31 protein-coding genes are annotated in these 40847 nt (G+C 60.2%); 22 read left to right on the forward strand and 9 right to left on the reverse strand.

From position 1 onward, the window contains the following. Window positions 1-97 precede the first annotated feature (97 nt). Genes ACMLHG_RS13150 through ACMLHG_RS13165 form a run of 4 tightly spaced genes read left to right on the forward strand, consistent with a single transcriptional unit; the run spans window position 98 to window position 5814 of the window. A complete protein-coding gene (locus ACMLHG_RS13150) occupies window positions 98-892 on the forward strand; it encodes a prepilin-type N-terminal cleavage/methylation domain-containing protein (RefSeq protein ID WP_294436345.1) in 795 nt (264 codons plus the stop codon). 24 nt (window positions 893-916) lie between these two features. Then, window positions 917-4156, forward strand: coding sequence for a hypothetical protein (locus tag ACMLHG_RS13155; protein WP_417170781.1), 3240 nt, complete (start codon window positions 917-919; stop codon window positions 4154-4156). A 4-nt stretch (window positions 4157-4160) separates the two neighbouring features. Next, window positions 4161-4475 (forward strand): L-rhamnose mutarotase, encoded by a 315-nt coding sequence (locus ACMLHG_RS13160; RefSeq protein WP_295810394.1) that lies wholly within the window; start codon window positions 4161-4163, stop codon window positions 4473-4475. A 40-nt stretch (window positions 4476-4515) separates the two neighbouring features. Beyond that, window positions 4516-5814, forward strand: coding sequence for a BNR repeat-containing protein (locus ACMLHG_RS13165; RefSeq protein ID WP_417170782.1), 1299 nt, complete (start codon window positions 4516-4518; stop codon window positions 5812-5814). Between the two features lie 12 nt (window positions 5815-5826). Here ACMLHG_RS13165 and ACMLHG_RS13170 read toward each other — a convergent pair whose 3' ends face one another. Next, window positions 5827-6903 (reverse strand): class I mannose-6-phosphate isomerase, encoded by a 1077-nt coding sequence (locus tag ACMLHG_RS13170; protein WP_417170783.1) that lies wholly within the window; start codon window positions 6901-6903, stop codon window positions 5827-5829. A gap of 118 nt (window positions 6904-7021) precedes the next feature. Between ACMLHG_RS13170 and ACMLHG_RS13175 the strand changes: the two genes are divergently transcribed. The 5 genes from ACMLHG_RS13175 to ACMLHG_RS13195 all read left to right on the forward strand — a co-directional run bounded on the left by ACMLHG_RS13175 (window position 7022) and on the right by ACMLHG_RS13195 (window position 13948). After that, on the forward strand, window positions 7022-9352 hold the full coding sequence (locus ACMLHG_RS13175) for a pyruvate formate lyase family protein (RefSeq protein ID WP_417170784.1): 2331 nt from the start codon (window positions 7022-7024) through the stop codon (window positions 9350-9352). A gap of 20 nt (window positions 9353-9372) precedes the next feature. After that, entirely contained in the window at window positions 9373-10323 is a 951-nt protein-coding gene (locus ACMLHG_RS13180) for a GntR family transcriptional regulator (RefSeq protein ID WP_294436339.1), read from the forward strand. Continuing rightward, the gene (locus ACMLHG_RS13185) at window positions 10320-11099 is read left to right on the forward strand and encodes a radical SAM protein (RefSeq protein ID WP_417170785.1); all 780 of its coding nucleotides are present in this window, start codon (window positions 10320-10322) and stop codon (window positions 11097-11099) included. Before ACMLHG_RS13180 ends, ACMLHG_RS13185 begins: the two co-directional genes overlap by 4 nt. Then, window positions 11096-12412 carry a sedoheptulokinase gene (locus ACMLHG_RS13190; protein WP_295810377.1) on the forward strand — a complete coding sequence of 439 codons (1317 nt, stop codon included), beginning with the start codon at window positions 11096-11098 and terminating at the stop codon, window positions 12410-12412. Before ACMLHG_RS13185 ends, ACMLHG_RS13190 begins: the two co-directional genes overlap by 4 nt. Window positions 12413-12616: 204 nt before the next feature. Then, a complete protein-coding gene (locus ACMLHG_RS13195) occupies window positions 12617-13948 on the forward strand; it encodes an MATE family efflux transporter (RefSeq protein ID WP_417170786.1) in 1332 nt (443 codons plus the stop codon). A gap of 82 nt (window positions 13949-14030) precedes the next feature. Here the strand turns inward: ACMLHG_RS13195 and gcvH are convergent, their stop codons facing one another. The 3 genes from gcvH to folD form a co-directional block, all read right to left on the reverse strand. Next, window positions 14031-14405, reverse strand: coding sequence for a glycine cleavage system protein GcvH (gcvH, locus tag ACMLHG_RS13200; RefSeq protein ID WP_417170787.1), 375 nt, complete (start codon window positions 14403-14405; stop codon window positions 14031-14033). Between the two features lie 144 nt (window positions 14406-14549). Continuing rightward, window positions 14550-14927, reverse strand: a complete 378-nt coding sequence (locus ACMLHG_RS13205; RefSeq protein WP_294436334.1) for a hypothetical protein — start codon at window positions 14925-14927, stop codon at window positions 14550-14552. Window positions 14928-15010: 83 nt separating this feature from the next. Next, on the reverse strand, window positions 15011-15892 hold the full coding sequence (folD, locus tag ACMLHG_RS13210; protein WP_294436333.1) for a bifunctional methylenetetrahydrofolate dehydrogenase/methenyltetrahydrofolate cyclohydrolase FolD: 882 nt from the start codon (window positions 15890-15892) through the stop codon (window positions 15011-15013). 196 nt (window positions 15893-16088) lie between these two features. On the opposite strand from folD, the gene ACMLHG_RS13215 reads away from it, so the two are divergent. Next, the gene (locus tag ACMLHG_RS13215) at window positions 16089-16898 is read left to right on the forward strand and encodes a methylated-DNA--[protein]-cysteine S-methyltransferase (protein ID WP_417170788.1); all 810 of its coding nucleotides are present in this window, start codon (window positions 16089-16091) and stop codon (window positions 16896-16898) included. A 1-nt stretch (window position 16899) separates the two neighbouring features. Here ACMLHG_RS13215 and ACMLHG_RS13220 read toward each other — a convergent pair whose 3' ends face one another. Both ACMLHG_RS13220 and ACMLHG_RS13225 read right to left on the reverse strand, forming a co-directional pair. Next, window positions 16900-17493 carry an HD domain-containing protein gene (locus ACMLHG_RS13220; RefSeq protein ID WP_417170789.1) on the reverse strand — a complete coding sequence of 198 codons (594 nt, stop codon included), beginning with the start codon at window positions 17491-17493 and terminating at the stop codon, window positions 16900-16902. After that, entirely contained in the window at window positions 17480-18589 is a 1110-nt protein-coding gene (locus ACMLHG_RS13225; RefSeq protein WP_417170790.1) for a DUF362 domain-containing protein, read from the reverse strand. The genes ACMLHG_RS13220 and ACMLHG_RS13225 overlap by 14 nt, the downstream gene beginning before the upstream one ends. 227 nt (window positions 18590-18816) lie before the next feature. Between ACMLHG_RS13225 and ACMLHG_RS13230 the strand changes: the two genes are divergently transcribed. From ACMLHG_RS13230 to ACMLHG_RS13245, 4 genes are all read left to right on the forward strand, one after another. Further along, complete coding sequence (locus ACMLHG_RS13230) at window positions 18817-19977, forward strand: GntR family transcriptional regulator (RefSeq protein ID WP_417170791.1); 1161 nt, start codon at window positions 18817-18819, stop codon at window positions 19975-19977. Further along, complete coding sequence (locus ACMLHG_RS13235) at window positions 19974-20735, forward strand: prepilin-type N-terminal cleavage/methylation domain-containing protein (RefSeq protein ID WP_417170792.1); 762 nt, start codon at window positions 19974-19976, stop codon at window positions 20733-20735. Before ACMLHG_RS13230 ends, ACMLHG_RS13235 begins: the two co-directional genes overlap by 4 nt. 42 nt (window positions 20736-20777) lie before the next feature. After that, entirely contained in the window at window positions 20778-22859 is a 2082-nt protein-coding gene (locus ACMLHG_RS13240; protein WP_417170793.1) for a hypothetical protein, read from the forward strand. A gap of 70 nt (window positions 22860-22929) precedes the next feature. After that, complete coding sequence (locus ACMLHG_RS13245; protein ID WP_417170794.1) at window positions 22930-24939, forward strand: hypothetical protein; 2010 nt, start codon at window positions 22930-22932, stop codon at window positions 24937-24939. 50 nt (window positions 24940-24989) lie between these two features. On the opposite strand, the gene ACMLHG_RS13250 is transcribed toward ACMLHG_RS13245, so the two are convergent. Beyond that, window positions 24990-25988 carry a LacI family DNA-binding transcriptional regulator gene (locus ACMLHG_RS13250; RefSeq protein WP_294436326.1) on the reverse strand — a complete coding sequence of 333 codons (999 nt, stop codon included), beginning with the start codon at window positions 25986-25988 and terminating at the stop codon, window positions 24990-24992. Between the two features lie 206 nt (window positions 25989-26194). Between ACMLHG_RS13250 and ACMLHG_RS13255 the strand changes: the two genes are divergently transcribed. The 7 genes from ACMLHG_RS13255 to ACMLHG_RS13285 all read left to right on the forward strand — a co-directional run bounded on the left by ACMLHG_RS13255 (window position 26195) and on the right by ACMLHG_RS13285 (window position 35898). Further along, complete coding sequence (locus ACMLHG_RS13255; protein WP_417170795.1) at window positions 26195-27154, forward strand: glycoside hydrolase family 130 protein; 960 nt, start codon at window positions 26195-26197, stop codon at window positions 27152-27154. A gap of 4 nt (window positions 27155-27158) precedes the next feature. Beyond that, complete coding sequence (locus ACMLHG_RS13260; RefSeq protein WP_417170796.1) at window positions 27159-29336, forward strand: alpha-galactosidase; 2178 nt, start codon at window positions 27159-27161, stop codon at window positions 29334-29336. Then, complete coding sequence (gene dgoD, locus ACMLHG_RS13265) at window positions 29333-30496, forward strand: galactonate dehydratase (RefSeq protein WP_417170797.1); 1164 nt, start codon at window positions 29333-29335, stop codon at window positions 30494-30496. Before ACMLHG_RS13260 ends, dgoD begins: the two co-directional genes overlap by 4 nt. Window positions 30497-30507: 11 nt before the next feature. Further along, entirely contained in the window at window positions 30508-31239 is a 732-nt protein-coding gene (locus ACMLHG_RS13270) for an SDR family NAD(P)-dependent oxidoreductase (protein WP_417170798.1), read from the forward strand. Window positions 31240-31378: 139 nt separating this feature from the next. Further along, window positions 31379-32374, forward strand: coding sequence for a LacI family DNA-binding transcriptional regulator (locus ACMLHG_RS13275; RefSeq protein ID WP_295810342.1), 996 nt, complete (start codon window positions 31379-31381; stop codon window positions 32372-32374). A 112-nt stretch (window positions 32375-32486) separates the two neighbouring features. Next, window positions 32487-34382: a beta-mannanase gene (locus ACMLHG_RS13280; RefSeq protein WP_417170799.1), complete on the forward strand. Its 1896-nt coding sequence runs from the start codon at window positions 32487-32489 to the stop codon at window positions 34380-34382. Window positions 34383-34506: 124 nt separating this feature from the next. Continuing rightward, on the forward strand, window positions 34507-35898 hold the full coding sequence (locus ACMLHG_RS13285) for an acetylxylan esterase (RefSeq protein ID WP_417170800.1): 1392 nt from the start codon (window positions 34507-34509) through the stop codon (window positions 35896-35898). 107 nt (window positions 35899-36005) lie between these two features. Here the strand turns inward: ACMLHG_RS13285 and ACMLHG_RS13290 are convergent, their stop codons facing one another. Further along, on the reverse strand, window positions 36006-38585 hold the full coding sequence (locus tag ACMLHG_RS13290; RefSeq protein WP_417170801.1) for a TIM-barrel domain-containing protein: 2580 nt from the start codon (window positions 38583-38585) through the stop codon (window positions 36006-36008). 123 nt (window positions 38586-38708) lie between these two features. After that, window positions 38709-40370, reverse strand: a complete 1662-nt coding sequence (locus ACMLHG_RS13295) for a DUF2079 domain-containing protein (protein ID WP_417170802.1) — start codon at window positions 40368-40370, stop codon at window positions 38709-38711. Between ACMLHG_RS13295 and ACMLHG_RS13300 the strand changes: the two genes are divergently transcribed. Then, window positions 40296-40835, forward strand: coding sequence for a hypothetical protein (locus ACMLHG_RS13300; protein ID WP_295810420.1), 540 nt, complete (start codon window positions 40296-40298; stop codon window positions 40833-40835). The genes ACMLHG_RS13295 and ACMLHG_RS13300 overlap by 75 nt on opposite strands. The last annotated feature ends 12 nt before the right edge of the window (window positions 40836-40847 follow it).

Below are 40847 nucleotides of genomic sequence, written 5' to 3' on the forward strand. Positions count from 1 at the left end.
TCAAACTATGTTGTTTTTTGCCCTTCTAAAACTCTTTCATTCACGGTATAATATGACCAGACGGAATCCCGTAAAACAGCGGAAGGAGAGAACATCCATGACGAGAAAATCGTTCCACCACATGGCGGCAGTTTTCCATTCATTCACTCTGATCGAACTCCTCATCGTGATTGCGATCATAGCGATTCTCGCCGCGATGCTGCTGCCGGCGCTGAATAAAGCACGGGACCGGGCCAAAAGCATCAGCTGTACCAACAATCTCAAACAACAGGGACTTGCCTTCGCACTTTATGCCGGGGATCACTCGGATATACTTCCTCCTGCCGACTACAATATCGGCAAAGGTTCCGTCATGCAGTGGCCCCGTTCTCTCATGGGACCCAATCTTCTGGCAGACAACGACTGGGATGATACTGAGGGCATGATACAGGGTAAATACCTCTCTATCCATCAGTTTCTCTGTCCTGCCCAGACCGGACAATTCAATCTCACCGGAACAGGCAGCGGCAGCGACTGGTGGATTCAGAAACCGCACTATGGAATCAGCTGGTATTACCGACTTCTTCAGCGCTATCGCCCGGAGCCGCAGAGTGACAGTGGAATCACCCGCTTCAATCAGGTTAAACACCCGTCTGAAAAAGTCCTCTTGTTCGACATTCAGGCAACTGATACTTCCGGAAACTGGATCGAGACCGGTTATTGGCGCTGGCTCAAAAACCAGACCTCCCGCGGCGATCAGTATGGAGAACTCTCCATGCGTCACGGAAACAGCCTCAATGTTCTTTTCGCCGCCGGAAACGTCTCCTCCGCGCCGTTCGTTTCCGGCGCCCTGCCGTGGGTGGTCATTCCGCCACCGTTCAACGAAGTGAAAAATCTCTGGTACAATCAGTAAACAACTTTAAGGGAATCACGATTCATGCGCAACATTTTCCTCACCACATTTCTGGCTCTATCGGCATTCTCCGTCATGGCCATCCCCCTGCCCTCTTGGCTCGACGTCTCGAAAGACGGCTCCTTCCGAATTGAAAAGACGGTATTCCGTTTGATCAACTTCGGGCCGTCGTACTCCATTGATACGCTTCAAGCCCCCCGCCAGGAACGGAAAGAAGAAGCGATTCTCTTCTCCGGCCGTTTCCGAAACGCCGCCTTCCGAGCCGAATTTCTGCCCCGGTCTGCTGATGCATTCAGTTATCGCGCGAAACTCACCGCAGACTCGAAACCGGTCGAACTTTTCGGTCTGTTTCTGGAGTTCCGCATCTCCGGCGCAGTCCGCACCGTTACGATCGACGGTAAACCGTTCCTTCTCCCGGAAAAACCGGAAAAAGAACGAATCGAAGTCATCACCAAACGTAAATGCAGCCAGGTCACCATTCCGCTCGACAGCGGCGCCCGTCTCTCCGTTTCAGGAAAAAGTGAATTGAAAATCCGGGACAACCGCCCATCCGGCATGGACACCTTTTCCGTTCGCCTCTATTTCCAGCCGTCAACCGGGTTCAGAGAGAAAACAGCGCTGTCCCTTCTGCTCCGTCTGCAACCACTGCAGGGAACGCCGATCGACCTGATTCGCGCGGCCAACATCGGCTTTGCCGACGAATTTCCCGGAGACGGAAAAGGCGGATGGACCGATCAGGGGCCGCACAACGATCTGCGCAGCTTCACACTCCGGACCCTTCCGGTCGGCGGCACCCGGTTCCGGATCATTGATCCGGCAAAGAACAACGGAAAAGCGGCAATCGGACTCGGAAGAAATTTTCCGCGGGAAGTTTCACTGCCCGTCTCCGGCTGTGGCAGTCACCTCCTCGTACTCCACGCTACCGGCTGGACTCGACCGGAAAAGGCGGGAGAATTCGAAGTTCTTTTCGCTGACGGTTCCATTCAGCGGATTGCCGTTATCTCAAACCGCGATGTCGGCAACTGGTGGAATCCGGATCATCTCCCCAACGGAGTCGTGGTCTGGCGAGGAGATAACCGCAATGCGGGAATCGGACTCTACTTTTCGCAGTTCAAACTCGACCGAGATGATCCGGTCAAGATGACGCTCCGCGGCGTCCGGAATCAATACTGGCTGATTCCTGCCCTTACTCTCGCCGACGGTGCGATTCCGCTTCAGGGCAACGACCGCCCGGTCGTCATCACCGAAGAGAAAGAATGGATCCGGCTGAACACCTCCCGAACGATCAAGCCGGGCTCTCCGCTGGACTTCTCCGGCATGCTCGACGCGCCCGCAGGCAAATACGGCCGGGTCGTCGTCGCGCCGGACGGCCATTTCACTTTCGAAAAGGCACCGGAAAAACGGATTCGTTTCGTCGGCGTGAACCTCTGCAATCGTGCACAGTTTCTCTCTCACAAGGAGAGTGATGAACTCGCAGAACGACTGGCGCGGCACGGCTACAACGCGATCCGCCTCCACCATCACGACAACCTTCTCGTGAAAAAAGAGGCGCCGGATTCGCTGACCATCGATCCGGAGATGCTCGACCGGCTGGAATACCTCTTCGCCGCCTGCCGCAAACGGGGAATCTACATCACGACCGACGTCTTCGTCAGCCGCAGATTGAAAGCGGGCGACAACATTCCGGAATGGGTTCCGAACGGGAAAGGATATCAGATGAAGGCGCTGCTGCCGATCAGCCGCGCGGCGATGGAGAACTGGAAGGAGTTCGCCCGCCGCTGGCTCGGCCACCGCAATCCCTACACCGGCATGACCTGGGCGGAGGACCCGGCGCTCTATATCGTGAGCTTCACCAATGAAAACAATCTCGACGCCAAACTTTCCGTGGAACCGGGTATCGCCGAACAATACCGCAGACGGTATCCCCAATGGCTGGCCCGGCACCATCCGGGAGAAAAACCGGGAAATACAGGGCCGACAGACCGCCGCTTCCAGGAATTTCTCTACACGCTTCAGCATGAGAGCATTCTGGAGCAGGCGAAGTTCCTCAAAGAGGAGCTCGGTCTCAAGGCGCTGCGCACCGACCTCAACATGCACAACAAGATTCCACTGGCGCTCAGCCGCGAAGAACTCGACACGGTCGATGACCATAAGTATCAGGATCATCCGCGTTTCCCGATCAACCCATGGAAACTGCCCGGCCTCTACCGTCAGCGTTCCAGTATCAGTGACCTCGGCAACGAGGTGCCGGAACAGCTTTTCGTCGCGCGCCTCTTCGGGAAACCGTTCAGCATCACCGAATACAAGTTCTGCGTTCCCAACCAGTTCCGCTCCGAAGGCGGGCCGGTGATCGGCGGATACGCCGCATTGCAGAACTGGGATGCACTCTATCAGTTCGCCTGGTCGCACAACGACCGGAACATCCGGCAGGATATGCCCATCAGTACTTTTGACTTTGCCAACGAGCCGCTGGCCCAGCTCTCCGACCGGCTGGTGATGCTGCTTTTCCGCCGCGGCGACGTGTCGCCTTCGAAGGAGCGTTTCGCCTGGAACGTGCCGAAGAACTTCTGGAACTCCGACATGCCGCTGGAGTATCCGCTCGACTTCAGCCGCCTCGGGCTGATCGCCGGAATCGGAACCGTGGTCGACAACCGGCAAGTTCCCGGCGTTCAGGTCATTTCGGCAAACGCGGCGGCGGGGAAAGCTCCCCTCCCCGACCGAAAGATTCAGGCGCTCCGGCAGACGCTGCTCCGGACCGGAGTCGCAGAGAGTTCCACCGGAGAGCTCCGGCTCGACTCCCGGAAAAACACGCTGGCGATTCAAACACCGCGCACCCTGAGCGCCACTCTCGCCTCCGGCAATCTCACTGCAGGAGCGTTGACGGTGAGACAGGTTACCTACCCCACAACGGTGAGTGTAAGCTCGCTCGATGACGCTCCGGTCGCCCGCAGCAGCAAACTCCTGCTCTTCCACCTGACCGACGTGCTCGACAGCGGAACCACCTTCAAAGGGGAAAAAAGACAATATCTGCTCAAATGGGGCAAACTCCCGCACCTCGTCCGCCGCGCCCCGGCGAAGGTTTCGCTCAAGCTCGACGGCGAAGCGACGCCGAAAGTGGAAGCACTCCGGCTCGACGGAACGGTCTGCGGCGTGGTCAAATCCTCTTTCCGCAACGGCACACTCTCCTTCACCGCCGATCCCGGAAGCTTCCCCGGCGGCGTCATGGTCTACTGGATCACCCGCGGAACGCAGCAGGAGAACTGATTCCATGCGAAACGCGTTTCTGCTGAAACTCCGCCCCGGCTGTGCCGAAGAGTATCGCCGCCGCCACGCCGCAATCTGGCCGGATATGCTCCGCGCCCTGCGAAACGCCGGCGTGGCGAACTACACCATCTGGCTGGATTCCCGAAGCGGCACGCTCTTCGCGCAGCGCATCGTTGCGGCCCCGGAACGACTCGACGCGTTGCGCCGCGATCCGGTATTCCAGCGCTGGCAGGAATCCATGGCCGAACTGCTCGAACCGGATCCGGACGGTTGCGGACCGGTCACGGTTCCGCTGGAAGAGTTGTTCCATCTGGATTAAGCGCCATCCCCCATTCTATTTGCAAGTCATTGACAGAAAAATGAGAAAAGAAGATTCCCCGGTTCTCCTCGAACAGATTCCCGTCGGCACCGCCTGGGCCGGCCACAAAGTGAACTTTGCCCTCCTGACCACGCCGCCCCGGCAGTATGCAGGGTACTACAACGCCGAACGGCAACTGGTCATCGCCACCCGCACTCTCCCCTCCCCCGACTGGGAGTACCGCAAACTTGACACTGCAGTCGGCTGGGACTCGCACAACACGATTCAGCTCTTCTGCGACTCGACCGGATGTCTGCACATCGCGGCGAACATGCACGCCTCGCCTCTCCTCTATTTTCAGATGAAGCGGCCACACGATCTTGCCTCGATCGAGCAGGTTGGCTCCCTGATCGGGAACTGCGAAGAACGCTGTACCTACCCGCGCTTTCTCACGGGTCCAGCGGGGGAGATGATCTTTCACTATCGATACGGTGCAAGCGGTTGCGGCAATGAAATCTACAACGTCTACGACGCGCAAACCGGGCGCTGGTCCCGCCTGCTCGATCAGCCGCTCACCTCCGGCAACGGCAGGATGAACGCCTACTTCTTCGGTCCGGTCGCCGGTCCGGACGGCTTCTACCACCTCGCCTGGGTCTGGCGGGACAACGGCGACTGCGCCACCAACCACGATCTCTGCTACGCCCGCAGCCGCGATCTGCGCCACTGGGAAAATTCGGCGGGCACGCCCCTTTCCCTGCCGATGACCAGCGATTCCCCCGGAATCGTCGTCCTTCCGACGGCGCCCCGCGGCAGCGGCCTCATCAACATGTGCGGCAGCATCGGCTTCGACGGCGGGAAACGGCCGATTCTCTCCTTTCACCTGTACGACCGCGACGGCGCGAGCCGCATCTTCACCCTCCGTCTGAATCCGGACGGCCAGCATCAGCTCGTTCCACACGGGAACTGGCCGAAGGCGGAACGGTGGGAGTTCTCCGGCGGCGGTTCAATCCGGCAGATGGTATTTGCGCCGCCGGTCCGGTTCCAGCCGGACGGCACGCTCCTGCAGGATTTTGAATTCGTCGGGCGGAAATCCGGCTGCTGGCTGCTCGATCCAGTGACGCTCAAGACGCGCGAAACCCTCCCGCCACGCACCACCTGTCCAGCCGGACTGCAGACGATGGAGCAGTCCTTCCCCGGCCTCATCCGGAACTGGCTCCCGGATGCCGGATGTTCCGGCGAACCGGGGGTGAGCTGGTTTCTCCGCTGGGAGACGCTCCCGGCCAACCGCGACCAGCCCCGGCAACCGCCGCTGCCGGAACCGACCCGGCTCACCGTCTGCAAGGTAAAACTGCCCGAATAAGCTCCTGCACAATCAATTCCGGAGGGGATCCAGCGCCGGCGGCAGAGCGAACACCACATCGCCGACACCACGGAACTCGCAATCCTTCAGAGAGTAAGGCAGGAAAAAGGCATCGCCGCGATGAAGTTCCAGCGTTCCAGCGGAATCGGTGAGTTCGAGATCCCCCGCAGTCACCACACCGGCCCGGTGACGATTCTCCCGGTTGAAGAAGCGGTATGTTCCGCGACAACGGAGAAGCTGAACCTCGAAATACCGGGCAATCCGCCCGGGAATGATGCGGGAGAGTGATTCATCCATCCTCTCTGGCTCCGGCGTGCAACGGGCGCGCAGCGCCGCCTCCGTTTCAGAGACGAAGTCGAAACTCTTCAGGGCATCCAGCGGCTCGGCGCCGCTCCAGCGTTCCGCGTCGGAGAGCCGCTGGGTTCCACAGAAGAACTCCGGCTGAACCACCAGGTCACTCGGCTCCATCACCTCGATCAGTGTGACGCCGCAACCGATCGCATGCGGCGTGCCGCCGGGCACGATGAAGCAGTCGCCGGGGCGGACCGCCAGTTTGTGCAGCATCCCCTGCCCCGTGGGGAACGCTCCAGCCAGTGCTTCGCGACAGAAACGCTCCCGATCCAGCCGCTCGTTGAATCCGAAGAGCAGGTAGGGAGCTTCCCCCTCGACCTCGCGGGTCGAAATCACATACCACGCCTCGGTCTTGCCAAACTCCGAATGAAAGTACCGCCGGGCGTCCGGCACGCTCGGGTGAACCTGAATCGGCAGCCGCTCGGCGGCGTCGAGAATCTTCATCAGCAACGCGGCATTTGCGCCATACTTCGCCGCATGTTCCCGCCCCAGCGTCTCCTCCGGATTGGCCGCGAGCCAGTCGCCGAACAGCATCTCCCGACCCGCCGCCGCCACCCGGCTCAGCCCCTGCTCCGCCGCCGGATACTGCGGGTTGTTCGCCGGGGAAGTCGAAGCGATCCAGTCCTCGGGGAAATGGCCGTCCTCCGCCCTCTCCGCCCGCCGGAGCAGATCGATGCCGCTCCCTCCGCGATAGACCCGCCACACCCGGTTCGGCAGAAATTTCACAGCTCCGGTCATCTTCCTTTTCCTCTCTTTTTTCAAAATCTCGGTTGAATTTTATTTGTATTATAGTATAATATAATATAACAAATAAAAAAAACAAGCATCCCCCGCAACGTCCAGAGAGGAGAGAGCCATGAAAAATCGTGCGGAACTCTACGCATCGGGAATCGACAAACTGCTGAAATACAAATTCGCGCAGAAGCGGATGACCGGCTGGTTCGAATACCAGGAGCTGAAGATGGAGGTTCGCCGGAAGTTCGCGAATCCCGACGCGCCGGAACATCAGCCCGCCATCCTCTGCGAATGCATCCGGCGCATGAAACTCTCCATTCCGGCTGGAAGCGTGATCGCCGGCACGCAGGATGACGCATTCAGCCCGAGCTACGCGCTGATCAATCCGGCCTTCCAGGTGGAGACCTTCGCCGGATACTGCGACCCGGTCGCCATCTACGACGATCTCGAACCCGACGCGGAATTCCCGCGCGAACGGGTGGAAAAGGTCCGCCGCTACTACCGTGAAACGCCGTTCGTCAAAGCGCTGGAACAGGTCTACGCCCGCACCGGAAAACTCACGCAGGAGGTCGCCTTCTTCGTCGAACCGGTGACCGGCCACACCATTCCGGACCTTCGCCCGATCCTCGCACACGGCATCGAAACGCTCCCCTTCGCCCCGGAAGCGAAAGGAATCCGCGCCTCGCTGGAGGCGGCGGAGATCCTCGCCGGGCGCTACGCCGAACTGGCGGAAAAACTCCAGCAGGAGCGCGCCGCCGATCCGGATGAAGTGCTCCGGCTCAAAGGCATCGCCGCCGCCTGTTCGCACGTGCCGGCACAGGGTGCACGCAATCTGCACGAAGCCATTCAGAGCGCGGCACTGCTCTGGCAGGTGATGACCCTCGAACAGGCCCCCAACCCCTACGCCTTCTCGGTGGGCAACCTCGACCGGATCCTCGCGCCCTATCTCAAGGACACGCCGGCGGATGAGGCGGTTCAGCTGGTCCGCAGTTTCCTCGCCTTCCTGATGGTCGGGGAACGGTGCTGGGCGATTTCGCAGAACATCATGGTCGGCGGTCGCGATGAAAAGGGCAACGACCTCACGTCAGCCATGTCGTACCATGTGCTAGAAGCGTTCCGCATCTCCAACAATCCCCAGCCCGCACTGTCGGTGAAACTCCACCGGGGCACCCCGGAACAGCTCTATCAGGCGATGGGCAATTTCTTCTTCACGCCCGGCCACTCGACGCCATCGCTCTTCAACGACGACATGATGTTCCGCATCCTCGAGCGCAAGGGTATCGCTCCGGCCGACATGCCGGATTACTCGATCGCCGGCTGTCAGGAGCCGCTCATCATGGGCAAAGAGAGCGCCAACACCACCAACAGCTGGCTCAATCTGGCCAAGGTGCTGGAGCTGACGCTCAACGACGGCTGTTCCCTGCTCTCCGGCGCGAAACTCGCCCGGAACACGCAGGAGCTCGGCTACGCCTCGCACGAAGCGCTGCTGGCCGATCTCGAAACGGCGTTCTTCCGCCAGCTGGAGTGGATCTTAAAGCAGATGGAACAGGCCGCCAACGGTTGCACGGAAGCGATTGCGTTGCAGGCGGTCCCCTTCACTTCAGCGCTGATGGAGGGGCTCAAGAGCGGGTACGACATGCGCGACGCGCATCACCCGGGGGTGACCTACCATGCCAGCGGCTGTCTGATCCACGGCCTCAGCGTCGTTACCGACTCGCTGGTCGCAGTCCGTCACGGCCTTGCGGAACGAGCCGGCTTCGCGCAAGAACTGCTCGAAGCGCTGCGGAAAAACTTCTCCGGCGCCGAATCGTTCCGCGCCTATCTGCAGGGGCTGCCGAAATATGGCAACGACGATTCCGAACCGGATGAGCTTGCGGTACAGCTGGCGCACCGCGTCAGCGATCTGGTTCACGCGCTCCGCAATCCGGCGGGCAGCCCCTTCCTGCCGGACTTCTCCACGCCGAGCACCCATCTCCTGTACGGCTACCATGTGGGAGCGACGCCGGACGGGCGGCCGGCGCGGGAGATGCTCGGGTACGGCATCGACCCGCGGCGCGAAAGCGCGCACAGCGGCAGAATCGATCAGCTTCTGAGCGAACGGAAGATCAACTTCGGCGATTTCCTCGGCGGCTACGCTTCGCACCTCGGCATCTCGCCGGAGGTGTTCCGCAACGGCCGGGACATTCCGGAGAAGATGAAGATTTTCACCGAAAAGATCATCAAACCGCTCTTCCGGTTCCATGACGAAGTGGAAAATTCCCCCTACTACGTCTATTTTAATATCGATTCGAAGCGGAATCTACGCAAGGTGCTCGCCGAACCGGAAAAATATGCCCCGAACGGCGTCTACATCATGCGGATTCACGGGACGTTTGTAAACTTTCTCGACCTTTCACCCGCCATCCAGAACGACATCATCGCCCGTCTGGATGCGGATGAAACCGTCGCGTAATCACAGCAGGACAGGATGATATGCAGCTCACGGAACAGATTTATCAAGCGTTGTTTCAAGCGGTTTTGACCGGTGAATTCCAGCCCGGGCAGCGCTTTCTGACCGAGCAGGAGGCGATGGAGCGCTTTCAGGCGAGCCGCATCACCATCCGCCGTGCATTCGCCCGGCTCGAAGAAAGTCACATCATCTCGCGCAAACCCAAGGTCGGCGGCATCGTCAACTCCACCTTTGCCGCCGCCGCCGGAGCGCTTCAGACCGTGGGGATGCTCGTGCCGCTGGACGACCCCTTTGCCCGGAGTTTTCTCCACACCTTCTGCCGCGAAGCCGCCCGGCGCGACGTGATCACCGCGCTCGAACCCGCCGCCACCGGCGCCGAGCAGAATCGGGCGGTCATGCGGCTGGTGCTCCACGGCGTCCGCGATCTGGTGGTCTGGGGCATCGACCGAGAACTCGATTTCAACCTCTTTCTGCGGCTGCGGATTCTCGGGGTCAATCTGGTCTTCTTCGACCGGATTCACCCGGGAAAAATCGCCGATTACGTCGGGCTGGACAACGAAGCGGCGGTCCGCCTGCTGATCCGGCGGGCTGCGGCGGAGAAAATCCGGCACATCTTCTTCGCCGATCCCTGTGCGCTCGACATCGACACCAGCCGGGAACGGCGGGAGTTCTGCCGGAAGGCGTGTGCCGCACACCAGATCGACTTCACCGAAGGGGTTCCGGCCCCCCTCCCGCCCGGAAGCGCCATCTTCGCGGTCAACGACCCCGCCGCGCTCCGCTATCTCCACTGCGGAGTGCCGCTCTTCAGCATCGACGGCACCCCGGAAGCGCAGGCCGCCGGCATTGTCAGCTGCCGCCAGCCGATGGACAAACTGGCCAAAGCCTGTTTTCAGGCATTGCGGAACCAGCGGAAACAGGGCGAAACCTGGGTCGCTCACGATCACCGGATCGCCCCGGAGGAACCGAAGGGATGAGAATCTTCGACTCCGGTTACAGCAACGACTTCGACGGTCCGGGGACCCGGCTGGTCTTCTACCTCAAGGGATGCAACTTCCGCTGCGACTGGTGCGGCGCGCCGGAGAGTCTCTCCGCGGAACCGCAGACGCTCCATTATCCGGAGCGGACCGTCATCGCCGGGCGCGACCTCTCGCCGGAAGCCGTGCGGGACAAAGCCGTGGCGGCGCGGGATTTCATCTCCGGCGTCACCTTCGGCGGCGGCGAACCGACGCTCCAGAGCGCGGAACTGCTCACCGCCCTCGCCCTGCTCCGGGAAGCGGGAATCCATACCGCGCTGGAGAGCAACGCCTCCACCCCCGCCTACCGGGAGGCGGTTCTGGCGGCGGACTGGATCTTTTCGGACCTCAAAACGGCGAATGAGCAGATGTTTCAGACGAAAATTCACCCCGGTCCGGTCCGGCTGGAACAGGTGTTCGACAACCTCCGGTTCGCGGCGGAGCACAAGCCGGATTTCGTCCTCCGGATTCCGGTCATCTCCGGCGTAAACGATATTCCGGAAGAACAGGCCGCCCTGCTCGAAGTCTGCCGGGATCTGCAGGCCCGGCGGCCGTACGGACCGCTCCGGGTCCAACTGCTCCGCCAGCACCATATCGCCCTGCCCAAGTACCGCGCCCTCGGCGTGGACTACCCCTGTGAAGGGGCGACACCGCCGCCGCGGGAACTTCTCGAGCATTTCGCCGCTCTGCTGAACGAAAACAAGATGCAAGCAACTCTGTTTGGATGGTATCTATGAAAACCACTCTGGGAATCGATCTCGGCACCACCAAGGTTGCCGCCGTCCTCCTCCGGGAGGATCACACCACCTCCGCCGTCGCCTCCATGGCGCATGAAGCCGCCCTCCCCGCCGAACCCGGCGGCGCGGAACAGAATGTGGAGAAAATCTTCGACTGTGTCGCCGCGCTCCTCGCCCGGCTGCCCGCCGCGGAATTGCAGAACCTCTCCGCCATCGGCGTCACCGGGCAGATGCACTCGGTTCTGCTCGGCGGTCCGCTGGGAATCACGCCGCTCATCACCTGGCAGGATCACCGCTGCGGCGAGGAGCGGCTGCGCCGTTTCCACCAGCGTTCCAGCCTCTCCCTGCGGGAGGGGTTCGGCGGCGCCACACTCGCCCGGCTCGCGGAAGCGGGGAAACTCGACGGCTGGACCTTTGCCGCTCCGCTCGCCGACTATCTGGTCGCCCGCCTCACCGGCAACAGCCGCATCCTCAGCGACCCCACCCATGCGGCAAGCTGGGGCCTCTATGACGCCGCCGCGGGGGAGTGGAACTTCGCCGCCGCCGAAGCGCTGGGAATTCCCCGCACCCTTTTGCCGGAACTCCGCCCCTGCGGCTCCGCCGCCGGCAACGTCTCCCCGGAAGCCGCCGGGCGCTTCGGTCTGAAAGCCGGGACTCCGGTCATCGTCGCCATCGGCGACAACCAGGCTTCGATCCTCAGCTCCGGCGAAAATCCGGAAGAAAAACTCCATCTCACCCTCGGCACCGGCGCACAGCTTTCGCTGGTGACCGACAATCCGCCGGAACAATGTTCGGAGCGGATCGAAGCGCGCCCCTTCCCCGGGGGCCGCACCCTGCTGGTTGCGGCCCCTCTCTGCGGCGGCGCCGCCTTCGCCTGGCTGGCCGACACGGTCAACACCTTCCGCAAGGAGCTGGGGGAACCGGAACTCCCCCGCGGCGAACTGCTCGACCGACTCGACGCGCTCGCCCTGGCAGAGCTCCGGCGCGGAGAACCGGAGCTGACCGTCACCCCGAACTTTCTCGGCGAACGGTGGAATCCGGCTCTGCGCGGCGAAGTCAGCGGCCTCACCCTCACCAATGCGACGCCCGGCAGTCTCGGCGCGGCGCTGGCGCTCGGCATCGTCCGCAATCTCAAAGCGGGCTTCGCCCCGGAGCTCATCGCCGGGAAACGGGAGGTTATCGGCTCCGGGAACGCCGTCCGGCTGCTGAAAAGCATTCAGTGGGCAATCCGTCATGAGTTCGGCCTGCCGCTCCGCCTGCCGGATACCCGGGAAGAGGCGGCCACCGGAGCCGCGCTTCTGGCGCAGAACTGACTGGCCGGAGTGCGGATTCCCGTAAAATTCCGGGAACTTGCAGATGGACCATCGCTCCGCTCTTGTAATTTCACCGCAAGTCCGATATATTAATAGAATCGTCACGACGCCGGAATGTCGGCGCCGTCAGAAGAATCAGCAGATTCAACCGGAGCCGCATTTCCGAAAAAACCGGCTCCGGCTTTCTTTTCCGGAGAAATTTCAGTGGACATTTCAACCAGACATATCTGGCAGATCGCCTGGCCGGTTCTGGTCAGCGCGCTGATGCAGCATCTGATCGGCCTGGTCGACACCGCCTTTCTCGGCCGGGTCGGAGAAATCGAACTCGGCGCCGCCGCCATCGGCAGCATCTACTTTCTCGCGCTCTTCATGCTCGGATTCGGCTTCAGCATCGGCAGTCAGATCCTGATCGGGCAACGAAACGGAGCCCGCAAATTCCGCAGCATCGGCAGAATTTTCCTCTCTTCGGCCAGTTTTCTTCTGATGCTGGCGCTGGGGATCTGTCTGCTTTCCAAGCTTTTCACCCCCCGCCTGCTGCCGTTATTCATCCGCTCCGAGGCGGTCTGCGACGCCGCGCTGACCTATCTGGACTGGCGGATCTACGGGCTCTTCTTCTCCTTCGCCGGAGTCCTCTTCCGCGCCTTCTTCGTCGGCATCACCCGGACCCGGGTGCTGACCATCAACGCGCTGATCATGACTCTCAGCAACGTGGTGCTCAACTATCTTCTGATCTTCGGCAAGTTCGGCTGTCCGGAAATGGGAATTGCAGGGGCCGCCATCGCTTCGGTCGCGGCGGAAGCGATCTCTCTTCTCTTCTATCTCCTCTACGTCAAATTCCGGGTGAACACCGCACAGTACGGGCTGGCGGAAGCGAAGTTTTTCGATCGCCTGATCCTCCTGCGGGTCTTCAACATCTCGGTCTGGACGATGCTGCAGTCCTTCTTCGCAGTCGGCGTGTGGTTCTATTTCTTCGTCGTCATCGAGCACCTGGGCGAACGGCCGCTGGCCGTGGTCAACCTCGTCCGCAGCGTCTCATCGATCCTCTTCATGCTGATCAACGCGTTTGCGGTAACCGCAAGCAGTCTGGCCAGCAACCTGATCGGCGCCGGCGAGAGCCAACGCATTCCCGGCCTCACCTGGAAGGTGACCGGCATCGCCTACGCGGCGCTGCTGCCGCCGCTGCTCTTCTCGGTGATCTTCCCCGAACTGGTGCTGCGCATCTATACCGACAATCCCGAACTCATCGCGGCCTCCTGCTCCACGCTCTACGTCATGGCGGTCGGGCACATGCTGCAGGCTCCCGCCAACGTCTGGTTCAACGTGGTTTCCGGCGTCGGGAAAACCCGCGCCGCACTCGGAATCGAACTCTTCACCCTGCTGGTCTACACCATCGCCGTCTATATCATCGGCCAGCTGCTGCGCCTGAACGTGGCCTGGTGCTGGACAACCGAAATTCTCTATCCGGCGGTCATCCTGGCACTCTCCTTCGGCTATCTCAAACGCTGTCTGCGGCAGGGGAAAAATCTCGAGGTCTGAACCGCCCGGAGCCGGATACAGAAAGAAAAACGGACGGAAGCACCTGTGCCGCCGTCCGTTTTTTCTTTTCCGGAATTTTCCGTTATCTGCCTAGTTTGCGCAGATACTTGCGATAGGCATCCTCATTCATCATATCGTCCAGCTCGGAGCTGTCGAAGTTGATCAGCCGGCAGAGCCAGCCCTTCTCCTCCGGAGACTCATTGATCAGCCCCGGCTCGTCTACCAGCGCCTCGTTGACCTGCGAAACCGTGCCGCTGATCGGCGAATAGATATCGGAAGAACTGTTGACCGATTCCACCTCGCCGAGACGGTCGCCGATGATGAAGTCATCCTCCTCCTCCGGCAGTTCGACATAGGTGATGTCGCCGAGTTCGTCGGCGGCGTATTCGGAAATACCGACGGTCGCCTCATCGCCGACAATTTCAACCCATTCGTGGTCTTCGGTGTAATACTTCATTCGTTTCTTCCTCTATCTGATGTTCTCCCCGGGGATACAAATGTTCCGCCCGGTCAGCATGGTTTGTCTGCTTCCGCAGTAATGAATCACAAATCATATAAAAATCAAGCTGGATTGCGCGATTTTTCCGAAAAATTCCCGAAATCAGCCGTGAAACGCGATCATGCACACCAGTCCGGCGATGCCGATCAGCAGCAGGATCCCGGAAAAGACCGTCCCGAGAATGGAAAAAAGTTTTTTGGAATTCTTCTCGCAGATTCCTCCGATTCCAAGTCCGAGCGGCACGATCGACGCGAAGAGCGCCCCCATCATGAAGCAGACCGGCAGCAGCATCTCCGGCCCCGGCGCCGCCCCGTGAGGCGAATGCCGCTGCGTCTCCAGCGTCAGCGAAACACAGATGCAGAACGAGACGAAAAAGACCACGCCCAGCAGAATGCTCAACACGAACGAAACAATCCCGACCCGGGAGTGCTTCTCCGGCGGAAGTTCGACACCATCCAATTCAGGAAAAATCTCAGTCATTTTTTCTCCTTGCCTTCCATCCCCGTTGCTGTTTCATACAATAACACCACTCCGGCGTTCCTGCAACCGGAAGAGAGTGGATTTCATCCGCGCCGGCGCTCGCAAGCGGTGACCGCGTTGCTCATGAGCATCGCAATCGTCATCGGCCCGACACCGCCGGGAACCGGCGTGATCGCCCCGGCCACCTCCACCGCCTCGGCAAAATTGACGTCGCCGACCAGACGGTTCTTCCCTGTCGCCGGATCCGGAATCCGGTTGATCCCGACGTCGACCACCGCCGCGCCCGGCTTGATCATGTCGCCCCGGACGAATTCCGGCTTGCCGATTGCGGCGATCAGAATGTCCGCGTCACGGGTGTATTTTGCAATGTCCGGCGTGGCGGAGTGGACGACCGTCACCGTCGCATTGGCCCCCTTCGCCTTCTGCATCAACATCGCCGCCAGCGGCTTGCCGACGATGTTCGAACGGCCGATCACCACCGCGTGGCGGCCGGAGGTCTCGATGCCGGAGCGCTCCAGCAGCACCAGAATGCCGCGGGGGGTGCAGGGTTGAAATCCATCCTTTTTGCCGATCAGCAGCCGGCCAACGTTCCGCTCGTGGAAGCAGTCGACATCCTTCTCCGGGTCGATCGCGGCGATTACCTTTTCCTCATCGATCTGCTTCGGCGGCGGCGACTGCACGAGAATGCCGTCGATTTTCGAATCGGCGTTCAGTTCGGCGATCAGGGCAAGCACCTGCTCCATCGTCGCGTCGGCGGGGAGCACCCGTTTCTCCGAATAGATGCCAAGCTCGGCGCACTTCTTCACCTTGGAATTGACGTAGACCTGCGATGCGGGATCGTCGCCGATCAGCACCACCGCCAGTCCGGGCGTACACCCCTTCGCCTTCAACGCTTCCACCCGGCGCGCGGTCTCCTCGTTGACCTGCCGGGCAATCTCCTTGCCGTCGATAATTTTCGCCGCCATGACACCCTCGAAACAGTAAATTTTTGATTTGGTTTGATTCTGCTGCAAAAGATACCACAGAAACACGCCGTTTTCAAGGCGCAGTCGGAAAAGTGAACGAAAACTGCGCCTCTGCGGCAACGGTTCCCGGACTGGCGCTTTTCCGTTCGCGGTGATATAGTATACAGTGAATGTTGTAAGATGGGAGAGTGATGCGATGAAGAAGAGTTCCCGAACCGATACCGCCCCGCTGGAATTCCGGCATATCCGCTCCCCGCTGGGGGAAATCACACTTGCCGGGCGGGGAGAGTTCCTGACCGGGGTGGAATTCCTTGATCAAACTCCCTCCGCCCTTCCCGCGGAAAGCGGACACACCGGCTCCTCCCTGTCGGTGCTGAAAGCGGCGGAACAGTGGCTCGAACGCTATTTCGAGGGGGAGGATCCGGGCGAAACGCCGCCGATTCATCTGACCGGCACCCCTTTCCGCCTCGCCGTCTGGGAACAGCTGCGCCGCATTCCGCGCGGGGAAACCACCACCTATGGAGCCATCGCCGCCGAACTCGCCCGGCAGCTGGGAATCCCGCGCATGTCGGCGCAGGCGGTCGGCGGTGCGGTCGGTCACAATCCGGTCGGCATCCTGATTCCCTGCCACCGGGTGGTCGGCAGCGACGGGAACCTGACCGGATTCGCGAGCGGACTCCGGCGGAAGTTCCGGCTTCTCGCGCTGGAAGGGCTTGACATGTCGCGCTACCCCCTCCCCCCGCCGCGCGGCGGCAGCGATCTGCGGCAAATTCCCGGCGTAGGGCCGAACATCGAACAGGATCTCTTCCGCATCGGCATCCGGCGGATTGCCGACCTCGCGGGAGAGGATCCGGAACAACTCTACCGGGACGACTGCGCGGTCAAAAGGTTTCAGGAGGACCGCTGCCAGCTCTACGTCTTCCGGCTCGCCGTCTACTTTGCGGAGCATCCGCACCCCGAGCCGGAAAAACTCCGCTGGTCCTGGTGGAAGGATCACCGGCAATAGGTCAGGCGAGGCCGCAGAAACGGCACAACGCCTCGAAGCGCTCCGCCGGGCCGGGGCCGAACTTCGCCATCGAATGCCGGATTCGTTCGAGGGATTTCTCCTGCATGTCGCCGGATTTGGAGAAGAACTTGTCGGCGAGACAGACCAGTTTTTCCGCAGGCGTCTCCGGCAGATAGTCCCGTTCCGGAATCGGCAGCTGCTGGCGACGCACCTCCTCGGCGGTGATGCCGCTGCCGGTGTGCCGCTCACAGATCCGGGCGAAGGGCTCCAGAAGCTCCTCCATGCCGCGGGCGGCGCCGTATTCGCGCAGCATCCGCGCCCCGATGATGCCGTGGGCGAGATAGGGCTCGCTCCCGGTGCAGAGAATCTTCGGCGCGTGACAGTGAACGATGCCGATGTCATGCAGCATCGCTCCGGCGGCAACCAGAGCGGGATCCACCTCCCCGCGCAACGGAGAGTGTTCCAGCAGAGAGAGCGCCTTCTCCCGCACCTGCGTGCTGTGCTTGAGCAGAAGCCGCCGGAGCGGGGTATCCTCCGGGTAGAAGAACCGGAGGATCTCCAGCGGCTCGATCCGCGTCGTCTCAGAGCCGGACAAGTTCATACTCCCGGACGCCGAGGCCGATCTTCTCGGCGTGTTCGAGCTGGATTCTCCAGTTGGTCGAAGGCGAAACGTCATGGAAGTGGTCGCCTGTGTGAACGGCGCTCTCCGCGAGCAGCGAACCGGGATTCGGCGTACAGCGGTTGACCGCGTCCGCGCAGGCCTGGTCCAGCGCCACCGGGTCAAACGAGGCGAACATGCCGACGTCGGGCACGATCGGGGCGTCGTTCTCCGGATGGCAGTCGCAGAACGGCGAAACATCCATCACAATGCTGATGTGGAAATTGGGCCAGCCGTGCACCACGGCGAGAGCATATTCGGCCATCTTCTTGTCGATCAGCCCCTCCTTCTGCCCCCAGGAGGGCTGGATCGCATCTTTCGGGCAGACACCGATGCAGCGGCCGCAGCCGACACAGCGGGAGTGATCGATCTCCGCCTTTCCGTCGCGGAAAGTCGGCGCATTGTGTGCGCAGATGCGGGCGCAGGCGTGACAGCCGATGCAGAGCGAGCGATCCACCGTGGGTTTGCCGTCGCAGTGCTGCTCCATCTTCCCGGCGCGGGAACCGCACCCCATGCCGAGATTCTTGATCGCGCCGCCGAATCCGGTCATTTCATGCCCCTTGAAGTGATTGAGCGAAAGGATGATATCGGCGTCCATGATGGCGCGCCCGATCTTCGCTTCGTGCACCAGTTCCCCGTTCGGCACCGGCACGGCAACATCGTCGGTCCCCTTGAGGCCGTCACCGATGATGACGTGACAGCCGGTCGCATAGGGGGAAAATCCGTTGAGATAGGCGGTCTCGATATGTTCAAGAGCGTGTTTCCGGGAGCCGACGTAGAGGGTGTTGCAGTCGGTGAGGAAGGGGCGGCCGCCGCGCTTCTTGATCTCATCCGCGACGGTGCGGGCGAAGTTGGGGCGCAGGAACGAGAGGTTGCCCGCCTCGCCGAAGTGAATTTTAATCGCGGCGAAGCGATCCTGGAAATCGATCGAATCGATTCCGGCCCGTTTGATCAGTGCGGCGAGTTTCTGCTGGAGGTTCTGCCCTTCCGGACGAACCCGCATATCGGTGAAATAGACTTTTGCTTTTTCCATGGTTGTCTCCTCGATGAGCATGATATAAGATACCGTGTCATCGAAACTCTTGCAAGCCGGATTCCGGGAAAGCGCAGAAAACTTTTCTCCGCCGCACGGAGAAAGTTGTACGTACAACTTCAGAAAATCGCGCTCTTTTTTTCAACATTTTTTCGTTCCGGAGTTGTTTTCTGTCACCGGAATTCCTATAATTAAAGCAGAAACAACGGAAAAGATGGGAAAAAACGATGTCTGTACAACCGAAATACCAGCAGATCCGGGAGGAGCTGACGCGGGAGATCGCCGCCGGAGTGTTCGCCTCCGGGGAAAAGCTGCCGACCGAGGAGCATCTCGCCCGCCAGTTCGGCGTCGCCCGGCAGACGGTGCTCAAGGCGCTCGACGCCATGAAGCTGGAAGGGGTCATCACCTCCGAGCGGGGCCGCGGCACCTTCGTCGCCGTCACCCACGGCCGAAGGCGGAGCGCGCAGGAGAACTGCCGCCAGCTGGTCTTCATCAGCTCCAATCTGGAGGAGTCCTTCGGTCACCGGGTGCTGCTGGGAGTGGAACGGGCCGCCCGTCAGATCGGCTGCTCCCTGGTCACCTGCAACACGCGCAACGATTCGGAACGGGACGCGGAATATCTGCGCCGGGCACGCAACACCGGCGCCGACGGCATCATTCTGCTGCCCTATCTGCGCCATCCCAACGGCGAGCTGGTCAGCCGGGTGGCGGAGAGCGTTCCGCTGGTCTGCGTGGACAACATTCCGCCGGGGGTGACGGTGCCGCTGGTGACGACGGACAACTTCCGGGCGGCTCATGACGCGGTGCTCCGGCTGATCGACATGGGGCATCGCAACATCGGCTTCATTCTGAGCCGGATGGAGTATGCCGCGGCGCCCGGCTCCATCGGGGACCGTTACCGGGGATACCGGCGGGCGCTGGAAGAACGCGGCATTGAATTCCGGCCGGAGTGGGTGGCGGAGCTGGGGCCGCATCTGGCGGAAGCGCGCCCGCAGGACATCGGGCTGGAGTTGTACGGATATCCGGCGATGCACCGGCTGATGAGCTGCGAAGTACCGCCGACCGCAGTGCTGCTGCTGTGGGACGAACTGGGCCCGGGGGCGCTGGCGGCGATCCGCAACGGCCGGCGGCGTGTTCCGGAGGACTTTTCGCTGCTCGGCTTCAACGACGACGATCTGTGCAGTCTCACCAATCCGATGCTTTCGAGCGTCCGCCAGCCGGCGGAGGAGCTGGGCGAGACGGCGGTGCAGCTGTTGGACGACATGCGCCGGGGCATCACGCCGCCGCCGGTGACCCGTCTAAAAAACCATCTGATCCTGCGTGACAGCATTGCCGCGCGTTGTGAATTTGAACACTCCACCAACCTAAAAGAAAGGATTTCGTTATGAGCATTGCCCGTTCCATTCCAACCCGGCAGGGGAAACGATCTTCCTTTACGCTTATCGAACTTCTCATCGTAATCGCCATCATTGCAATCCTCGCGGCGATGCTGCTGCCGGCGCTGAACAAGGCACGGGAAACCGCGAAGGCTTCCACTTGCGTCAACAACCTCAAACAGCTTACCACCGCGATGTTTCTATACGCGGATGATCACGACGGCTGGACAATCCCTAACTACCGGGCGAATATCACCGGCTGGGGACGCGTCAACAACAACTACTGTTTTTTTCCCAGATATCTGGCCCGCACCGCAGCAGCCTGCCCCACCGACCCGGTTCTGCCGAGCCAGCAGAATGCATATTACGGAATTTACGGAATGTATATTTTCGGCAAAGACGACAATGTTTTGAACAGTGATGTACAGACGATACTGGGAAATGGCTCGTGCAGGACAATAGAAGAAAAATCGGATCGGGTCAGTTACCGCCCGTCCGCCGTCAAACACAGCAGCAAAACCGTTTTTTTCGCAGACAACCGAGCCTCCATTCCGTTCAATGCCTACCCGCTCGGCGCCGGCAGTTATGTTTTTTCACCGACCACAATACTTGACTCGAACTGCCGGGCGGGAGTCACGCTGATTCATTCGGGAAAAAGCGGAGCAGCGTTCTTCGACGGGCATGTCAATCTTCTCAATGAAAATCAATTAAAGGGCAATGTCAACAACAAATTCACTCTGCTTTTCAACGAACATTTCGTCCAGTTGTAACATGAGTACCGTTCATGACGACAGATGAAGGAAAGGTATCGCATGAAAAATTCGACCGTTTCAGTTCTCACGGCGCTGCTCGCCTCTGGCCTGGCCTGTGCAACCGGGGCCCCGGTTCAGGTGGACCGTTTCGGACAATATACCGGGGAAAACTGGCCAGGGAAAATCACCTCCGATCAGCAGCTCCGCGAAGAAGCAGCGGCAGAAGAGGTGCAGCTCATCCGGTTCGACGCTTTTGACCCGCAGCGTTTCGATCGTTACGGTGGAATCCTTGACGGTCAGAAATTCCGAGCAACGGGCTTTTTCCGCCTGGAGAAGGTCAGAGAACGCTGGTGGTTCATCACTCCGGAAGGAAATCGTTTTTTTCTGATCGGCTGTGACGCTCCGGACTTTTATGAAAAAGGGTACGCCACCCCATTGACGCAACCGGATGGAACGCCGCGAAACGTTTTTTTGCAACTACCGGAAGTTCCCCGAAACAATACGCCATTCAGCGCCTATTCCCGGCCGGGAATGGTCAACTTTCTCGCAGCGAACCTGCAACTGAAATATGGAGAGGATTTTCGAGAAAAGGCACTCGAAATCAACCGGAGACGTCTGATTTCTTGGGGGTTCAACAGCACACCGAAATGGGGCTGGGGAACACATATCGGCCTGCCGTTCATAGAGGATATGAATTTCCGCAAGCTCTCCCGGTTTCGCAACTATCTGCGAAACATCGACGTGTATGCTCCGGATTTTCGGGAGAATGCGGAAAAGGAAATCGTTCAACAGATCGCCCGGAGGCGACATGAGCCTCTACTGCTCGGGTATTCCACGGAAAACGAAAGCGGCCTCAGCTTTTCCATGCTCGACGGCATTGCAGCCGGAAAAAATTCTCCGATGAAGCGCGCTCTGATCGATTTCCTTTGGGAAGAGCTGGGGGAAGAGAACGTGGGCAAGCTCTTCAAAGTCACGGGAAAATTCGACCGCTCCTCCGTCGCCCGAACTCCCCGGCCGGGGATCAGGATTCCACGCCGCCAGGCCGCCGCGTTCATCCGCAAAACATCGCAACTCTATCACCGTCAACTTCGGGAAATCTACCGCAAACACGATCCGGATCATCTCTGGTTCGGTGCGGGACATTGCAAACATCAGGCGTTTGAATGGATCTATGAAGCAATTCCCTATGTCGATGCCCTTCTGCTCCACGATTACGATATTTATGCGGCCTGGAGCACTCCCATCCGCAAGCGGCTGCACGAGCTGGATAAACCCTACATCATTGCCGAATACTCCTTTGTTCAGGCAAGGCGCGGGTACCCCGCCTTCAACGGCTACGTCTGCGTTCCCGACGAAAAATCCCGGGGAACCGGATATCGCTATTTCACCGAACAGCTCGCCGCAGATCCCAATTGCGTCGGGTTCGGGTACTTTATCCTCTACGATCAGGCGGTCACCCGCCGGAGTCTTCCGCGTGGAGAAGCGTATAATTTCGGGCTGGTGAATCAGCAGGATCAGCCGTATCACGCCATGCTCGAACAGGTTCGGATCGCCAATGAGGAACTGCCCGAGATTCACGCGGGGCGCCGGCAGCCTTTTGCCGCGAATCCGGCAGACATTCTGGGCTGGAAGTCCACCCGACTGAGTCGACTGCAGGTTTTACCCGGCAGTCGCAGTCCCTACATCATCGGAGATGCCGTCATGGCGGATGAATTTTACGGCGGATGCCCCTTCCGTTTCAAGGTAAACGATGCCATCGCGACGGAATTTCTCCAGGGTCGTAAACACATATTCGTCTCAATCGGAACCATCAAGGCCGATTCGTACTTTGCAGATGCCCGGGCGACGGTTCATCTGTGGAAAAAACGGAGGGGAAGCGACTTAAACCGCTTTTTCCGCCTGGAATATTCTTTCGACAATCGGCAATTCACCCCGCTGGAAATGCGTTTTACCCTGGAACAGGAAATGGAACATGATCGTTATTCCATGACACCGGCGGAGCCGATGCCGGAAAACTGCCGCTATCTGCGGCTTTCCATCGGAGTCACGGAGCCGGAACGGGCATGGATGGCAGCGATAGCCGACTGGCGGGTTATCGAAAAAAATAAACCTCTGCAAATATCCTGTATTTCCAGAAAATAGTCCGCAGCCACCCCCCGATAAAATTCCCTTGCTTTCGATACTGCAACAGCTAAACCAGGAGTGGAAAAACATGAAAAACCATCTGATCATCATCGGCTTATCGGCAGTAAGCATACTTTTCGCCTCCACCGCCGAGCCGGCCGTCGACCGCTACGGCCAGTATACCGGCAAGGAGTGGCCGGGCAAAGTCACCTCCGACGACCAGCTCCGCGCCGACGCGGCAAAGGAGTGGCCGCGGATCCGGGACGCAAAGTTCGATCCGGCAAAGTTCGACCGGTTCGGCGGCCGCCTCGATGCCGGGAAATTCGAGGCCACCGGGCGTTTCCGCCTTCAGAAGATCGACGGGCGCCACTGGCTCATCACTCCGGAAGGGCACCGCTATTTCCTCATCGGTTGCGACGCAGTCGGATACCGGGAGGGCGGCTACTCCACTCCATTGAAAAATCCGGATGGATCGCGCCGAAGCGGTTTTGCCGAACTCCCCGACATCAAGCTGGTCCCGGATGGTCTCCCCGGCGGGAAAAAGGTCAATTTTCTCGCGGCAAACCTCGCGAAGAAATACGGACCGTCCTACTATGAAAAATCGAAGGAGGTCAATCGGAAGCGCCTGATTAGCTGGGGGTTCAACTCCACGGCCAAGTGGGGATGGGGGGAGACCTTCGATCTGCCTTATGTGGAAGACTGGACCTTCCGTACCGTCAAACTGCTGCCGCGCCGCCGGATCGACGTTTACGATCCCGGATTCGCCGCCGCCGCGGAAAAAGAGGTCGCCGCGCTGGTTGCCCGCCGCAAAGACGATCCCATGCTGATCGCCTATGCCTCGGAAAATGAGAACGGCTGGGAATACCGCGATGTTCGAGAACTGACGGCAGCCGCCCCGACCGTCGCCTCCAAGCAGGCTCTGGTGGACTTTCTGATCCGCCGCCACGGCGAAGCGAAGGCCGCCGCGCAGTTCCGGCTTTCCGGCGGACGCAAAGCGATGCTGGAAAATCGGAAGATTGTCAACCTGAATCAGAAAGACATTTCCGACTTCATCACCGAAAGTTCCCGGTATTATCACCGGATTGTCCGGGGGCTCTTCCGCAAATATGACCCGGATCATCTCTGGTTCGGCGCCTCTCACTGCCGCGGTCAGGCGGACGAGTGGATCTATGCGGCGGCGGAATTCACCGACGTGGTCATGCTCAACGAATACGACATCTACGCCTTGTGGACCGCCCGGCTGATGCCGGAACTGCGCAAACAGGACAAACCGTTCTTCATCACCGAATTCAGTTTCGTCTGCGATCAACGCGGCCTGCGCCCCTACAACTCGGTCAACACCGTGCGTGACCAGCAGGCACGGGGACTCGGCTATCGCCATTACACCGAACAGCTGGCGGCTGATCCGCTCTGCATCGGCTTCGGCTACTTCATCTTCTTCGATCAGCCGGTCATGATGCGCAGTCTGCCGATGGGGGAAAGTTTCAATTTCGGACTGGTGGACGGTACCGACCGGCCTTACGAAGAGATGATCACGGAAGTGAAACGGAGCAACTCCCGGCTGGAAGCGGTGCACGCCGGGAAAATCAAACCGTTCCGGCTGAAAAATCCGGATAAAATTCTCTTCAGCCGGACCCAGCAGAAACTGCTCGCCGATTTTCTTCCGTCAAGCTGTTCCACCTACATCGTTCAGGATACCTCCAATGCGACTGAATACTTCAGTGGATGCGAGTTACGTCTAAAAATCGATGAGAGACGTCAGGAAGCCCGACCGCAGACGCAATGTCCAGTCGGCACCGCCTATGCGGGCGACAACTCCCGATTCGGTTCGGTGAAAGCGGACTGCTATTTCTGGAAGAACCACCGCGGCAAGGAGCTGAACCGCTATTACGCGCTGGAAGGGTCCGCAGACGGCAGACATTTCTCCCCGCTGCCCCTCCGGTTCGAACTGGTCCGCCGGGCGGAGTTCGATCACTACGTCATGCGCAACGCCGAACCGATTCCGGCGGAAATCCGCTATCTGCGGCTCGTGCTCAAAGCGCCGGTGCCGAACCAGAGCTGGTCCAATCAGATTGCGGGAATCGAGATCGAACGCTGATCCCCCTCCCCTGCCCTGCCGGAATACACGGGAGCCCCGTTCCGTCGCTGTCACCGCCCGCGCGGCGGGATGGCGACGCTGGAGCGGTCGCACAACAGATAGTCCACGAGAGTATCCCGGCAGACCGGCTCGCCCGCCACCAGTTTTTCCAGCGTGTCGAACGCCCGCCGCGCCAGCTCCGCAAAGTTCTGGCAGAGCGTCGTCTGCGGCGGCGAAAGAAACTTTGAGACATCCACCATCTCCCAGGTGATCAGCGAGAAATCTTCCGGCACCCGGAAGCGGCACACCTCCAGCGAATGCAGCACCGACGCCGCTTCGCTCTCCCCCGTGTTGATGATCGCCGTGACGCCGCACTCGGCCATGCGCAATACGGCGCCGTGAAGCAAGCGCACCAGCGAATCCGGATCCCCGGGGCTGTGTTTTCCATGCACACACTCGGCAAAGGCACTCAGATTATGCACCCGCATCATCCGGTCAAACGCCTCGTGCCGGGTCCGGTTGCAGTAGGATTCCGGGTCGCCGTTGATGATCATTCCGATCCGGCGGTGTCCGTAGCCGACCAGATGGCTGACCGCCAGGTTGACCGCCTGGAACTCGTTGGAAAACACCGAATAAACCCGGTCGATGTGTCGCGCCGAATCGTTGATGCAGACCATCGGCAGATTGCGCGTCGAACCGATCTTCTCCGCCAGATGGTTGTTGAAGTCAAAGGAGATGACCCCCTCCACCGCGCGCTCATTCAGGAGTTCGATCTGATCCGCCGAGATGATCTCCAGCCACCAGTTTCGCTGCTCCGCCTCGAGCCGCAGCGCATTCAAGACGTTGATGGAGTACCATTTCAGGATGGTCCGGCTCTCCGGCAGGATCAAGGCGATCACCCGCCGGAGCGGTTTCTGCTGGTAGCCCACCTGCCGCGCCGCCTCAAACACCCGCGCCGCCGTCGCCGGCTGCACGTGCGCCCGGCGGTTCAATGCCCGCGACACGGTCGAAACATCCACCCCCGCCAGTTCGGCGATCTGCCGGATTCCGGATTCACTTTTTTTCCGCATGGAGCGTCTCCCCTCCCCTTTCCTCATAAAGTATCACCGGATTCGCCGGATTTCCATCATATTGTTGCAAATATTGTATTTTTTTGCTTATTCTTGCAGAAAAGAACCGGCGCATCAACTTGTCTTTTCGCCGGAACCCGGTTACACTATATCGAACACCGGAGGTTCCGGCCCCGGTTAAAACGCCAACAATCAAGGGGAATATCATGCCGAAAAACTTCAAATCGATGTTGATTCGAAGTGAACACAATCCCCTGTTCCGCCCGGAGGACTTCCCGTACGGCGCGGCGGAACAGGTCTTCAATCCCGGACAGGTGATGACGCCGGACGGCCGCACCATCCTGCTGTTGTCGGTCACGATGCGCAACGAGAAGTTCGCCCGCTGTCACGTGGCAGAGAGCCGCGACGGAATCCATTTCGACATCCACGAGAAACCGCTCTTCGAAGTCGATGAAACCAAACGGTTCGGCGACCTCGACTTTCATCCGATCGACTGCCGGGTCACCTGGTTCCCCGAGGACAACTGCTACTACATCATGCGCCCCGCCAACTCCGGCTGGGGATGCTGTGCATTGCTCTACCGCACCACCGACTTCCTCTCCGCGGAACCGGTCGAGATCATCGCTCTGCCGCACAACCGCGTCCCCTGCCTCTTCCCCGAGAAGATCAACGGCGAATATGTCCGGCTCGACCGCCCCTACAGCCTCAGCGCTCCCTATGAGAAGTCCTGGGCGCACATCTGGATCTCCCGCTCGCCCGATTTGATCCACTGGGGCGAATACCGGCCGCTTCTCCAGCGCGACTTCATGGCGTGGAACAACCTCAAAATCGGTCCCACCGTGCCGATCAAAACCGAAAAAGGCTGGCTCGAAATCATCCACGGCGTTCAGAACACCTTCACCGGATTCCGCTACAGCCTCGGGGCATTGCTGCTCGACCTCGAGAATCCGGAGAAGATCATCGGCCGCATGAACCGCTATCTCCTCACTCCGGAGACCGAGTACGAACATCTCGGCGTCATCCCCGAAGTGGTCTTCGCCACCGGCGCGATCGCCGACTTCAAAACCCGGGAACTGCGCATCTACTACGGCGGCGCCGACACCACCACCAACCTCGCAACCGGCAACCTCGACGAAATCATCGACGGCTGTCTCAAAGGGATCTGAAATCATGAGCATCTTTATCGACCGTTCCGGAAGCCGCTTCCTGCTCACCGCAGGCGAAATGAGCTACGCCTTTGAAGTGCAGGAGAACAGCCGGCTGATCCACCTCTACTGGGGGGCGAAACTCGACCGCGCCGACGATCTCCCTTCTGCCGCCGATCTGCAGTGGCATCGCCACTATTCCGACCGGCAGCAGAAGGCGAGTCTGCAGGAGTATCCCGCCTTCTACGGCGAGTACTATCACGAGTGTGCCATCAAAGCGGAGTACGCCGACGGCGTGCGCGCAACCAAGTTCCGCTTCGCCGGCAGCCGGGTCCAGAAGAAGTTCGATCACGAACTGCTGGAGATCACCCTCGAAGAGGAGAGCCACCCGCTCACGGTCAGGCTTTTCTACCGCGTCTGGCCCGAACTCGAACTCATCGACCGCTGGAGCGAAATCACCAATCATGCGGAAACTCCGGTCGCACTTGAGAACTTCGCTTCCGCCGCCTGGCAGCTCCCGGCCGCGCCGAACCTCTGGCGACTTACCCACCTCTCGGGCCACTGGGGCAAGGAGGCGACGATCGAACGCATTCCGGTTTCGACGGGCAAATTCACCATGGAGAGCCGCACCGGTCTCTCCGGCCCCTTCGCGGTGCCGTACTTCGCCCTCGACGAGGGGAACGCCGACGAACTCTCCGGCGAGCTGTTCTTCGGCGCGCTCCACTGGAGCGGCAACTGGAAGATCACCGTCGAACGAGATCCCTACGATCACACCGCCGTCACCGGCGGAATCCATGACTTCGACAACCGTCTCATTCTCAAGCCGCAGGAGTCTTTCACCACGCCGGTCTTCTCCGGCGGCTGGAGCCCGGCCGGATTCAGCGGCGCAAGCCGGGTGCTCCACCACTATCAGATGCGCCATGTGCTGCCGCCGGTGATCGCCGCGCGGCCGATGCCGGTGATCTTCAATTCGTGGGGTTGCATCAACGTCCACGTCAACGAGGAGAACATTCTGCGCGCGGCGAAGCTCGCGAACCGCATCGGCGCCGAACTCTTCGTGATCGACGACGGCTGGCAGCACGCACTCGGCGACTGGTTCCCCGATCCGGTGAAGTTCCCCAACGGTCTCAAGCCGGTCATCGAACTGGTCCGTTCGCTCGGCATGGAGTTCGGGCTCTGGGTCGAAATCGAATCCTACGAGCTGGCGAGCGACCTCTACAAGGCTCATCCGGAGTGGGCGATGCGCTACCCGGGCCGGGAACCCTTCACCCGCTACCGCTCCGACGTCGACCGCACCTCGGTGATGCTGAACTTCGCCCGGCGCGATGTGGCCGAGCACATCTATCAGCAACTGCATAAGCTGGTTGCCGAAACCGGGATCAAATATCTCAAACTCGATATGAACTGCTTCGTCAGCTCTCCCGGCTGGGGCGACCTGCCGCCGGAACAGCAGGGGCGGATCTGGATCGACTACGTGCACAATCTCCACTGGATTTTCGAACGGCTCAGCGCCGACTTCCCGGAACTTCTGATGGAGAACTGTTCGTCGGGCGCCTCCCGCGCCGACCTCGCCATGACCCGCTTCTTCGGCCGCATGAACCGCAGCGACAATCAGGACGCGCTCGACATGCTCAAGCTCCACGAAGGGTTCACCATGGTCAATCCCCCCCGCATGGCCGGCGGCGCCTGCCACATCAGCGATTCGATGTATCACGTCAATCACCGCAGAACGCCGCTGCAGTTCCAGGCGTTCTGCGGCATGCTGGGGTCGCTGGCCTGCGGCAAGGATCTGACGCACTGCACCGAGGCGGAACTTACGGAGATCCGCCGGTATACCGATCTCTACAAGAAACTGCGCCACATCACCAACTTCGGCGACCTCTACCGGCTGGCCAGCCACCGGGAACACCCGTGGGCAATCTATGAATATGTCGCGCAGGACCGTTCCGAAGCGGTGGTGTTTCTGCTCGGCGGTTCGATGCAGTTCGCCGACGCGATTCCGCCGGTAAAACTCGCCGGCCTCAAGCCCGACGCACTTTACGAGATCACCTGTTACGGCGAAAAGGCGCCGGAGGACGATTCCGTGCGGCAGTTCCGCTATCCCCCGATCACCGGCCGCGGCGCCGCCAATGTCGGGCTCCAGGCCGAACTCTACGGCGACTTCGATTGCAGAATTTTCCATCTGAAAGAGGTGAACGCATGAAAATAACCCGTATCGAACCTGTCCTTGTGGGGGCGCCCACGCCCGGTTGCGGATTGCTCTCCAACCGGAACTACTTCTACCTTCTCGTCCACACCGACGAAGGGATCACCGGTCTCGGCGAAGCGACGCTCGAAAGCCACGACGATTCCATCCTCGGCGCTCTGCGCGACCTGGAGGATCTGATCGTCGGTCAGGATCCCACCCGGATCGGATACCTCATGCAGGTGTTGATCCGCCAGCGTTTCTGGAAGGGCGGCGTGGTCAAGGCCTCCGCCATCTCCGGAGTCGAGCTCGCCTGCTGGGACATCCTCGGCAAATCGCTCGGCAAACCGGTCTGGCAGCTGCTGGGCGGCGCGGTCCGCGACAAAATCCGCGTCTACGCCAACGGCTGGAGCGGCGGAGCGACCGATCCGGCCGTCATCCGCGACAAGGCGCAGGAGGCGCAGGCGTACGGTTACGCCGCCTTCAAGTTCAGTCTGGCGATTCCGAGCTGGCCGCTGCACGACACTGAAACGGTCCGCCGGGTCGCAAAGGCGGCGGAGACGGTGCGCGACGCGGTCGGTCCCGACGCCGCCATCTGTTTCGACGGGCACGGCCGCTACGACTCCAACCTCGCCATCCAGATCGGCAGAGCGCTGGAGGAGTACGACCTCATGTTCTTCGAGGAACCGGTTCAACCGGAGGACGAGGAGGGAATGCTCCGCGTCGCCCGCAGTGTCAACATTCCGGTTGCGGCAGGCGAACGGCTCACCCGGCCGCAGGAGTTCCGGCGCCTGATCGAGAAGCGGGCGATCTCCATTGCCCAGCCTGACCTCGCGCACTGCCACGGTTTCAATGAGGGGCTCAAGGTGGCCCATCTCGCCGAAGCGTTCGACGCCTTCGTCGCGCCGCACTGCCCGATGAGCCCGGTGATCACGGCGATTTCGCTTCACCTCGATGCGATTGCACCGAACTTCCTCATTCAGGAGCGGCTCTTCCTCAACGACTGGCGGAACGAGGTCATCACCGAACCGCTGCAGGTCAAGGAGGGATTCATCGAGCTGCCGAAGAAGCCGGGCTGGGGCATCGAACTTGATGAAGAACTGATCCGCAAACATCCGCGCATCGTGGCGGGCACCCCCCGGCTCTTCCGGCCTGACGGCGCGGTCTGCGACTGGTAAGGAGGTGCGCCATGCGTGAGGAATTCAAGGGAAAAACCGCGCTGATCACCGGCGGTTCGCGCGGTCTCGGAGAAGCGCTCTGCCGGCGGTTCGCCGCCGCCGGATGCCGCGTCATCGTCAACTACGCCCACGGGAAAGAGGCGGCGCAGGCGGTCGCCGACGCGGTCGGCGGCGAAGCAATTCAGTGCGACATCTCCTGCGAAGAGGCGGTGCAGAAGATGTTCGACCGGGTCGGTCCGGTGGACATTCTCGTCAACAACGCCCGGGTCGACCCCTACAAACGCACGCCGGAGATGAGCGACGGCGCCTGGTGGGATGCCGTCATGGGGGTCAACCTCAAGGGGGCCTACCTCTGCGGGAAATTCGCCCTCGAAGGAATGAAACAGAGACGGTGGGGGCGGCTGCTCCACATCTCCAGCTTGTGGGCTTATCAGCCCGCCAACGAGCGGATGCTCTCCTACGCGGCGGCGAAGTCGGCGATGCATGCCCTCTCCCGGGGCTTCGCCAACCTCGGCGCACCGTACGGCGTCACATCGAACGTGCTCGCGCCGGGGCTGATTCTCACCGATATGGTCTCGTCGCGTCTGACGCCGGAAATGCTGCAGAAGGAGATGGCGGGGATTCCGCTCGGGCGCGGCTCCTCGCCGGCGGAGGTCGCCGACTTTGCCTTCGACATCGTCCGGACCGGATTTCTGACCGGTGAGATCATCAATCTCAACGGCGGCGCCTTCATGGCCCCCTGAACGGGATTTCCGGGTAATCGGAAGCGGAAAAACGGCGGTTTCGTTTGCATTCCGCCGCAGGAGGCGCTATTGTGAAGCACGACCGGCGGAAATGCCATGGTTTCGCCGGAACTTCACTGCATCGGAAGGAGGTCGGAACATGCCGGAGCCGGAACGCGTCACCATTCGTCGGATCGCCGGAGAGCTCAATCTCTCCAGTTCCACCGTCTCCCGGGCTCTGGCCGGACGCCCGGAGATCTCGCCGGAAACCACCCGGAAAGTGATCGAAACGGCGCGGCGCCTCGGCTACCGTCCGCCACCGGAAAAACGCACCGTCATCCTGATCCTCCCCGACACCGACACTCCGCTGCAAAGTTACTCGACCGGCATGTTGAACGCTTTGCGCCGGGAATGTGGCATCCGCCATCTCCAGCTGGAAGCGGTCGCTGCCGATCACCTTGCCATGGTCGATGAACGCACTCTCTGCGGGGCGATCTCCTTCGATTTTCGAAACCGCCTCGCCTTCGAATGGGGGCGGTCGCACCGGCTTCCCCTGGTCTGCGTCAATGACATGCCGCACCATCTGGATGGAGTATATTCCGTCTTCACCGATGAATTTCAGGCGATGGCCGAAGCAGTCAATCACCTCGCCGGCTTCGGCCACCGCCGCATCGGCCTGCTGCTCACCGGCGCCTCGACTCACACCTCGCGCAACCGCCGGAAAGGATTTGAACAGGTCATGCGCGCACACGGGTTCCCGCTGGAGGGGATGATCGTCGACGACGCACTTTTTCCGCCGCCGCCGGCCCGGGTCGACGGTCTGGGCGGCATGCTCCGTAAACTGCTCGACGCTGAAGTGAGCGCCATGATCGTCTGCGGGGAAGGAAGCGCGGCGGAGGTCTATTTCACCCTGCGACGATTCGGCTTTTCCCTGCCGGAACAGCTGTCTCTCATCGTCTGGGAACAACCGGAGTTCAACCGCTTCGCCATTCCGCCGCTCACCTCGATTGCACAGGATTTCAACACGTTGGCAAAGAAGGCGTTCGACCTGCTCGAAACAGTCGCCGACGGAGAAACTCCCGACGAAGATGTTCCGGTCCCGGCCCGGCTGATTTCCCGGGGATCGGTCTTTGTGCCACAGAAAATCATGCACTGAACTGCACGGTTGCTGCATAAGATTGCACGGGATTCCCCCTGCCCGGATTTGTTTTTTTACCGTTTCTGCTCTATCCTTAAGGAGCAAACCAATCAATCCGGGAGCAGAACAAATGAAAGTCGGATGCAACTACTGGGCCTCGCACGCCGGCGTGCGGATGTGGAGTCAATGGAACGAGACGGTTGTCCGTCAGGATTTCGAACGGATGGCGGAAGCGGGAATTCAATCGGTCCGGGTCTTTCCGCTCTGGCCGGACTTCCAGCCGCTGGAACTTGCGGCCGGATGCCAGAACCGGCCGCGCCTGCTTCAGTTTCGCGGCGGGCCGCTGCCCGATACGCCGTGCGGCCGGGACGGAGTGGATGAACAGATGGTGCAGCGATTTCGGACGCTTGCAACAATCGCCGCCGAACACCGGCTCGAACTCATCGTCGGTCTGGTCACCGGCTGGATGAGCGGGCAGCTCTTCCTGCCGCAAGCCTTCGCCGGACTCGATCCCCTGCGTTCTCCGCTTTCGATCAAGTGGCAGATCCGCCTGGTTCGTTGTCTGGTGCGGGAACTGCGGGATCTTCCCGCCATCGCCGTCTGGGAGCCGGGCAACGAATCGAACTGCATGGGAGAGATCGCGACACCGCAAGAGGCGTGGAACTGGACCAATGCCATCACCGCGGCAATTCGCGCCGAAGACGCCACCCGCCCGGTCGCCTCCGGCATGCACGGCCTCATGCCGGGCGCCGATACGGAGTTCGGGAGCGAACTGCCCTGGACCATTGAAACACAGGGGGAACTGTGCGATCTTCTGACGCCCCACCCCTACCCGCACTCGATGAGCAAGCTTCCGGCGCGGGTGGATCCGCACACCTCGATTCGCGCGGCCTTTCAGGCGACGGTCGAATTGCGCTTCTACAGCGATCTCGGCGGGAAACCCGCCTTCGTCGAGGAGATCGGCACCTTCGCCCCCTCTTACTGCAACGAGCAGAGCAAGGCGGAATTTCTCCGCAATTCGATGTTCAACGCCTGGGCACACGGCTCGAGCCGCTTTCTCTGGTGGTGCGCCTTCGAGCAATCCATGCTGGAGCACTCCCCGTACAGCTGGAGCGCCTGGGAGCGGGAACTCGGCCTCTACGACGCCCGCTTCCGGCTCCGGCCGGTCGGTGAGGAAATGCGAAAATTCCGCAACTTCCTCGACGCTCTGCCCTTCCGGGAACTGCCGCTGTTCCGGCGCGACGCGGTCTGCCTGCTCACCCGGGAACAGGATTTCAACGCCTTCATGGCGAACGGCTGGAGTTCGTTTCTGCTGGCCAAGCAGGCGGGGTTCGATCTGGAATTCCGTTTCGTCGCCGACGGGGTCGGCAGAAGTTCTCTCTACTTCGTGCCCGGAATCCGCGGCGGCAGCTGGAGTTTTCGAGAAGAATTCCTCGCGCTATTAGAAGAGGTCCGGCAGGGAGCGACCCTGTTTCTCACCATCGACGACGGTGCGCTCGCCCCGTTTGAATCGGTATTCGGAGCAAGCGTCCGGAGCCGCGAAATGCGGAGTGCACCGGTCCGCTTCCGATTCGGCGGCGAGCTCTTCGAACTGAACGCTCCGTTCCGGCTGGAACTCTGCCCGCAGGAAGCGGAAGTGCTTGCATGCGAAGAGGACGGCAACCCGGTTTTCCTGCGCAATGCCTATGGCAGAGGAACCGTCTATCTTCTCACCGTGCCGCTCGAACGGGAACTGGCCGGAAGGCCGGGCGCATTCCACCGTCCGGAGGAACCGAAATGGTTCCGCTTCTATCAGACAGCAGCGGAGCGGGAGATCGGGGAACGAATCCTGCAAAGTTGTCATCCGCTGATTACGCTGACCGAACACCGCGACACCCCCGAGCACGCCTGGATCGTGGCCGTGAACAACCACAGCGAAACACTGTCATGTGATCTGAAAAGTGCCGCCGGGTGGCAGCCGGCAGCGCCGCTGCCGGATTCCATCGCGCCCCACACAGGAATCCTGCTGGAGTATTTTCATGCATGATTTTTCCTGAAAAACACATCAGAAAATCGGAACATTTTCCAGCGAAACAATTGACTTTGAAGAAGAAAACTGCTATGGTAAATACCATCGCCCCGAATTACGCACAACAAGGAAAGGATTTCCCATGCGTCAAGGCAGTCTGAAATGGTTCGCCCTCGTAGCGGCGGCAGTCATCCTCACACCGGCCATGTTGACGGCGGCTCCCGCCGGACAGGCGAAGAAAGCGCAGAAGGCGCAGAAAGCCTCCAAGCCCCAAAAGAAGGTTCCGCCGTTCTCCTTCCAAACCTCCGTGGACAAGCCCGGCGCCATCTACAAGAAAGGCGAAACCATCACCCTCAGCGGCCAGATGCTCGAACAGGGGAAACCGGTCAAGGGGAAATTCATGCGCTGTGACACCTTCGTCAACGGCGTGCGCAAGGGGCGGAAGATCGTTCCCAGCGAGGAAACGGTCGTCATCACCGGCAAACTCGACGAGCCGGGCTGGTTTTCCATGATTCTCACCGCGCTCGATGAGAACAAGAAGCCGATCAAAATTCCGAAGGACCGCTGGAATCGCCCCTATACCGGCGGCATCGGCGCGATGGTCGCCCCGGAGGAGATCAAGCCCTCCGGCACCGAACCGGCCGACTTCGACGCCTTCTGGAAGGCGCAGCGCGCGGAACTCGACAAGGTCCCGGTCAAGGCGACCCGCACCGAGGTTTCTGTACCAAAACAGCTGCAGGGCAAGGTGGTCTGCTACGATGTCAAGGTTGACTGTGCCGGCGGGATGCCGGTCTCCGGGTATCTGGCAATGCCCGTGAAGGCGGCGCCCAAATCCCTCCCGGCTATCGTGAGTTATCATGGAGCCGGTGTCCGCAGCGCCAACAAGCAACTCTGGCAGGGACGCAACGCCATCGCCTTTGACGTCAACGCGCACGGCATCGACAACGGCAAGGATGCCAAATTCTACAACGATCTTTCCGCCAACGAACTCAAGAACTATTTCCATCGCGGCAAGCAGAGCCGTGACGACTTCTATTTCAAGGGGATGTACCTGCGGGTCATGCGCGCGCTCGACTATGTGAAATCCCTGCCGGAGTGGGACGGGAAGACCCTGATCGTGCGCGGTGGCAGCCAGGGCGGTGGTCAGTCGCTCGCCGCCGCCGGACTCGACCCGGATGTGACGCTCTGCGTCGCCGGTGTCCCCGCTCTCGGCGACCATGCCGGCTGGATGGTCGGCCGCCAGCCCGGTTGGCCGCGGCTCTACACCGTCAAAAACGGCAAACCCAGCGATGAAAAGGTTCGCGCCACGGCGGAATACTTCGACAACAACAACTTCGCCAAGCGGATCAAGTGCGAGATCTACCTCTCGACCGGGTTCATCGACTTCACCTGTGCGCCGACTTCGGTCTACACGGTCTACAACTCGCTGCCCGACGGCGTCAAGAAGCACATCGACACGACGCCGGACCGCGGTCACGACGCGCCGATCCCCTCCGGGCACAAACGCATCAACAGCGTGCTCACCAAGAAGTAATTCTTCGTCCGATTAACGACACAAAACCGCCCGGGGTCAAGCGATCCCAGGCGGTTTTTATTGGAATGCGGCAGAAACTTCCACCGCACACACTGAATTTCGTCGGACTACTTCAGGCAGTCCGCCAGCAGATTGCCGGCGATCTTCGCCAGGCGACGGCACTCGGCGTTACTCCGGGAACGGACCCGGGTCTGCGCCTTGATCACCTTCGGCAGGTCCGGCAGTCCGGCACGCAGACCGGCGAGCTCCTTCTCGAAGCTCTCCGGGCGACGGGAGATCCGCACCGAGGCAAAATCCAGCTCCTGACCGAGCCGCTCCCGGTCACCGTCGGCATGGCAGGTGCTGAACATGTTGTGAATCTCCGCCACCCGGTCGAGCCGGGCGAACAATCCGCGCAGCCCATCCACCGCGGCGAATTCATCTTTCACGCCGTAGGTCACCCGGACTTCAACGCCTTCGTCAAGATCGACGGAACCGGCGCGAATCATCAACGTTGCCGTCGCTCCATCATACCGCCAGGCAGGAAGTTTCGCATCTTCAAATCGGTAACAGAAGGTTGCGTTCTTCCCATTCACCTCCACCTGCTCCGGCGGCACAACTCCCACCAGATGGAATTCCAGTTCGCGGCGGCGGAGGAATCCGGCAAAGGTCCCTTCCCGATGTACGACCGAGAGCGTGCGGACATCTTCCTTCTTCCGATGAGACATGGCAATCCGCGCAAATTTCCCGTCAAGATAATCGGTGGTAATACCGTCATCCTCATACAGATCGTAGGCGCCGCTTTCGCCGGGATAGACCGTCATCACCAGATTGGTGTAGCTGCGGTCGTTGAGACGGCGGCAATTGCGCTGCTCCGGAATCACCGTTCCCGGACGGACGAAAACCGGAACTTCCTTCAGCATGAACTTCCGGGAAATCGTCCTTCCCCCCTTGAGCATACTGCCGGCGGCAACGTCGTACCACTCGCCTTCCGGCAGCCAGATTTCGGCATCGGCCAGTTCGCTCTCCGGATTGACCGGCGAAACCACCGGCGCAATCAGCATCTCCCGCCCGAACATGTACTCCTGCTTCGAGGTGTAGGCCTTCTCTTCCTCCGGATATTCATAATAGAGCGGATGGCAGAGGCTGACGCCGCTTTCGAGCGCGTAACGGTCCTCGCTGTAGATGTAGGGCACGAGTTCATAACGGCGGCGCACCACATCGCCCATTAAAGAACTGAACGGTTCCGGATAAGCCCAGAAACGGCGTTCCGCATCGGCGTTCTTGGTGGTATGGGTCCGCATGATCGGCGAATACATGCCGAACTGAATCCAGCGCAGATAGAGTTCCGGATCGATGTTGCCGGGCATATGGCCACCGAGGTCATGGCTCCAGTATCCGTAAAGCACGTTCGCAGCGGTTGCGGTAAACCAGGGCTGGAACTTGAGCGAATCCCAGTTGGAAACGGTGTCTCCGGAGAATCCGATCACGTAACGCCCGGCGCCGACTCCGCCAAACCGGCTGAAGATCAGCGGGCGGTGACGATTTCGCCTTCCAAGCATATCCACCCAGTGCAGATGATTGATCCACGGCAGGGTATCCAATCCGGGAATGGCGGTGGATTCCCCCTGCTGCCAGTCCATCCACCAGAAATCGACCCCGCGCTGCTCCTCCGGATGGTGGAGCAGCTTGAAGTAGTTTTTCATATATTTCGGGTCGGTAATATCGAAGGGAACACGGTCCACCTTCTCTGGATCGAGTCCCATTGCCCGCGCCATCGCCTCAAACTGCTCCTCGTGCCGGCCGACGCCGTCCGCAGGATGGAGATTGAGCGTCACTTTGCAGCCGCGCCGGTGGAGATGGGCGAGAAATTCATCCGGATCGGGGAAGTAGCGGCGATCCCAGGTGTAGCCGGTCCAGCCCTCCAAGTGCCAATCCATGTCGATCACCATCACATCGATCGGAATCCCGGCCCGATCGAAGCCGTCGACCAGCTGTTCGATTTCACGGTCGCTGTAAGCCCAGTAACGGCTGTACCAGTAGCCGAGGGCAAAGCGGGGCGGAACCGGCTGGGAACCAAACACCTCCGCCGCGTCATGCAGCGCATCGGCATAGGCGTGTCCATAAGCGAGCAGATAGAGATCCTGCCGTTCCCCCGGTTCGCGCGCCGTCACCCATTTGCGGTTGCCGTTGATCCGTTTGATCGCCACGTTGCGGCTGTCGTCGATGACGCTCCAGCCGGAACGCGAAAGAAATCCCTTGCAGAGCTGCAACTTCTCACGCCGCTCCTCCGGGGTACACCAGTTGAAGATCTTCTCGTCGCCGTCACAGCAATCCAGCGTCCGGCAGGTGCCGAGCAGATTGCCGTCATCGGTCGAATCGGGAGTCCAGACGATCTTTTTTCCGTTGAGTTCAAACGTGACGTTCAGGTTTTCCGCAGAGAGCTTCTTCCCGTCCGGCAGCAATTCAATCGTCAGGGAATCCGTGGTGATGCCCAGCTTCCCGTCGCGGCGGGAGGTTTTGAACTTCACCCGCCCGAGATCACGGTTGAGCACCGCAAGGGTTTCGCGGTCCTCAAACTTTCCGTCCGCACTCCATTCGAACCGGACCATTCGATCGGTCAGCAGGGAGATGCGCACATTCGGAGCACACACTACATTCTCCGGCGCGGCGGGAGCCGTCCGGAACGCGGCTTGTTCCAGCATCATGGGTAATACACTCCTGTAGTTAATCCGGCGGCACCGCCGCCTCTTCCTTTAATAATATAAGCAATTCCATCCGGGAATACAATCCGGACCATCTGAGAAAAAAATACGATTTACCGGGAGAAATCAGCGTGCCGGTTCCACTGCAATCTTCAGACCGGTCACGTTATCCCAGCCGTCCGGAAGCCTCAGCGTAACCTCAAACAGTTCGCCAGTGCTCCCTCCCCGCCATGTGCGCGGAAGCCGGAAACGGCGTGTCTCCTGCTGGTGAGATAAAGTAATGAGAAATACAGACCGACCGGCGGAAGCTGCGGTACGCCGAATCAGGAATACAATTTTCGCCTCTTTTTGTCCCGGCTCGGCAAAGCGCGGATGGACACGAATCTGAAATGCCGGATCCGGCGACTTCACCTCATAGCCGGGAAATTTGGCAAATGCCTCTTTGGTAATCATAACCTGCGGCCCCCCTTCCGGGGCTGGGCCGCGTCGGAACAGCCAGACCCCCACACCCGGCCGGACGATTCTCATCCAAACCAGACTGTACTCCGGATTCTGAAGCATCTTGCGATGTTGTTCCTTCCCATAGCGCAGATACCAGCTTCCATAAAGATAATAATCCGCCAACGGGGATCCCCACGGCACGAAACGATTGCGCAACATCAGCATAGTGGCACTCCAGTTATCGCCGGAGAAACAGGCCCCCGGCCGAATCTGCGATCGAATCTCAGGGAAAAATTCGGAGCAGTCCGGATTTCGTCCCAACAAAGAGCGCAGATTCGCCGCCCCCGTCACTCCTTGAGCAAAAAACCAATACGACATCAGCGTCGAAACCAGGACGCCCCCTAGGAGTGCGCGCCGTTTCCGACATGCGTTGGGAAGTCGAATTCCTGCAAAAAAAATTCGGTCACTGATGACAGTTCCAGGTTCTGCCAGCGACGTTACACAAAGCGCCAGCAAAAATGCCACACACTCCGTATTGTGGTGCAGGAGAAAATTCACCATCTCCGGATTGCCGCGAAGCATATTCAGCACAACAAGAAGCAATGCGGCAGGAATCAGTCGCCAGCGCCGAAACACAGCAAACGAGATCGGCAGCAGCAGAAAAAGCACCAGAAACAGATTCTTCTCCTGTATAAGCGTCCCCCAGAAAACCGCAGGTCGCAACAGAGGAGAAAGCGCCATTTCCAACAGGTTGCCTCCCAATGCGGCATATTGATGCTCATACCGGTAGCCGCCGGAGAACCCAGGAATGATCCATTGCGTGACTAAGAGAAAATATCCGAGTGCAATTCCCCCGGTGAGTGCATAGTTTCGCCACTCCTGCCGCCGTTCCAACATCATGCAGAAACTCCAGCCGACCCAGAAAACCGCTACCGACTCCTTGACGGTCAAGGAAAAAAGAAAAACAGCGAATGCCCACCGGGGGTGTCCGCTCCGGCGAAGACAATAGAAAAGCAGCAGCAGAGGAATAAAAAAACTGATGACATGGGTCCCATACATACCGCTCAAATTGAGGTTGTTGACGACCGGGTTGAACAGTAACACAAGCCCGCAGCAGAACGATTCCGCCGGAGAGAGGCGACAGCGCCGCGCCAGCAGATAGATCAGTCCGGCGCTTCCCCAGAGACAGAGCGCTCCGATAACCGGCAGTAGAAACGGCGATCGGACCACGCCGAGCAACGGCGTGAACCAGAGGAAAAAACCGGGCATGAAATGGTCGCCGAAAAAATTTTCACCGCCGTGAACATCCACCTGCAGCCAACGCCCCTGCAAGGTGTTCCACGCCACTTCGTTGAAGATGCCCCAATCCTCCCAGAAAAGCAGAAGCCGATTCAACGTCTCCCGGTAAAGCCAGAGCCCCTGCCCGATAAAGAGGAGAATCAGCAGTGTCAGCAGAAGCAGCCAGTACCGTTCCGGCAGCCGCGGGAAAAAACTGCGACGGCCGCAACATGCCAGCAGTCGGCAGACACTCCAGCCGCTGAAAAAAATCAAGGCAAACACGGCATAGATGAACTGAGTCTTCGGCAACAACAGAAATGGAACCATTCCGACCCAGACAACCAGGCAACGGATCACCCGCTCCGCCGGAATCTGACGCACCACCCACAATACAGCGGCCGCAGCAACTGCAGCCGCCAGACTTCCGCCTGTCAGACTGCTCTTGGACGACGGGACAACAAAAAGACGCACAAGGTCACACAGAGCCACTCCAGTCAGCACATAAATACAAGAAAAAAAGGAAAGCCACAATAAAAAAGCTTCCTG

Source organism: Victivallis sp., from assembly GCF_048170485.1.
Classification (GTDB): domain Bacteria; phylum Verrucomicrobiota; class Lentisphaeria; order Victivallales; family Victivallaceae; genus Victivallis.

Coding starts and splice junctions, on each gene's coding strand:
- ACMLHG_RS13185 (WP_417170785.1), top strand. CDS start 10,320: ATGAGAATCTTCGACTCCGGTTACAGCAACGACTTCGACGGTCCGGGG.
- ACMLHG_RS13205 (WP_294436334.1), bottom strand. CDS start 14,927: ATGACTGAGATTTTTCCTGAATTGGATGGTGTCGAACTTCCGCCGGAG.
- ACMLHG_RS13260 (WP_417170796.1), top strand. CDS start 27,159: ATGAGCATCTTTATCGACCGTTCCGGAAGCCGCTTCCTGCTCACCGCA.
- ACMLHG_RS13180 (WP_294436339.1), top strand. CDS start 9,373: ATGCAGCTCACGGAACAGATTTATCAAGCGTTGTTTCAAGCGGTTTTG.
- ACMLHG_RS13240 (WP_417170793.1), top strand. CDS start 20,778: ATGAAAAATTCGACCGTTTCAGTTCTCACGGCGCTGCTCGCCTCTGGC.
- ACMLHG_RS13235 (WP_417170792.1), top strand. CDS start 19,974: ATGAGCATTGCCCGTTCCATTCCAACCCGGCAGGGGAAACGATCTTCC.
- ACMLHG_RS13280 (WP_417170799.1), top strand. CDS start 32,487: ATGAAAGTCGGATGCAACTACTGGGCCTCGCACGCCGGCGTGCGGATG.
- ACMLHG_RS13165 (WP_417170782.1), top strand. CDS start 4,516: ATGAGAAAAGAAGATTCCCCGGTTCTCCTCGAACAGATTCCCGTCGGC.
- ACMLHG_RS13230 (WP_417170791.1), top strand. CDS start 18,817: ATGTCTGTACAACCGAAATACCAGCAGATCCGGGAGGAGCTGACGCGG.
- ACMLHG_RS13255 (WP_417170795.1), top strand. CDS start 26,195: ATGCCGAAAAACTTCAAATCGATGTTGATTCGAAGTGAACACAATCCC.
- ACMLHG_RS13160 (WP_295810394.1), top strand. CDS start 4,161: ATGCGAAACGCGTTTCTGCTGAAACTCCGCCCCGGCTGTGCCGAAGAG.
- ACMLHG_RS13285 (WP_417170800.1), top strand. CDS start 34,507: ATGCGTCAAGGCAGTCTGAAATGGTTCGCCCTCGTAGCGGCGGCAGTC.
- ACMLHG_RS13300 (WP_295810420.1), top strand. CDS start 40,296: ATGGTCGCCGAAAAAATTTTCACCGCCGTGAACATCCACCTGCAGCCA.
- dgoD (WP_417170797.1), top strand. CDS start 29,333: ATGAAAATAACCCGTATCGAACCTGTCCTTGTGGGGGCGCCCACGCCC.
- ACMLHG_RS13170 (WP_417170783.1), bottom strand. CDS start 6,903: ATGACCGGAGCTGTGAAATTTCTGCCGAACCGGGTGTGGCGGGTCTAT.
- folD (WP_294436333.1), bottom strand. CDS start 15,892: ATGGCGGCGAAAATTATCGACGGCAAGGAGATTGCCCGGCAGGTCAAC.
- gcvH (WP_417170787.1), bottom strand. CDS start 14,405: ATGAAGTATTACACCGAAGACCACGAATGGGTTGAAATTGTCGGCGAT.
- ACMLHG_RS13215 (WP_417170788.1), top strand. CDS start 16,089: ATGAAGAAGAGTTCCCGAACCGATACCGCCCCGCTGGAATTCCGGCAT.
- ACMLHG_RS13150 (WP_294436345.1), top strand. CDS start 98: ATGACGAGAAAATCGTTCCACCACATGGCGGCAGTTTTCCATTCATTC.
- ACMLHG_RS13175 (WP_417170784.1), top strand. CDS start 7,022: ATGAAAAATCGTGCGGAACTCTACGCATCGGGAATCGACAAACTGCTG.
- ACMLHG_RS13250 (WP_294436326.1), bottom strand. CDS start 25,988: ATGCGGAAAAAAAGTGAATCCGGAATCCGGCAGATCGCCGAACTGGCG.
- ACMLHG_RS13290 (WP_417170801.1), bottom strand. CDS start 38,585: ATGATGCTGGAACAAGCCGCGTTCCGGACGGCTCCCGCCGCGCCGGAG.
- ACMLHG_RS13225 (WP_417170790.1), bottom strand. CDS start 18,589: ATGGAAAAAGCAAAAGTCTATTTCACCGATATGCGGGTTCGTCCGGAA.
- ACMLHG_RS13275 (WP_295810342.1), top strand. CDS start 31,379: ATGCCGGAGCCGGAACGCGTCACCATTCGTCGGATCGCCGGAGAGCTC.
- ACMLHG_RS13155 (WP_417170781.1), top strand. CDS start 917: ATGCGCAACATTTTCCTCACCACATTTCTGGCTCTATCGGCATTCTCC.
- ACMLHG_RS13190 (WP_295810377.1), top strand. CDS start 11,096: ATGAAAACCACTCTGGGAATCGATCTCGGCACCACCAAGGTTGCCGCC.
- ACMLHG_RS13245 (WP_417170794.1), top strand. CDS start 22,930: ATGAAAAACCATCTGATCATCATCGGCTTATCGGCAGTAAGCATACTT.
- ACMLHG_RS13270 (WP_417170798.1), top strand. CDS start 30,508: ATGCGTGAGGAATTCAAGGGAAAAACCGCGCTGATCACCGGCGGTTCG.